The organism is Kitasatospora sp. NPDC057692 (assembly GCF_042799475.1).
GTDB lineage: Bacteria > Actinomycetota > Actinomycetes > Streptomycetales > Streptomycetaceae > Kitasatospora.
Window position 1 is genome coordinate 1 of sequence record NZ_JBHVIV010000072.1, and the last position, 46,095, is coordinate 46,095.

At 74.3% G+C, this 46,095-nt stretch carries 42 protein-coding genes; 25 read left to right on the forward strand and 17 right to left on the reverse strand.

Annotated features, from left to right (window positions below; genetic code table 11):
- Positions 1 to 2,230 (forward strand): M28 family peptidase (locus ACFVFS_RS30930; RefSeq protein WP_380628123.1); only part of this gene is annotated, 2,230 nt, incomplete at its 5' end.
- A gap of 123 nt (positions 2,231 to 2,353) precedes the next feature.
- Here the strand turns inward: ACFVFS_RS30930 and ACFVFS_RS30935 are convergent.
- The 4 genes from ACFVFS_RS30935 to ACFVFS_RS30950 all read right to left on the reverse strand — a co-directional run bounded on the left by ACFVFS_RS30935 (position 2,354) and on the right by ACFVFS_RS30950 (position 5,727).
- Complete coding sequence (locus ACFVFS_RS30935; protein ID WP_380628124.1) at positions 2,354 to 3,682, reverse strand: MFS transporter; 1,329 nt, start codon at positions 3,680 to 3,682, stop codon at positions 2,354 to 2,356.
- Positions 3,679 to 4,194, reverse strand: a complete 516-nt coding sequence (locus tag ACFVFS_RS30940; RefSeq protein WP_380628125.1) for a hypothetical protein — start codon at positions 4,192 to 4,194, stop codon at positions 3,679 to 3,681. Before ACFVFS_RS30940 ends, ACFVFS_RS30935 begins: the two co-directional genes overlap by 4 nt.
- Complete coding sequence (locus tag ACFVFS_RS30945) at positions 4,191 to 5,498, reverse strand: hypothetical protein (RefSeq protein ID WP_380628166.1); 1,308 nt, start codon at positions 5,496 to 5,498, stop codon at positions 4,191 to 4,193. The genes ACFVFS_RS30940 and ACFVFS_RS30945 overlap by 4 nt, the downstream gene beginning before the upstream one ends.
- An 82-nt stretch (positions 5,499 to 5,580) precedes the next feature.
- Entirely contained in the window at positions 5,581 to 5,727 is a 147-nt protein-coding gene (locus ACFVFS_RS30950) for a hypothetical protein (protein WP_380628126.1), read from the reverse strand.
- A 352-nt stretch (positions 5,728 to 6,079) separates the two neighbouring features.
- Here ACFVFS_RS30950 and ACFVFS_RS30955 point away from each other — a divergent pair, with 352 nt between their 5' ends.
- The 5 genes from ACFVFS_RS30955 to ACFVFS_RS30975 all read left to right on the forward strand — a co-directional run bounded on the left by ACFVFS_RS30955 (position 6,080) and on the right by ACFVFS_RS30975 (position 10,031).
- On the forward strand, positions 6,080 to 6,667 hold the full coding sequence (locus ACFVFS_RS30955; protein WP_380628127.1) for an RNA polymerase sigma factor: 588 nt from the start codon (positions 6,080 to 6,082) through the stop codon (positions 6,665 to 6,667).
- A 3-nt stretch (positions 6,668 to 6,670) separates the two neighbouring features.
- Positions 6,671 to 7,096, forward strand: a complete 426-nt coding sequence (locus tag ACFVFS_RS30960; protein ID WP_380628128.1) for a hypothetical protein — start codon at positions 6,671 to 6,673, stop codon at positions 7,094 to 7,096.
- 103 nt (positions 7,097 to 7,199) lie between these two features.
- Positions 7,200 to 7,682 carry a hypothetical protein gene (locus ACFVFS_RS30965; protein WP_380628129.1) on the forward strand — a complete coding sequence of 161 codons (483 nt, stop codon included), beginning with the start codon at positions 7,200 to 7,202 and terminating at the stop codon, positions 7,680 to 7,682.
- Positions 7,683 to 7,849: 167 nt separating this feature from the next.
- Positions 7,850 to 9,166 (forward strand): cytochrome P450, encoded by a 1,317-nt coding sequence (locus ACFVFS_RS30970; RefSeq protein WP_380628130.1) that lies wholly within the window; start codon positions 7,850 to 7,852, stop codon positions 9,164 to 9,166.
- A 103-nt stretch (positions 9,167 to 9,269) separates the two neighbouring features.
- A complete protein-coding gene (locus ACFVFS_RS30975) occupies positions 9,270 to 10,031 on the forward strand; it encodes a hypothetical protein (protein ID WP_380628131.1) in 762 nt (253 codons plus the stop codon).
- A gap of 15 nt (positions 10,032 to 10,046) precedes the next feature.
- Here the strand turns inward: ACFVFS_RS30975 and ACFVFS_RS30980 are convergent, their stop codons facing one another.
- Complete coding sequence (locus ACFVFS_RS30980; protein WP_380628132.1) at positions 10,047 to 10,496, reverse strand: helix-turn-helix domain-containing protein; 450 nt, start codon at positions 10,494 to 10,496, stop codon at positions 10,047 to 10,049.
- A gap of 3 nt (positions 10,497 to 10,499) precedes the next feature.
- Here ACFVFS_RS30980 and ACFVFS_RS30985 point away from each other — a divergent pair, with 3 nt between their 5' ends.
- The gene (locus ACFVFS_RS30985; RefSeq protein WP_380628133.1) at positions 10,500 to 11,120 is read left to right on the forward strand and encodes a DJ-1/PfpI family protein; all 621 of its coding nucleotides are present in this window, start codon (positions 10,500 to 10,502) and stop codon (positions 11,118 to 11,120) included.
- A 93-nt stretch (positions 11,121 to 11,213) separates the two neighbouring features.
- On the opposite strand, the gene ACFVFS_RS30990 is transcribed toward ACFVFS_RS30985, so the two are convergent.
- On the reverse strand, positions 11,214 to 11,360 hold the full coding sequence (locus ACFVFS_RS30990) for a hypothetical protein (protein ID WP_380628135.1): 147 nt from the start codon (positions 11,358 to 11,360) through the stop codon (positions 11,214 to 11,216).
- A 209-nt stretch (positions 11,361 to 11,569) separates the two neighbouring features.
- On the opposite strand from ACFVFS_RS30990, the gene ACFVFS_RS30995 reads away from it, so the two are divergent.
- A complete protein-coding gene (locus ACFVFS_RS30995) occupies positions 11,570 to 12,148 on the forward strand; it encodes a hypothetical protein (protein ID WP_380628136.1) in 579 nt (192 codons plus the stop codon).
- Positions 12,149 to 12,236: 88 nt separating this feature from the next.
- Here ACFVFS_RS30995 and ACFVFS_RS31000 read toward each other — a convergent pair whose 3' ends face one another.
- Both ACFVFS_RS31000 and ACFVFS_RS31005 read right to left on the reverse strand, forming a co-directional pair.
- Positions 12,237 to 13,730, reverse strand: a complete 1,494-nt coding sequence (locus ACFVFS_RS31000; protein ID WP_380628137.1) for an APC family permease — start codon at positions 13,728 to 13,730, stop codon at positions 12,237 to 12,239.
- Positions 13,731 to 13,815: 85 nt separating this feature from the next.
- A complete protein-coding gene (locus ACFVFS_RS31005) occupies positions 13,816 to 15,036 on the reverse strand; it encodes an amidohydrolase family protein (RefSeq protein WP_380628138.1) in 1,221 nt (406 codons plus the stop codon).
- A gap of 194 nt (positions 15,037 to 15,230) precedes the next feature.
- On the opposite strand from ACFVFS_RS31005, the gene ACFVFS_RS31010 reads away from it, so the two are divergent.
- Positions 15,231 to 15,887 carry a GntR family transcriptional regulator gene (locus tag ACFVFS_RS31010; protein WP_380628139.1) on the forward strand — a complete coding sequence of 219 codons (657 nt, stop codon included), beginning with the start codon at positions 15,231 to 15,233 and terminating at the stop codon, positions 15,885 to 15,887.
- A gap of 137 nt (positions 15,888 to 16,024) precedes the next feature.
- Positions 16,025 to 16,459, forward strand: coding sequence for a hypothetical protein (locus tag ACFVFS_RS31015; RefSeq protein WP_380628140.1), 435 nt, complete (start codon positions 16,025 to 16,027; stop codon positions 16,457 to 16,459).
- Between the two features lie 95 nt (positions 16,460 to 16,554).
- On the opposite strand, the gene ACFVFS_RS31020 is transcribed toward ACFVFS_RS31015, so the two are convergent.
- Positions 16,555 to 18,753 carry a transglycosylase domain-containing protein gene (locus tag ACFVFS_RS31020; RefSeq protein WP_380628141.1) on the reverse strand — a complete coding sequence of 733 codons (2,199 nt, stop codon included), beginning with the start codon at positions 18,751 to 18,753 and terminating at the stop codon, positions 16,555 to 16,557.
- A 395-nt stretch (positions 18,754 to 19,148) separates the two neighbouring features.
- Here ACFVFS_RS31020 and ACFVFS_RS31025 point away from each other — a divergent pair, with 395 nt between their 5' ends.
- Entirely contained in the window at positions 19,149 to 20,093 is a 945-nt protein-coding gene (locus ACFVFS_RS31025) for an ROK family protein (RefSeq protein ID WP_380628142.1), read from the forward strand.
- 218 nt (positions 20,094 to 20,311) lie between these two features.
- Here the strand turns inward: ACFVFS_RS31025 and ACFVFS_RS31030 are convergent, their stop codons facing one another.
- From ACFVFS_RS31030 to ACFVFS_RS31040, 3 genes are all read right to left on the reverse strand, one after another.
- Entirely contained in the window at positions 20,312 to 20,908 is a 597-nt protein-coding gene (locus ACFVFS_RS31030; protein ID WP_380628143.1) for an acyl-CoA thioesterase, read from the reverse strand.
- Positions 20,905 to 21,210, reverse strand: a complete 306-nt coding sequence (locus ACFVFS_RS31035) for a hypothetical protein (RefSeq protein WP_380628144.1) — start codon at positions 21,208 to 21,210, stop codon at positions 20,905 to 20,907. Before ACFVFS_RS31035 ends, ACFVFS_RS31030 begins: the two co-directional genes overlap by 4 nt.
- Positions 21,211 to 21,503: 293 nt before the next feature.
- Positions 21,504 to 22,496 (reverse strand): DUF6528 family protein, encoded by a 993-nt coding sequence (locus ACFVFS_RS31040; protein WP_380628145.1) that lies wholly within the window; start codon positions 22,494 to 22,496, stop codon positions 21,504 to 21,506.
- A 167-nt stretch (positions 22,497 to 22,663) separates the two neighbouring features.
- Between ACFVFS_RS31040 and ACFVFS_RS31045 the strand changes: the two genes are divergently transcribed.
- A complete protein-coding gene (locus ACFVFS_RS31045; protein ID WP_380628146.1) occupies positions 22,664 to 25,054 on the forward strand; it encodes an ATP-binding cassette domain-containing protein in 2,391 nt (796 codons plus the stop codon).
- A gap of 57 nt (positions 25,055 to 25,111) precedes the next feature.
- Here the strand turns inward: ACFVFS_RS31045 and ACFVFS_RS31050 are convergent, their stop codons facing one another.
- Positions 25,112 to 26,485, reverse strand: coding sequence for an NAD(P)/FAD-dependent oxidoreductase (locus ACFVFS_RS31050; RefSeq protein WP_380628147.1), 1,374 nt, complete (start codon positions 26,483 to 26,485; stop codon positions 25,112 to 25,114).
- 129 nt (positions 26,486 to 26,614) lie between these two features.
- The gene (locus ACFVFS_RS31055) at positions 26,615 to 27,208 is read right to left on the reverse strand and encodes a hypothetical protein (protein ID WP_380628148.1); all 594 of its coding nucleotides are present in this window, start codon (positions 27,206 to 27,208) and stop codon (positions 26,615 to 26,617) included.
- 199 nt (positions 27,209 to 27,407) lie between these two features.
- Here ACFVFS_RS31055 and ACFVFS_RS31060 point away from each other — a divergent pair, with 199 nt between their 5' ends.
- The 9 genes from ACFVFS_RS31060 to ACFVFS_RS31100 all read left to right on the forward strand — a co-directional run bounded on the left by ACFVFS_RS31060 (position 27,408) and on the right by ACFVFS_RS31100 (position 38,617).
- The gene (locus ACFVFS_RS31060) at positions 27,408 to 27,725 is read left to right on the forward strand and encodes a hypothetical protein (RefSeq protein WP_380628149.1); all 318 of its coding nucleotides are present in this window, start codon (positions 27,408 to 27,410) and stop codon (positions 27,723 to 27,725) included.
- A gap of 508 nt (positions 27,726 to 28,233) precedes the next feature.
- On the forward strand, positions 28,234 to 29,199 hold the full coding sequence (locus ACFVFS_RS31065) for a TauD/TfdA dioxygenase family protein (RefSeq protein WP_380628150.1): 966 nt from the start codon (positions 28,234 to 28,236) through the stop codon (positions 29,197 to 29,199).
- Positions 29,200 to 29,227: 28 nt separating this feature from the next.
- Positions 29,228 to 30,496 carry an ROK family protein gene (locus tag ACFVFS_RS31070; protein WP_380628151.1) on the forward strand — a complete coding sequence of 423 codons (1,269 nt, stop codon included), beginning with the start codon at positions 29,228 to 29,230 and terminating at the stop codon, positions 30,494 to 30,496.
- Entirely contained in the window at positions 30,493 to 32,076 is a 1,584-nt protein-coding gene (locus ACFVFS_RS31075; RefSeq protein ID WP_380628153.1) for an ABC transporter substrate-binding protein, read from the forward strand. Before ACFVFS_RS31070 ends, ACFVFS_RS31075 begins: the two co-directional genes overlap by 4 nt.
- 18 nt (positions 32,077 to 32,094) lie before the next feature.
- Complete coding sequence (locus ACFVFS_RS31080; RefSeq protein WP_380628154.1) at positions 32,095 to 33,039, forward strand: ABC transporter permease; 945 nt, start codon at positions 32,095 to 32,097, stop codon at positions 33,037 to 33,039.
- 3 nt (positions 33,040 to 33,042) lie between these two features.
- Positions 33,043 to 33,903: an ABC transporter permease gene (locus tag ACFVFS_RS31085; protein WP_380628155.1), complete on the forward strand. Its 861-nt coding sequence runs from the start codon at positions 33,043 to 33,045 to the stop codon at positions 33,901 to 33,903.
- Positions 33,900 to 35,552 (forward strand): ABC transporter ATP-binding protein, encoded by a 1,653-nt coding sequence (locus tag ACFVFS_RS31090; RefSeq protein ID WP_380628156.1) that lies wholly within the window; start codon positions 33,900 to 33,902, stop codon positions 35,550 to 35,552. The genes ACFVFS_RS31085 and ACFVFS_RS31090 overlap by 4 nt, the downstream gene beginning before the upstream one ends.
- A complete protein-coding gene (locus tag ACFVFS_RS31095) occupies positions 35,549 to 37,894 on the forward strand; it encodes an arylsulfatase (protein WP_380628157.1) in 2,346 nt (781 codons plus the stop codon). The genes ACFVFS_RS31090 and ACFVFS_RS31095 overlap by 4 nt, the downstream gene beginning before the upstream one ends.
- Before the next feature lie 87 nt (positions 37,895 to 37,981).
- Entirely contained in the window at positions 37,982 to 38,617 is a 636-nt protein-coding gene (locus tag ACFVFS_RS31100; RefSeq protein ID WP_380628158.1) for a 4'-phosphopantetheinyl transferase, read from the forward strand.
- Positions 38,618 to 38,857: 240 nt separating this feature from the next.
- Here ACFVFS_RS31100 and ACFVFS_RS31105 read toward each other — a convergent pair whose 3' ends face one another.
- Complete coding sequence (locus tag ACFVFS_RS31105) at positions 38,858 to 39,424, reverse strand: response regulator (protein WP_380628159.1); 567 nt, start codon at positions 39,422 to 39,424, stop codon at positions 38,858 to 38,860.
- 253 nt (positions 39,425 to 39,677) lie between these two features.
- Here ACFVFS_RS31105 and ACFVFS_RS31110 point away from each other — a divergent pair, with 253 nt between their 5' ends.
- Positions 39,678 to 40,241, forward strand: coding sequence for a hypothetical protein (locus tag ACFVFS_RS31110; RefSeq protein WP_380628160.1), 564 nt, complete (start codon positions 39,678 to 39,680; stop codon positions 40,239 to 40,241).
- A gap of 42 nt (positions 40,242 to 40,283) precedes the next feature.
- Positions 40,284 to 41,516, forward strand: coding sequence for a sensor histidine kinase (locus ACFVFS_RS31115; RefSeq protein ID WP_380628161.1), 1,233 nt, complete (start codon positions 40,284 to 40,286; stop codon positions 41,514 to 41,516).
- A gap of 88 nt (positions 41,517 to 41,604) precedes the next feature.
- Here ACFVFS_RS31115 and ACFVFS_RS31120 read toward each other — a convergent pair whose 3' ends face one another.
- Positions 41,605 to 42,261: a hypothetical protein gene (locus ACFVFS_RS31120; protein WP_380628162.1), complete on the reverse strand. Its 657-nt coding sequence runs from the start codon at positions 42,259 to 42,261 to the stop codon at positions 41,605 to 41,607.
- Positions 42,262 to 42,414: 153 nt separating this feature from the next.
- Entirely contained in the window at positions 42,415 to 43,464 is a 1,050-nt protein-coding gene (locus ACFVFS_RS31125; RefSeq protein WP_380628163.1) for a polysaccharide deacetylase family protein, read from the reverse strand.
- A 192-nt stretch (positions 43,465 to 43,656) separates the two neighbouring features.
- On the opposite strand from ACFVFS_RS31125, the gene ACFVFS_RS31130 reads away from it, so the two are divergent.
- A complete protein-coding gene (locus ACFVFS_RS31130) occupies positions 43,657 to 45,255 on the forward strand; it encodes a CehA/McbA family metallohydrolase (protein ID WP_380628164.1) in 1,599 nt (532 codons plus the stop codon).
- Between the two features lie 218 nt (positions 45,256 to 45,473).
- Entirely contained in the window at positions 45,474 to 45,959 is a 486-nt protein-coding gene (locus tag ACFVFS_RS31135; protein ID WP_380628165.1) for a hypothetical protein, read from the forward strand.
- Positions 45,960 to 46,095 lie beyond the last annotated feature (136 nt).

Genomic DNA, 46,095 nt, shown 5'->3' on the forward strand with positions numbered 1-46,095 from the left:
GATCTCCTCCATCGACGTCGTCGGCCACGAGTTCGGCCACGGCATCGACCAGTTCACCCCCGGCGGCGCCAACAACGAGAACGGCCTGGGCGAGGCCACCGGCGACATCTTCGGCGCGCTCACCGAGGCCTACGCCAACCAGACCTCCCCGTACGACGCCCCGGACTACCTCGTCGGCGAGATGATCAACCTGGTCGGCAGCGGCCCGATCCGCAACATGTACAACCCCTCGCAGGTCAGCAACAACCCCAACTGCTACTCCTCCTCCATCCCGAGCACCGAGGTCCACGCGGCCGCCGGCCCGCTGAACCACTGGTTCTACCTGCTCGCCGAGGGCTCCAACCCCGGCGGCGGCAAGCCCACCAGCCCCACCTGCAACAACTCCACGGTCACCGGCGTCGGCATCAAGGACGCCGGCCGGATCTTCTACGGCGGCATGCTGCTCAAGACCAGCGGCATGACCCACAAGAAGTACCGCACCACCACCCTGACCGCCGCCAAGAACCTCGACCCCAGCTGCAACCTGTTCAACCGCACCAAGGCCGCCTGGGACGCGATCAGCATCCCCGCCCAGACCGGCGAGCCGAGCTGCACCGGCGGCCAGACCAACGAGTTCTCGCTGTCGCTGAACCCGGGCTCCGGCTCGGTCCAGCCCGGCTCCTCGGCCACCGCGACGGTCAACACCCAGGTGACCCAGGGCGGCGCCCAGAGCGTCAACCTGACCGCCTCCGGCGCCCCGAGCGGCGCGAGCGTCAGCTTCAGCCCGTCCTCGGTGCAGACCGGCGCCTCCGCCACGATGACCGTCTCCACCAGCGCGACCACCGCGCCGGGCACGTACGTCATCACGGTCACCGCCACCGGCCAGGCCACCCACACCGCGCAGTACACGCTGACGGTCGGCGGCGGCAACCCCGGCGGCAGCGCCCCCGACATCAGCGTCGCCAACGTCCAGGCGCACCTGACCCAGCTCAACACCATCGCCTCGCAGAACGGCGGCAACCGGCGTACCGGCACCTCCGGCTACAGCCAGTCGCTGGCCTACGTGAAGGCGAAGCTCCAGGCGGCCGGCTACCAGGTCAGCGAGCAGACCTGCTCCACCTGCACCTACACCGCCAACAACCTGATCGCCGACTGGCCGGGCGGCCCCGCCGACCAGGTCACCATGTTCGGCGCGCACCTGGACGGCGTCAGCGCCGGCCCGGGCATCAACGACAACGGCTCCGGCTCGGCCGTGCTGCTGGAGACCGCGCTCGTCCTCGCGCAGCAGAACCCGACCCTGACCCGGCACGTCCGGTTCGCCTGGTGGACGGGCGAGGAGCAGGGCCTGCAGGGCTCCAAGCACTACGTGAGCCAGCTGAGCTCGACCCAGCGCAGCGCGATCAAGGGCTACTACAACTTCGACATGGTCGGCTCGCCCAACGCCGGCTACTTCATCAACAACGTCAACTCCGCCACCTCGGCGCCGATGAAGGCGTACTGGGACTCGCTGAACCTCCAGCCGGAGGAGAACGTCGAGGGCCAGGGCCGCTCGGACGACGCCTCGTTCCAGTCGGCCGGCATCCCGACCTCGGGCTACGCGGCGGGCGCCAGCGCCACCAAGACCAACGCCCAGGCGTCGAAGTGGGGCGGCACGGCGGGCCGGGCGTACGACTCCTGCTACCACTCGTCGTGCGACACCACCAGCAACATCAACGCCACCGTGCTGGACCGCAGCGCCGACGGCGTCGCCTACACCCTGTGGAAGACCTCGGTGGGCAGCGGCCCGATCCCGACCAACGACTTCTCGGTCTCGGTCAACCCCTCCACCGGCAACGCCAAGCCGGGTGACTCCCTCAGCGCCACGGTGGGCACCCAGACCACCTCCGGCTCCGCCCAGACGGTGAACCTCGCCGTCTCCGGCGCGCCGGCCGGTGTGACCGTCTCGGTCAGCCCGTCCTCGGTGCAGTCCGGCGGCTCCGCGACGCTCAGCATCGCGGTCGGCTCGTCGGTCCCGAACGGGACGTACAACCTGACCGTGACCGGTACCGGTTCGGTCAGCCACACCAGCAGCTACTCGCTGGTGGTCTCCTCCGACCCGGGCCCCGGTGGCGGCACCTGGACCCCGGGCACCACGTACCAGGCGGGCGACGTCGTCACCTGGAACGGGGTCAGCTACCGGTGCCTCCAGGGCCACACGGCCCAGGTGGGCTGGGAGCCCAACATCGTCCCGGCCCTCTGGCAGGCGATCTGAGCGGACCGGATCGTCTCCGGGACGGGATAAGGGCGGTGCCGCGGTTCGTCGAGGGGGACGGATCGCGGCACCGCCGCATGTTCAGCGCCGGACGTTAGGCGCCGGACGTTCAGTGCCGACTGTTCACCGCCGCGTGTTCAGCGCCGTGTGTTCAGCGCCGGGACCTACCGGGCGGGCGGCCCATGCCGCCAGCGGCGCGACGAGCAGGGCCACCACGGCGCAGCCCGCGGCCAGCGTTCCGTAGCCGCCGGCCGCCACCACCGGGCCGGAGAGCAGTCCCCCGGTGCAGCCCGCGACCGAGAGTCCCACGTCGGCCAGGCCCTGGGTGGCCGCCCGGCGGGCGGGCGGCGCGGCGGCGGTGACGACGGCGGTCCCGCCGACCAGCCCCAGGTTCCAGCCCACGCCCGCCAGCAGCAGGGCCGCCGCGAGGACCGGCACCGAGTCCGCCGGCGCGAGGCCGGCCAGCAGGGCGGCGGCGGAGAGCGTGACGCCGGAGGCGGCGGCCACCGGGAGCGCGCCCCAGCGGTCGACCAGCAGTCCGCTGAGCGGGGACGGCAGGAACATCGCGGCGATGTGCAGCGAGACGACCAGGCCGATCGCGCCGGTGCCGTGGCCGTTGGCGGCCAGGTGGACCGGGGTCATGGTCATCAGGGCGACCTTCGGCAGCTGGCCGAGCACCATGATCCCCAGGCCGGTGGCCACACCCGGCGTCCGGACCGGGTCCCGGGCCGCCCGGTCGGCCGGTTCCGCCGCGGACGCCGGGGCGGGCGCTTCCGCCGCGGACGCCGGGGCGGGCGGGAGTGCCCCGGCCCGGGCCTCCCGGAGCGGATCGGGCCGCAGCAGGGCGCCGAGCACGACGGCCGCCACCGCGTACCCGACGGCCGCCAGCACGAACGGCGCGGCCGTACGGGGAATCCCCCAGTCCTCGGCCGGCCCGCCGACGAGGGCCACCAGGTTGGGCCCGGCCACCGCACCGAAGGTCGCGGCCAGCAGGACCCGGCTGACGGCCCGGCCGCGCCGCTCCGGGGCGGCCAGATCGGCGCCCGCGTACCGGGCGAGCAGGTTGGTGGCGGTGCCCGCCCCGTAGACCACCAGGGCGGGCAGCAGCAGGGCCACCCGGTCGGCGGCGACCGCGACCACCACACCGACGCTGCCCAGGGCGCCGACCGCGTACCCGAGTCCGAGCCCCGCCCGGCGCCCCCCGGACTGGCAGAGCCGCCCGAGGCCCAGCGCGCCGAGCATCGACCCGCCGGTGAACAGGGCGGTGGGCAGGCCGGCCAGTCCGGTCGAGCCGAGCATCTCCTCGGCGATCAGGGAGCCCACCACGACCCCGGCGGTCAGCCCGACGCCGCTCACCAGCTGGGAGGCCACCAGGACGGCCAGCACCCTTCGCTGCGCCGGGTGTTCGGGCGGGTTCCGGGGCCCGGCGACGACCTGCGGGGAGACCGTCATGCCGCCGCCGTCGGGCGCAGCGCCGAGATCTCCTCCAGCGACATGCCCAGTTCCTCGCTGAGGTAGCGGACGATGGTCCAGTGCTCCGGCGCGCCCTCGTCGAAGGGCCCGAACTCTCGGCAGTAGAGCGGGATCCAGCGCAACGCCTGCTCGGCGGCCTGCTCCCGGCCGGGCTCCTCCTGGTACGCCTCGTACGGGATGCCGCGGTGGTGGACGAAGTACCGGCCCGGCAGGCGCTCCTCGCACAGGGCGCGGTACTCGCGGGTCTGCAGGATGAGGTAGTGCCAGATCTCGTCGATGTGCTGCTCGACCGGCAGGAAGAGGCCGGCGAGCTCCTCGCGGTGGCGGGAGACCAGGTAGAGGTAGCGCAGGCACTCGGTCACCTGCCGCTCGGCGTCGGCGGGCGCGGCGCCGGTGCGCCCGGTCGTGTACGCCACCACCTCGGCGTGGAGGTCCTCGCCGAGCAGGGCCCTGAGGTCCTCGGCGGTGACCGGGGGCCGGCCGGCGTTCATCGGGCGCCTCCACGGGTTTCCCCGGCGGTCGGTGTCGGGGTCTGGGTCTGGGTCTGGGTCTGGGTCTGGGTCCGGGCGAGCCAGGCGTACTTGCCCGAGGCTCCGATCGGCAGGTGCTCGTGGTGCTCGACCCGGCACGGCCGACCGATCAGCCGTTCGGCCTCGCCGGCCAGGGTGTCCGCCTCGGCCGCCGTCAACGGGGCTCCGTCGAAGGTGGTGCAGCGGAGCACGGCCGCCTCCCCCCGGCCCGTCACGTCCAGCCGGTGGAGGAAGGTCCGTGGGGTGACCGCGGCGACCACCTCGTCGAGGTCGCCCTGGGCGACCGGGCCCCCGGGGGTGGGGAGCAGTTCCTTCTCCCGGCCGCAGAACCGGGCGATGCGTCCGGGGTCGGTGCTGCCGTCCAGGGTCCGGACGCAGTCCCCCGAGCGGTAGCGGACCAGCGGCATCCAGGGGTTGCGCACGCTGGTGACGATCAGGCTGTGGATCCCGCTCCCCGGGGCGACGGGGAGGAGTTCGACGCTCATCCCGTCGAGGTGGGGCAGGTACCGGCCGCTGCGGTCGCTGAAGTAGAGGTAGCCGAGCTCGGTGCTGCCGAACAGGTCGACGATCGGGCAGTCGAAGTGCTCGCGCAGGTACCGGGCGACGTTCGCGGGGGTGTGCTCGTAGGCGTGGACGATGCTCGCCGGCGGCGGGAAGTCCGCCCACAGGCCCCAGGCCCGGGCCTTGCGCACCAGGTGCGCGAGGTGGGAGGAGGAGCAGTCGAGGTGGTACCGGCCGCGCGGGTGCGCCCGGGCGGCCTCCCGGATCTCCGCGAGCATGCGCTCGACGTCCGACCGCCGCCAGAGGTCGGGGTCGAGCCGGAGGTTGACGTAGCAGGTCCGCTCGTCCAACCACCGGTCGTCCAGGGAGGGTTCGGCGGACGGCTCGCCGCCCCGCTTCCGGGCGTTGACCCGGGCCACGTGCTCGGTCGCCAGGACCGTGGTGAGGGAGACCCTGCGGCAGCCCTCCGCCCAGGTGTCGGAGATGTCGGGGTGCTCGCTCCACAGCCGGTAGTAGGACTTCAGCAGGAAGTACGGCGGCCGGATCAGCTGCATGCGGGCGTGGTTGGTGCCGGTGGAGAGCACGAACTCCGCCTCGCCCGCCGCCAGGGCCGCGGCGAGGCCGGGCGTCATCCAGTTGTCGGGGAATCCGCGGGCGATCTCGGGCTTCTCCAGAACGGGGAAGTACCCCCGCTCGATCGAGGCGCGGTAGAGGGGGATGTCCCTGATCCGGTCGACCACGTCGGCGGTCGGCTGGCCGTTCACTGTCACCTCCGGTCGGTGGGGCCCGGGCCGGCCGTTCGGCCGGCCCGGGCCGTCTCGGCGCTGTCCTGTGCGGTGCGTCGGGTCAGGAGATGCAGCCGGACTTCGCCACGCTGATGCACCCGGACTTCGCGACGCTGATGCAGCCGTCCTTGGCGCCGCGGGCCGAGTTGGCGGCGACCCAGCGCTTCCACTTGTCGTCCTGGGTCATCCGCTTGACGATCTGTTCCATTCGGACCTCCGAAGGGTGTCGGCCATCCGGCGGCGCGGATCGACGCCGCCATCGCGACAGTAAAGTGATGGTCAAGGAAGTGTCAATGACGGGTCATCAGACTCGGCCACAGCGCAGGGGATCGGCCACCGGGAGCCTTCCCCGCCGCCCGCCCCGAGCGCCGGGAAGGTCTAGACCGGAAAAGTGATCACGGCCCGCGAACTGGGCTTTCCCGCCGGTGAAAGGAAACCGTCCCGGCCAGTAAACGGGGGCCGCTCCCTCCGCCTAGCTTTCCTCTTGTCAGGGCACCGTTGTGAATTGGGTGGGGGAAGGCCGTCGCGCGTGCGCGTCGGCATGGAAGGAGGCGGACCGAGTGGCACACCAGCCACCCTCAGACTGGTACGGGGAACCCCTCGACCGGGACACCGCGGCAGAGATCCCCGAGGAGGTCCACCGGTGGCTGAAGCAGCACTACCTCCCCTTCTGCGCCACCGAGGCGTTCCGAATAGAGGGCGACCCGCGGGTCGACCCCCTGGAGGTCGCCATGGAAGGCGTCATCCGGGCCCTCTGCGACTGGGAGAACACCTGCGCCGACCCGCCGACCATCATCTACGAAACCGTCATGTCCTGGGCCGCCCAGCGCCGCCGCGCCGCGGCCGCCGAGCAGGCGAAGCTCGCGCTCCAGCCGCTCTCGCTGGTCCTCCGCGGCCACCTCGGTGAGGACGCCGACCGCCTCACGGCCGTCGACCGGCTCCAGCCCCGCCGACGAGCCGTCTACCACTGCCAGATCGTCTTCCGGATGAGCCGGGCCGAGACCGCCGAGACCCTCGGCATCTCCAAGGCCACCGTCGGCACGACCCTGCACTTCGCCCGGAAGGCGCTCAGGAAGCAGGAGCCCGATCTCGACCAGATCGAGGGCCTCATCAGGGAAGCCATGCAGGTCAACAGAGAGGACGACTGACACATGCTCACGCTCCAGACCACGAAGGAGACGCACGACAGCGAATCGGCCCCTGCCACCAGGCTGAAGATCTCCGCACCGCGGGCCTGCCCGGCGGTGTCGGACGAGGACTACCGGCGGCTGCGCGACGAAGTCGACCGCCGCCGCCGACTGCGCCGCAACGGAGAGGAGAACGTCGTGCTGCTCAACCCCGCGGCGAGCACCAGGCCGAGCACGCCCCGGGGCCGCCGGAGCGCCATGGTCATCAACATCACCTTCGAGAGCACCCGCGCCGACCTGGCCTGGCTCGTCATGGTCGTACTGGCCGGCGTGCTGGCCATGGTGGTCGAGCCGAGCAGGTGGACCGCCGGCCTCGCCGCCGTAGCGGGCGGCGGCGCCCAACTCCACCGGATCGCCCATCTCAGCACCGGGTGGCGACGGGGGCCGTGACCTGAGCAACGTTCAGGAGCACCACAGGACAGCTGCCCGCCGACGCGGATTCCGGCCCTGGCCGGCGGACAGCCCCGACAAGCACTCATCAGGAGCACTCGACATGTTCAACAATGGCACACCACGTAATCGAGCGGGCAAACACCAGGAGAAGAGCACGGCGATGCCCGAAACCACTCCGCCGGAGCAGATCGGCGCTACCCTTCCCGCCGTCGACCGGCAGGTTCCCGTCCGCACCCGCCGCTGGTGCCCGAAGGACCGCCGCGACAGCGGCCCCGAAGACCGCACCGAAGACCGCACCGAAGACCGCGCCGGCGACCGCGCCGGCGGCAGCCCCGAAGACCGCCCGGGCCACTGCCCCGACGGCGGCCCGCGGTCGGCCACCCGCGGAAGGCCGGGCCGCACCCGCCACCGGGTCATCACCGCCGTCCAGATCGTCGTGTTCACCGTCGGGAGCGTTCTCGGCCTGGCGGGCGGCCGCGTCGCCCTGCAGCACGGCAACGGACTCCAGCTGTTCGCGGCCAGCGCCTTCCTGTTCGGCGCCGCCACCGTCCTGCAGTTCTTCCGCCCGCAGGCCTCCTGCTGAGGATTCGTCAGGACGCCTCCTCCCTCAACTCCTGGCGCCCGGCGGCCGGTGACCGCCGGGCGCCGGCGCCCTCGCGCCGTCGCACCGCGCCGCCCGCGCGCCCCCCGGCGGGGCGGCGGCTGACGTAGAGTCGGCGCGGGCCGACCGTCAGCGACCGAGGAGATCCCGTGACCACCACCGCGAACCCCGGCTCCTCGCCCGCCCCGCCCGTGCCCGAGCTGCCGCCCGAGGCGGTCGAGGAGTGGCGCACCGAGGAGGCCGAGCTGGTCGAACTGCTGGCCCGGACCCGGCAGCGGCTCGGCGGCGTCGCCGCGTTCCGGATCGGCCCGCGGCCCACCGTCCTGGTCACCGACCCCGAGGCCGTCCAGCACGTCCTCGGCCGCCACCCCGAGCGCTACGTCAAGCGCTCGCACCGCGCCCGGATGCTGGCCGGGGACGGCGTACTGTCCGCGACCGGGGACGCCTGGAAGCGCCAACGGCGGATGCTCCAGGCCCAGTTCACCGGCCCCGGGATGCGCCGCCACGAGCATCGGATCACCGCCGCCGCGCGCCGCACCGCCGACCACTGGGCCGGCTTCGCGCGCACCGGCGAACGCATCGACATCGGCGAGGAGATGCGCCACTTCGCCCTCGACACCATCTGGCGCGCGCTCACCGGCCACCCGCTGGACCCGGCCACCGAACGCGAACTCGACCGCATCCCCGCCGTCGTGGCCGCCCTCCCCCAGCTGCCCGACGGCGAGCAGGCCCCCGACGCCGTCGCCGGGGACCTCGCCCGGATCGACGCCGTCGCGTACGCCGCCGTCGACGCGGCCCGCCGCCGCGAGGACGGCCCCGACGGCCCCGGGGTGCTGCGCGTCCTGCTCGACGCCGCCGAGCAGCACCCCGAGTACACCGACCGGCTGATCCGCGACGAGCTCGTCACCCTGCTCGTCGCCGGCCACGAGACCACCGCCACCACCCTGACCTGGCTCTACCTCCTCCTCGACGCCAACCCCGACGCCCGCGTCCGGGCCCTCGCGGCCGGCCCCGAGGGCTCGCCCGAACGGCGCGAGGCGGTGCAGGCGCTGGTCAGCGAGACGCTGCGGCTCTACCCGTCCGCGTGGATCCTCCCCCGGCACGCCCTCACCGAGGACACCCTCGCCGGCCACCGCGTCGAGGCCGGCACCGACCTGCTGGTCTGCCCCTACCTCACCCACCGCGACCCGGACCTGTGGCCCGACCCGGAGCGCTTCGACCCCGACCGCTTCACGCCCGGCGGCACCCGCCCCGCCCACCTCGGCGCCTACGTCCCCTTCGGCCTGGGCGCCCGCGCCTGTCTGGGCACCCAGTTCGCCCTCCGCGAGTCCACCGCCCTGCTCGAACTCCTGCTCCCCGCCCACACGGTGGAGTTCCTCAGCATCCCGTCGGGCTCCGTCTACAGCATCACCGTCCGCCCGGACGGCCCGACCCCGGCGGCCCTGGCCCCGGCCGCCACCGGCTGAGCGCCGCCGCACGGCGTGCGGAGGACCCGTGACCGTCGCCGGATCCACGGTGCCGTGCGTCATGGCACCGGGCGCAGCGGGGCGGTCCGGCTACGCTGCGGGAATGCCGTACGAGCTCACTGCCGTCATGGGACGTTTCGACCTGCTCAGAAGCCGGACTGCCGGGCTGCGGGACGCGGTTGTCGCCCCGCTCCGGCAGCGCCTGGGGCTGGTTCCCGTCACGCCGGCCGGTCTCCTCCCCGGTCAGGACGCCGCCGGGCCCGCGGATCGGCCGTTCGCGGTGCTGTCCCCGGCCTTCGAGCGGACCTTGAGCGACTGGTCCCGGAGCGGGCCGATCGCCTATGTGGAGGCGGACTTCCACGGAGGGGACGGCCACCAGACCGCCGCCGTGTGGCGGGACGGCGCGAAGGCGTGGGGCCCGGCCCACACCCGGGACTTCACCGGTCCACGGGAGGACTGGCCGATCAATGCCGCACTCGCCCTCCTCGGCGTCGTTCCGAGCGGTTCCGCGGAGCCGGGCCACCGCGACCTGTTCGTGGAGGCGGGCCTCGGCCGGGAACAGGACCTGGACGGCTGGCGGTCGGCCGGCCGGGCCGCCCGGTGGGCGGCGACCTACGACGAGTGGCACGCGGAGCACGAGCGGGCGGCGCGGGCCGCCGCGGAGTCGGAGAAGGCCAGAAGGCTGCCGGACGTTCCGGTGCCCCTGGACGGCAGGGCGATCATGGCCTTGCTCGGCCTGCCGCCGGGGCCCCTCGTCGGTGCGGCCACCCGCCATCTGCAGGACCTGCGTCTCGCCCACGGCCCGCTGTCCCGGGAGGAGGCCGTCGCCCGCCTGCGGACCTGGGCGGCGCAGCAGGTCCGGTGATCGGGCGGGTCGTCGTCAGTGGTGGCCCGCGCGGCGGAACTCGGAGGGCGGGCAGCCGTAGTGGGCGTGGAAGCGGCGGGTCAGGTGGGCGTGGTCGGTGAAGCCGGCGGTGGCGGCGATGTCGGCGAGCGGGAGGGAGGTGCGGGCGGTGAGGTGGCCGGCCACGTCGAGGCGGACGGCGAGCAGTTGGGCCTGGTGGGAGGTGCCGGCGGCGGCGAGGGCACGTTGGAGGGTGCGCGGCGCCAGGCCGAGCAGGGCGGCCGTTGCGGCAGGCGCCCGGGGGTCGGCCGGGTTCCGGGCGAACCGGGCGCGGACGGCGTCCAGGGGGCGCGGGGCGGTGGCGGCGGGGCCGTCGGTGCCAGCCGCCCGCTGCTGGCCCTGCTCCGGGTGGCCCCGCCGATCGGCCGCCGGATCCTGCGCGACGGCTGACGGGCCGGGCGGGGCCGGGCGGTGGTTATGCTGCAACGCATGGACATCGTCATCCCGCTCTTCGAGGGGTTCGAACCGCTCGACGCGGTCGGCCCCTACGAGATCCTCGCGCTCGTGCCCGGTGCCACCGTGCGCTTCGTCACCGCCGAACCCGGCCTGGTGCGAGACGCGTTCGGCGCGCTGCCGGTCCACGTCCCGACCGCGTACTCCGAGGTGGAGCACTGTGACGTCCTGCTGGTCCCGGGCGGGGGCGGCATCCGGCCCATGCTCGCGGACCCCGCCTTCGTCGACTGGGTGCGGCGGATGCACGACGGCACCCGGTTCACCACCTCGGTCTGCACCGGTTCCGTGGTGCTCGGCGCGGCCGGCCTGCTGAAGGGCCTGACCGCGACCACCCACTGGGCGGCGACCGCCGAACTGGAGTCCCACGGCGCCGTCTACACCGCCGACCGGGTGGTCCGGCACGACCGGCTGATCACCGCGGCCGGCGTCTCCTCCGGCATCGACATGGCCGTCCGACTGGCCGCCCTGCTCACCGACGAGGTCACCGCCCAGGCGATCCAGCTCTGCACCGAGTACGACCCGCAGCCCCCGTTCGACACCGGCTCGGTGGCCAAGGCCCCGGCCGAGGTGCTCGCCCGCGCGCAGGAGATCGGCTGACAGCCGGGTCGCGGGACGGCGGAGCGTCCGGAGGGGCGGAGCGGCCGTGCTGCCGCACGCCGACGAGGACGAGCGTTCCGTCGACGCGGGCACCTACGCGGCCGAGCCCGCGACGCTCGCCTTCGCCGAGCCCATCGTGGCGGCCCTGCTCTCCGCCGGGCTCGACGAGCGCCGGGCGGCCTCGACCAGCTGCTGCACCCCCTCGGCGCGCGGCCGCGCGCCGAGGGCGCACGCCGACACGCCGGCCCCCGGGGCACCTTCGGCAGCGGCCGCTGACCGGCGGGATCGCCGACCGGTGGGTGCCGGGAAGCTGCCGGTCGTTCTGCCGCCACCCCCCGCACCGGCGGCCCTAGCCTGGGCGTCCGGCGCGCAGGACCACGCTGACGCGCCGTCAGTACGGCGGCCCCACCCGGCCGCCGCCCCCGCCCGGAAGGATCCCGAGCCCCGCCATGACCACTCTCCGCAGCAGAGCCGCCGCCCTGGCGGCCGTCGCCGCCGTCGGGTTCGCCACCCTCACCACCGGAACCGCCCACGCCGCACCGGCCGCACCCCCGGCCGCCGGGGCGCCCGCCGCCGCGCCCGCCGCGACCGCGGCGCTGTCGGCCCCCACCCGCATCCCCGGCAACACCTCGATCGGCCGCAACCAGGCCTGGTACTCGCCGGACGGCCGGGTCGTGCTCGCCATGCAGGGCGACGGCAACGTCGTGCTCTACCGCGACGGCAAACCGGTCTGGGTCGCCCCCGGCGCCATGCCCGACGGCAACGTGCTGGCCATGCAGGGCGACGGCAACCTCGTCGTGTACTCCGCGAACAACACCCCGCTGTGGAACAGCCGGACGGGCGGCCGCTGGGGCGCCGAACTGGACATCTACAACGAGGGCCTGATCGCGGTCGCGCTGGACGGCAAGGCCCTGTGGACCTCCCTGCCGCCCAGCCCGGCGCCCCTCCCGCCGTGCCCGCCGTGGGGCCCGCCGATCCCCGGCCAGATCGTCTGGCCCTGGTGCCCGACCTGGCCCTTCCCCGCGTAACGCTCCCGCCCGGCCGCGCCGGCGGCCCGGCGAACGCCGGCGCGGCGCCCCCTCCGCCGGGAGGGGGCGCCGCCGTGGTCGGTGCGGGTCAGTCGCGCTCGACGTCGACCTCCGTCAGCCGCGCGAAGCGCTCGGGGTCCGTGCGGCGGATCCGGCGCGCCACCAGGTAGCCGGCCACTGCGACCAGCGGCAGCGGGAGCAGCAGGAGCGCGTTGACGAGGCCCGAAGCACCGGTCAGTAGGCTGAAGTTGAAGACGGCGAGCACCGTCAGCACGGCCAGCCCGCCGGCCGCCAGCAGCGGCGCCCAGACCACCCGGAAGGCCGAGAGGCCGCGCCGGTCGCGCCGGAAGAACGCCCAGACCGCCACCGCCGCGAGCGCCTGCATCGCCATGATGCCGAGCACGCCGACGCTGTTGGACCAGAGCAGCACCACCAGGTAGGGGTCGGCGGCCAGCACCGCGCCCAGCAGGATCACCAGCGCGTTGAAGCCGCTCTGCACCAGGACGGCCGGGCCCGGCGAGCCGGAGCGCCGGGAGATCCGGCCGAGCCGGCGGGGCAGCAGGCCCTCGCGGCCGAGCGCGTAGAGGTAGCGGGCGGCCGCGTTGTGGAAGGCGAGGGTCGAGGCGAAGGCGCTGACCACGATCAGGACGTGCATCGAGTCGGACAGCCAGAGGCCGACGAAGCGTTCGGCGGCGGTGAAGGTGAGGTCCGGCCCGTCGGCGGCCCGGGCGGCCTCGACGGCGGCGTCGGTGCCGTACGCGCCCATCACGATCCAGGTGCCGAGGGCGTAGAAGACGGCGAGGAAGCCGATCGCGATGAAGGTGGCCCGGGGCACGGTGCGCTGCGGGTCGCGGGCCTCCTCTGCGTAGATCGCCGTCGCCTCGAAGCCGGTGAAGGCGCCGATCACCAGCACGAACATCCCGGCGACGCCGCCCTGGGCGAGCAGCGAGGGGTCGAAGGAGACCGGGTCGAGGGCGGCCGTGCCGCGCTCGGAGAGCACCCCGCCCTCCATCACCAGCAGCGACAGCACCTCCAGGACGAGCGCCACCCCGAGCACCTTGGCGCTCAGCGTCACCTTCAGCCAGCCCAGGACGCCGACGATCACCACGCAGGCGCCCGACAGCAGCCACCACGGCACGTGCGCGCCGGTGCGCTGCTCGATGTGCTCGGCCGCGAAGTAGCCGAAGGCGGCGGCCACTCCGGGGGTGATGAGGTTGTAGCAGACCACCGCGACGTAGGCGGTGACCACGCCGAGGGTGCGGCCGAGGCCGCGCGCGACGTAGGCGTAGAAGGCGCCCGCGTTGCGGACGTACAGGCACATCGCGGTGAAGCCGGCGGCGAACAGGACCAGCAGCGCGCCGGAGATCAGGTACGCGGCGGGGGCCGAGGCGCCGCCGACGCCGATGGCGAACGGGGCGATGCCGGCGAGGACGGTGAGCGGGGCGGCGGCGGCGACCACGAAGAAGACCAGGTCGGTGGTGCCGATCTGGCCGCCCGCGAGGCGGCCCGGCGCGGACGCCTCGCCGGAGGCGGAGGCGGCGGGAGCGGGGGCGGGCCGGGTTCTTTCCGCGGAGGAGTTCACGGTGGGGGCGTCCTTCCAACAGGGGTGGAGCAGGGGGCCGGGCCGGGCGGGGGTGGGGCCCCGGCCGGCCGCCGGGAGGGTGGGGTCAGCGGGTGCGGTCGAGGACGACCCGGCCGCCGTGCAGCACGAGCAGCCGCTCGGGGTGGGCGGCGACCGCCTCGGGGACGGAGCCGGCGGCGACCGCCACCAGGTCGGCGGACGCGCCGGGCGCCAGGCCGTAGTCGGCCAGACCGAGTGCGGCGGCGGCGTGCGAGGTCACCAGGTCGGCGGCGAACCGCAGTTCGGCGTCGGTCATCAGCTCGCCCTGGAGGCCGATGATGGTGGCGCGTTCGAGCATGTCGCCGGTGCCGTACGGCCACCAGGCGTCGCGGATGTTGTCGGAGCCGGCGAACACCCGGACGCCGTACTCGTGCAGCAGCGTGACCGGCGGCATGGACCGGCTCGGGCCGTTGGTCATGATCGACACCCCGGCATCGGCCAACTTCCTGGCGGTGGGGATGAGTTCGTCGAGGCCGAGCTGACCCAGCGCGTACGCGTGGCTGACCGCGACCCGGCCGCCGAGGCCGAGGGCCGCCGTGCGGTCGGCGATGTCGCGCAGCTGGGAGGCGCCGACCGGGCCGCCGTCGTGGAGGTGGATGTCCACCCCGGCGCCGTGCCGCCCGGCGAGGCCGAAGACGATGTCGAGCTGGCCGTCCACGTCACCGTCGAACCCGGCCGGGTCCAGGCCGCCGATCAGCTCGGCGCCCTCCCGCAGGGCCGCGTCCAGCAGGTCCGCGACGCCGGGGGTGGCGACCACTCCGCTCTGCGGGAAGGCGACCAGCTGCACGCCGATGACGTCCCGGACGCGTTCGCGCACCTCCAGCAGGGCGTGCAGGTGGTCGAGGCCGGTGTCCGGGTCGACGTCGACGTGCGAGCGGACGTGGCCGGTGCCGAGGGCCGCCATCCGGCGGGCCAGCGCCTCGCCGCGCTCGGCGACGGGCGCGAGGCGGGCGACCTCGCGGCGCTGGACGCGCTCGGAGGCGATCTGGGCGCCCAGGTCGGCGGTGGGGCGGTGCGGCTGCCAGGGCGCGCCGAGGAAGGTCTTGTCCAGGTGGGCGTGGCCGTCGACCAGCGCGGGCAGCAGCAGCGCGCCGCCCAGGCGGACCGTGCCGGGGCGCTCGACGCCGGGGTGCTCGGCGGCGGCGCCGCGGTCCGGGTGCCGGGCGGCGGCCGGGGTGAGGGCGGCGATCCGGCCGTCGGCGAGGTGGACGTCGACCGTGCTGCCGTCGGGCAGCACGGCGTCGAGCAGGAGGTCGGGGGTGATCACATGAACGTCCAGGATTCGGGGGCTTCGAACCCGCCCGGGCCTGCCGGGAGTATCGGGGGACGGCGGCGCGGCCCGGGCGGGGGCCTCAAGCTATCTGGTATACCGAATACCAGACAAGGGGTATCGGGCACCGATCTGAAATGATCTGTGCAGCCCCGCGACCAGCGACCGCCCCCACCCGACCGGAGCACCCGATGACCGATACGCCCGGCGACGCCCACCAGTCACTCCGGGACCTCGTCTACGTCCAGCTGCGCGAGCGGATCATCGAGGGCGAGTACCCCGCCGGCCGCCGACTGGTCGAACGCGAGCTGGCCGAGACGATGGGCGTCTCCCGGGTCCCGGTGCGCGAGGCCGTACAGCGCCTGGAGGCGGAGGGCTTCCTCACCGTCCAGGCCCGCAAGGGCGCGGTGGTCGCCGGGTTCGGCGCCGCCGACGCCGAACACTTCTTCGCCGTCCGCGAGTCGCTGGAGGCCCTCGCCGCCAGCCTCGCCGCGCAGCACGCCACCCCCGCCGGACTGAAGAACCTCGAACGCATCCTCGCCCGCACCCGCCGGGCCGCCGAGGCCGGCCGGCTGCGCGAGACCGTCGGGCTCAACGCCGACTTCCACCGGGCGATCGTCGAACTGTCCGGCAACCCCCTGCTCCAGGAGATGATGGCGCCGCTCGACGGCCGGCTGCGCCGGCTGTTCCGCCTCACCTCCGACCCCGAGAGCAGCACGCCCATGTGCACCGAGCACGAGCAGCTGCTCGCCGCCCTCCGCGCCCGCGACCCCGGGGCCGCCGCCGACCTCGCCCGCCGCCACGTCGCCGGCACCCGCGCCTTCGCGCTCACCGCCCTGGGCGGCTGAGGACCGAGGGCGGCGCCGGGCTCCCAGGGTTCTGGGATGGGCAGGGCACCGGCCGATCAGCAGAATTGGCGTAGACCACTGGATCCCCCGCCGCCGGGCCCCGGCCCACGGCGGTGCCCGGCCGACCGGAGGCACCCATGAAGCGCAGACTCACCCGGATCCTCGCCCTGCCGGCCCTCGCCCTGGCCCTGGCGACCGGCCCGGCCGTCACCCCGGCCTCCGCCGCCACCGAGCACGAGTTCATCACCGACTACGGACAGGTGGGCCCGCTGCCCGCCCCCGTGACCCCGCCCGAGAAGTGCGTCTACCGACAGCTGCACCTGGACTCCGGCACCTACTCCTGGACCCTCAACAGCCCGGGCGGCAGCGCACCGGGCGAGGACATCCGGGTCCAGAACGGCGACTACACCTGGTCGCTGTGCGTGTACCCGCTCTCGCTCGTCTACACCCTGGAGACCGAGATCCGGCCGGTCGGGTCGAGGGACGGCTTCAAGAAGATGGTCACCTTCTCGACCTCCTTCGTGCACACCGCCACCTGGGGCTCCACGCTCTACCGCTGGGGACCGCTCTAACCCCCGTCCCCGCTCCGACCTGTCCCCGTCAGGCGGAAGCGCCCTCCCACCCGAGCCGGGTCGGAGGGCGCTTCCGGGCCGGGGCCGGCCGCTCCTCAACGCCCCCCGCGGGACGGGTCGGTGGACGGCGCGCCCGACCCGCTGCCGGTGGCGTTCGGGTCGGTCCTGGGCGCCGGGTCCGGGATGTCCGCCATCGGCAGCGACTGCTTGGGCGTGCCCCGCAGCGCCTGGTTCATGGCGTCCCGCCAGATCGGGCCGGGACCGTCGGCGCCGAACACCTCGGCGCGGTACTTCCCGTTGATGGTGATGTTGCGCATCTCCACACCCCCGGCCGGGCCGCCGAGCCAGACCGAGGTGGCGAGCTGCGGGGTGTAGCCGCTGAACCAGGCGGCCTTCTTGTGGTCCGAGGTACCGGTCTTGCCGGCGATCTGCCGGTCGCCCTCCAGGCTGAGCGCCGAGCCCGTACCACCGCTCTCGGTCACCCCGTTCAGGATGGTGTTCAGCACCTTGGAGGTGTTCTCGGAGAACGCCGTCTCGCAGCGGGCGGGCGGGACGGGCACGTCCTTGCCCTCGACGGTGGTGATCTTGTTGATGGCGACCGGGGCGCAGTACGTGCCGCCGGCCGCGAAGGCCGCGTAGACGCCGGCCATGGTCAGCGGGCTGACCTCCTCGACGCCCAGGGCCATCGCGGGGACCTCGTCCAGCGGCTTGCCGCTAGCCCGCGCGGTGATGCCGAGCTTGTTGGACATCTGCTTGACCGCGCAGAGGCCGATCTCCTGCTCCATCTGAATGAAGTAGGTGTTGACCGAGAGGGCCATCGCCTGCTTCAGCTGGTACGGGCCCTTCTCGCTCGCGGACTCGTTGGGCACCGTCGTCTTGGGCTTGCCGGTGTTCTTCCAGGTGCCGTCGCAGGTCTTCATCGTCGGGTACTCGATCCGGTTCGGCGACGAGTACTCCTGGGTCGGCGGCAGCCCCGCCTCCATCGCCGCGGCCGCGACGACCGGCTTGAACGTCGAGCCGGGCTGGAAGCCGTTGCCGCCGCCCATCGCCGCGTCGACGTTGAGGTTGACGACGGTCTGGTTCTTGGCCTGTTCCAGGCCGTACGGACGGGTCTGGGCCATCGCCAGGATCTTGCCGGAGCCCGGCTCGACCATGCTGGCCGCGGCCGAGACGCTGTCGGTGACCCGCACGTTGGAGCTCACCGCCTTCTGGGCGGCGGCCTGCTTGTCCGGGTCGAGGGTGGTGTAGATGTTCAGGCCGCCCTGGTCCCAGAACTTCTTGCGGTCGGCGGCGGTGCCCCCGAAGACCGGGTCGTGCTTGACCACCTGCCGGACGTAGTCGCAGAAGAAGCCCATGCCCTCCTGGGCGGTGATGCAACCCCGCTGCGGGTCCTTGTACTTCAGGCCCAGCGGAGTCGCCTTGGCCTCCTTCGCCTGCTCCTCCGTGATGTGCTTGTTCTCCAGCATCTTGTCGATCACGGTGTTGCGGCGGTTCAGCGCGGCCTGCGGGTGTGCCTTCGGGTCGTACTGCGAGGGGTTCTGGACCAGGCCGGCCAGGGTGGCGGCCTCGGCGACGGTGAGGTCCTTGTTGGACTTGCTGAAGTAGCGCTGGGACGCGGCCTCCACGCCGTAGGCGCCGTTCCCGTAGTACGTGATGTTGAGGTAGTTGGTGAGGATCTGCTCCTTCGTCAGGTCCTCCTCCAGCTTGATCGAGATCTTCAGCTCCTGGATCTTGCGGCCCAGGGTCTTGCGCATGGCGTCCCGGACGGCGTCCTGGTCCTCGCCGGCCTTCTCGATGTTGACGTTCTTCACGTACTGCTGGGTCAGCGTCGAGGCGCCCTGGGAAGCGGTGCCGCTCTCCGCGTTCTTGCTGATCGCGCGCAGCACGCCCTTGAGGTCGACGGCGCCGTGCTCGTAGAAGCGGGCGTCCTCGATGTCGACCTGGGCCTGCCGCATGTACGGCGACATCTGCTCGGCGGTGATGACGGTGCGGTCGCGCTCGTAGACCTTGGCGATCAGCCCGCCCTTGGCGTCGAAGACCTGGGTGGCCTGGGTGAGCGGGGGCGTCTTGAAGTCGTCCGGAATGTCGTCGAACCCCTCCGCCGTGTTCTTGGCGGTCAATCCGAGTGCGCCCGCGGCGGGCAGCGCGAGGCCGGCGAGCAGTGCACCGGACACCACGCTCACCCCCAGGAAGGTCGCGCCGTAGCGGGCGAACCGCAGCGCTGAATTCTTCCGGGAAGGGGCGGGCGGCTCGTCTTCGGGCGCACTCCATATCGGGGGGAGATTCGATTCCATGCCGGAATGCTAACCCTCGGCCCTGATGGATCGAACAGTTTTTCCCGGCGGACTGTCACAGCTCTGCAACAGGCCCGGGGGGCGACCGGAACCCGACAAATGGCATACGAACTTCACCGCCGGGAGGGGATATTGAGCACGGCATCCAGACACCACTGGGACGCGGTGGGCGCCGCGAAAGGTTGCACACCCCGGGGCACGATCCGGGTCGCCGGTTCGGACCGGAACGGCCCGAAAGGGCAGGCGGTCTGCCCCGCGACCCCTTCCGCCCCGCGGTTCACACCGCCGGGCCGATCCTGTTTGCTGGTCCTGCCCTGTCACACCCGGCCCCTCCCCACCCCGTGCCGTCCCGTCCAGCCCGCCCGCACCCTCACCCTCACCCGGAGCCACCCGCCATGACCGCACCCTCGCCTCACGCCGCCGGCCCGCTGTTCGCCGCCGTCGACATCGGCGGAACGAAGATCGCCGGGGCACTCGTCGACTCCGCCGGAACGCTCGCCCACCGCATCCAACTGCCCACTCCGGCACGGGAGTCGGCGGCCGAGGTGCTGGCCGTCGTGCACCGGGTGCTGGACCACCTGGCCGCCGCGCCGCGGTGGGGCGGGGTCACCGCCGTCGGCCTCGGCAGCGCCGGCCCGGTGGACCTCGCCCGGGGCACCGTCAGCCCGGTCAACATCCCCGGCTGGCGGGAGTTCCCGCTCACCGCCGAGGTCGCCGCCCACCCCGCGGTGGGCGCCCGCCCGGTCGCGCTGGCCGGGGACGGTGTGGCGATGGCGGCCGCCGAGCACTGGCGCGGCGCGGCCCGCGGCGCCGACAACGCGCTCTGCCTGGTGGTCTCCACCGGGGTCGGCGCCGGCCTGGTGCTGGACGGGGCCGTGCGCCCCGGCCCCAGCGGCAACGCCGGGCACCTCGGCCACATCACCGTCGACCTCGACGGCGAGCCCTGCCCGTGCGGCTCGCGCGGCTGCCTGGAGGGCGTCGCCAGCGGCACCGCGATCGCCCGCCGTGCCCTCGCCCGGGGCTGGCGGCCCGCCGGGGACGACCGCTCCGCGCGCGCGGTCGCCGAGGACGCGAAGGACGGGCACCCGGTGGCCCTGGCCGCCTTCGACCGGGCGGCCCAGGCGCTGGCCGCCGGGATCGCCGCCACCACCACGCTGGTCGACCTGCGTCGGGTGGTGATCGGCGGCGGGGTGGCCGCGGCCGGCCCGGTGCTGTTCGAGCCGCTCGCCCGCCATCTGGACCGCTACGCCGCCCTGCCCTACGTCCGCGGGCTGGACGTGCGGCGCGCCGAACTCGGCGCCGACGCCGGGCTGATCGGCGCGGCCGCGCTCTGCCGCTGACCACCGGCACCTGGTTCACATCCGAATTCCCCACCACCGCCGCGGAGTTCGGCCTCCAGCGGCTCGCCCTTCCGGCCCGGCCGCACCCCCGGGCGTCACTCCCGCCCCCCGTCCGCACAACCAGGCGCACAACCGGTCCGCACAAGCCGTCCGCACAACCAAGCAGGATCCTGCCCCAGCAGGATCCTGCCACTCATCGATCGGGGTCGCGGCGGGGGTCAGCGGGCGCGACGCCCGTCCGGGATCACCGAAACGCCCCTGGTGAGGGCAGCGGGGTTCGGCAGGCATCGACGGGCCTGGTGGTGCCCGGAGGACGCCGTGGAGAGCGACCCGCGCGGCGAGGCGATCGCCACCCGGGGCGGTGCCACCGGAGCCGCTTCGTCGGCGAGGAACCCGGAGAGGAACCGTCGCTCCGCCGGGCTGAGCGTGCGGGACCGGCCGGAGACCGCGTCCCTGGCGACCACGACCGTCCGTGCCCGCATGAACGTGTGCGTGTCACGGCACACCTTGACCACGACGTGTGCGGAACTGCGCCCCAGTCGTTCGACCGTGAGCCGCACCAGCAACGGTTCCGGCCGGTGGTGCAGTTGTTCCAGATAATCGATCTCGTGCCGGGCGATCAGGAATCCGGACGGGAACAGCGATTCCCGCACGGCGACCGCGTGGTGGCAGAACAGGTCGTAAATTCCCTCCTGCACGTACGAGACCAGCCGGGCGTTGTTGATGTGCCCGTTCTCGTCGACGTCGGCCCACCGGGTGGGACAGACCACCACATGGGCGTTGACGTCCACCGCCTGGGTGGCCGCCGCGCTCACCGCTGCTCTGCCGTGGAACCGGTGAGCAGCAGTGCCCGGCGCAACCGCGCGTAGTAGACGGCGTGTTCGGACGCCATCCGGGCCGCGGTCCAGCCCTCCTCGGCGGCCTCGGCGGCGGCCTCGACGACCAGGCTGTCGAGCACGCCGTCGACCGCCCGGCACAGATCCGCCACCGCCGCGAGGCGGTTGGCGACCTCCGTTCCGCGGAACGCGGCGCGGGCCGGGAAGGCCGCCAGCGATTCCACGGCGAGCCGCAGCTCGTCGACGGCCTCCGACCTCGATTCCGAAACGAAATTGCGCACAGTTCTCTCCCTGAATGGATGGGGATGGGTGGGGCATTTCTGGATGGTGCGAACCCGCCGAGCGGGCCCGGATCCCCCCGGCGCCATGGACGCTATCCCAGCCCGGGGCGCTACCGGGAGGTATACGGAACCGGAGCGAAAACTGACCACTATTGGAGTAGTTTGGCGTTGCATAAAATCAGCCGCATCCACCGAATGCCAGCCCGGTCCGGCCCGTCCCCCGCCCCCTCCCCCGGTCGTTCCCCAGGTCCTTCCCCCCGTCCTTCCCCCGGTGCCGCCGACCGCCCCCGGGCTCATGCCCCGCTCCCCCAACTGGTCCACCAGCGCGCCTTGTAGAGGTGTGTGCCGGGCAGCGTCCGGCTGCCGTCCGGACGGTGCAGGGTGAGCACCGAGGTGCACCAGGAGCAGGGGCCGGCGTGGTCGGGGGCGGCGGTGAGCAGCCGCCCGGTGCCGGGCTCGTCGCCCACGCTCTTGATGTCCCGCTCGGCGCCCTCGCCGCCCAGCCGGATCCGGGTGAAGCGGTCCGCCGTCGGGTCGAAGCGCCACAGGTGCGCCGCCGTGCTCACCCAGAACCGGCCGGGTGCGGCGAGCACCGGCGCCAGGTCGTGGCCGCCCGGTTCGGGCAGCGGCACCGTGCGCTCGGCGGTGAGCGCCGGCGCGGCCGCGGTGCCGCCCACCCGCAGCGCGGTCAGCGTGTCGTCGCCGAGCGCCCAGAGCAACCCGGTGCGCCGGTCCCAGTGCACCCCGTGGGCGCCCGGCAGCCGGAACTCGGCGTGCGCGGTGCTGCGCGGACCGAGGGAGGCGGTGTACAGCCGCACCCAGCCCCCGGTGGAGGCGGCGACGGCCACGTTGCCGTCCGGGAGCAGTTCGGCGCTGTGCGGGTTGGCGCGCGGTCCGGTGTCGGCGGCCCAGGCGGTGGCGCCGGTCACGGTGTCGACGAGGGCCGCCAGGCCTCCGGAGGCGGTGGCCAGCAGGTACCGACGGCCTTCCCTCACCCGGCTCTTCGCCTCGTCCGGCAGCGCCCAGGTGCGGCGCGGGTCGAGGTCGGCGAGGTCGCCGGCGGTGTCCGCGGACCACGACCAGACCACCGGCTGCCGGTCCGGGCCGCGGTAGGCGATCAGCTCGTCCGCGCCCTGCACCACCAGCACCCGGCGCGAGGCCTGGTCCACCACGGCCACCGCCCACCCGAGCCGCACCCCGGCGGCCGTCGCCGGCACCGCGCCGGCGCCCACGACCAGGGCCGCAAGGCCCGCCGTCGTGCGCCACAGCCGGGCCCGCTTCGACACCGCCGGCACCTCCCGTCGTCCGTCCCCCGCCACCACCGTGCGGTGCTCCCCGGCCGGCCGCCAGCGCGCGGCCTCCGACCGGCGTAAGACACGCCTCGGACACGGCTTGTCGTACCCGGCTGGTTAGATCGGAACCGGAGCGCACTGCGAGACGAACCGGAGAGACGATGAGCACGGGCACGAGGAACGGCGCGCAGGCACCCGAGGCGCACGCGGCCGACACCCACGACCTGATCCGCGTGCACGGCGCGCGGGAGAACAACCTCAAGGACGTCAGCATCGAGATCCCCAAGCGCCGGCTGACGGTGTTCACGGGCGTCTCCGGCTCGGGCAAGAGCTCCTTGGTGTTCGACACCGTCGCGGCGGAGTCGCAGCGGCTGATCAACGAGACGTACAGCGCGTTCGTGCAGGGCTTCATGCCGTCGGTGGCCCGGCCCGACGTGGACGTGCTGGACGGCCTGACCACCGCGATCATCGTCGACCAGCAGCGGTTGGGCGCGGACCCGCGCTCCACCGTGGGCACCGCGACCGACACCAACGCCATGCTGCGGATCCTGTTCAGCCGGCTCGGGCTGCCGCACATCGGCTCCGCCAAGGCGTTCTCCTTCAACGTCGCCTCGATCAGCGGGGCGGGCGCGGTCACCGTGGAGCGGGCCGGCAAGACGGTCAAGGAGCGGCGCAGCTTCAGCATCACCGGCGGCATGTGTCCGCGCTGCGAGGGCCGGGGCTCGGTCTCGGACATCGACCTCGCCCAGCTCTTCGACGACACCAAGTCGCTCGCCGAGGGCGCGATCACGGTGCCCGGCTACACCGGGGACGGCTGGATGACGCGGGTCTTCAGCGGCTCCGGCCTCCTCGACCCGGACAAGCCGATCCGCGACTACACCGAGCAGGAGCGGCAGGACTTCCTGTACCGCGAGCCGACCAAGGTGAAGGTCAGCGGTATCAACCTCACCTACGAGGGGCTGGTCCCGAAGGTCCAGAAGTCCATCCTGTCCAAGGACCGGGAGGCGATGCAGCCGCACATCCGGGCGTTCGTGGACCGGGCGGTCACCTTCGCCGCCTGCCCCGCGTGCGACGGCACCCGGCTGACCGAGGCCGCCCGTTCGTCGAAGATCGGCGGGATCAGCATCGCCGACGCCTGCCGGATGCAGATCAGCGACCTCGCCGCGTGGGTGCGCGGCCTCGACGAGCCCTCGGTGGCGCCGCTGCTCGCCGCGCTGCGGCAGACCCTCGACTCCTTCGTGGAGATCGGCCTCGGCTACCTCTCGCTGGAGCGGCCGGCCGGCACCCTGTCCGGCGGCGAGGCGCAGCGGGTCAAGATGATCCGCCACCTCGGCTCCTCGCTCACCGACGTCACCTACGTCTTCGACGAGCCCAGCACCGGCCTGCACCCGCACGACATCCAGCGGATGAACGGCCTGCTGCTGCAGCTGCGGGACAAGGGCAACACGGTGCTGGTGGTGGAGCACAAGCCCGAGGTGATCGCGATCGCCGACCACGTGGTGGACCTCGGTCCCGGCGCGGGCTCGGCGGGCGGCACGGTCTGCTACGAGGGCTCGCTGGAGGGCCTGCGCGCGGCCGGCACGGTCACCGGCCGGCACCTCGACGACCGGGCCTCGGTGAAGAAGGCGGTGCGCACGCCCACCGGCAAGCTGGCCGTGCGGGGCGCCTCCGCGCACAACCTGCGGGACGTCGACGTGGACATCCCGCTCGGCGTGCTGGTCGCCGTCACCGGTGTGGCCGGGTCCGGCAAGAGCTCGCTGGTGCACGGCTCGATCCCGGCCGGGGAGGGCGTGGTGTCCGTCGACCAGGGCGCGATCCGCGGCTCGCGGCGCAGCAACCCGGCCACCTACACCGGTCTGCTGGAGCCGATCCGCAAGGCGTTCGCCAAGGCCAACGGGGTCAAGCCGGCCCTGTTCAGCGCCAACTCCGAGGGTGCCTGCCCGACCTGCAACGGCGCGGGCGTCGTCTACACGGACCTGGCAATGATGGCCGGGGTGGCGACCACCTGCGAGGACTGCGAGGGCCGGCGGTTCGACGCCTCGGTGCTGGAGTACCGTTTCGGCGGCCGGGACATCAGCGAGGTACTGGCGATGCCGGTGACGGAGGCGGAGGCCTTCTTCGCCTCCGGCGAGGCCCGTACCCCCGCCGCCCACCGCATCCTGTCCCGCCTGGTCGACGTCGGCCTCGGCTACGTCAGTCTGGGCCAGCCGCTCACCACCCTCTCCGGCGGCGAGCGGCAGCGCCTCAAGCTGGCCACCCACATGGGAGACAAGGGCGGCGTCTACGTCCTGGACGAGCCGACCACCGGGCTCCACCTGGCCGACGTCGAACAACTCCTGGGCCTGCTGGACCGCCTGGTCGACTCCGGCAAGTCCGTCATCGTGGTCGAGCACCACCAGGCGGTGATGGCCCACGCCGACTGGATCATCGACCTCGGCCCGGGGGCTGGCCACGACGGCGGCCGCATCGTCTTCGAGGGCACCCCGGCGGACCTGGTCGCCGCGCGCGGCACCCTCACCGCCCAGCACCTGGCGGAGTACGTGGGCGCCTGACGCCCGTGTCCCCCGGGCCCGGCCGTTCCGGCGGCCGGGCCCGGGGGGTGAGCCGGTCTACCGGCCGGCGATGGTGTCGGCGAGGCGGGCGAGCGGGGAGGTACCGGGGCGGCGGCTCGCGGCCTCCCGGCGGTCGGCCGCGTGGTAGGCGGCGTAGAGGGCGTGGACGCCGAGCCAGCGGAGGGGTTCGGGCTCCCAGCGGCGGACGGTGTGGCCGACCCAGGGCAGCCGGGTGAGTTCGGTGTCGTGGCCGAGAACGAGGTCGCACAGGGTGCGGCCGGCCAGGTTGGCGGTGGTCACCCCGCTGCCGACGTAGCCGCCGGCCCAGCCGAGGCCGGTGCGGGGGTCGAGGTCGACGGTGGCGCACCAGTCGCGGGGCACGCCGAGCACGCCGGCCCAGGCGTGCTCGATCCGGGCGGTGCGGGCGGCGGGGAAGAACGCGTGCAGGATCTCGCGGAGTTGGCGGACGGTGGCGGGCTGGGTGGCGCCGTCGACGTCCGTCCGGGAGCCGAAGCGGTAGGGGACGCCGCGCCCGCCGAGGGCGATCCGGTCGTCGGCGGTGCGCTGGGCGTACATGTAGGCGTGGGCGAAGTCGCCGAGCACCTCGCGGCCCTCCCAGCCGGCCCCGGCCCAGAAGGACGGCGGCAGCGGCTCGGTGGCGATCATCGCCGAGTTCATCGGCAGCCAGGTGCGGTGTTCGCCCGCGAGGCCCGCGGTGAAGCCCTCGGTGGCGCGCAGCACGTACCGGGCGGTGACGGTGCCGTACGGGGTGACGGCCCGGGGGGTGCGGCCGCCGCGGATCGCGGTGACCGGGGTGCTCTCGTGGAGGTCGACGCCCATCCGCTCGACCGCGTCCGCGAGGCCGGCGGCGAGCTTGGCGGGCTGGACGCGTGCGCCGTGCGGGCTCCAGACGCCGCCGAGGGCGCCGGCGACGCGCAGCCGCTCGGCGGTCTCGGCGGCTCCCAACTCCTGGACGCGGTCGGCTCCGTAGGTGCGCTCCGCCGCGGCGAAGGCGCGCAGGCGGGCGAGTTGGGCGGGGGTGCGGGCGACCTCCAGTACGCCGCCGCGCACCACGTCGGCGTCGATGCCCTCGGCGTCCAGGGTGTCGGTGACCTCGCCGACCGCGGCGTCCATCACCCGCTGCATCGCGGCGGCGGGCTCCCGGCCGTAGCGGCGGGCGAAGGCGGCGCGCCCGGCGAAGCCGTTGTAGAGCCAGCCGCCGTTGCGCCCGGAGGCGCCGTAGCCGCAGAAGCGCTGTTCCAGGACGGCGATCCGCAGTCCCGGCTCGGCCTTCTTGAGGTGGTAGGCCGTCCAGAGGCCGGTGTAGCCGCCGCCGACCACGCAGACGTCGACCTCCCGGTTGCCGGGCAGTCTCGGCCGCGGCTCGGGCAGCCCGAGCCGGCTCCACCAGAAGGACACTCCGCCGTTCACACCCGTGCCACCGGATCCCACGGATCCCGACCTCCGCTCGCGCCGACCGTTTCCCGGACGCTATGCCCGCCCGGTGCCCGGGAACCACCGGCAGCCTGCAAGAATCCGGACCCCGGCGCGAGCACCCTGTCAGGGGAGCAGGCGGTCGAGGACCTCCCCGGCCTCCGTGTCCTCGTCCGCCTCGCAGGCGGCGGCGCGGGCGTCGAAGGCCGCGTTCCGGGCCCGGGCGAGGGCGGCGGCGTCCCGGTCGGGATCGAGGAAGGCGGAGCGCTTCGGGGCCAGGTGCAGCAGGACGGTCCCGCCGCTCCAGTCCGTGGTGAGCTCGACGAGGCCGGTGTCCTCGCCCGCCATGGCGTCGGCCAGGCCGCGCAGGGCGGTGAGCGCCCAGATCATGCCGGGAAGTTCGAAGTCGACGCGGGTGTCGAAGTCCACGGCGAGGGAGCCGGTGGCCTCGTCGTGGCGGAGGGTGAGGCCGCCGTCCTCGTCGAGGCCGCGCAGGAGGGCGGCGTGGTCGCCGTCGATCCAGCGGTCGCACTCGGCGAGGGCGGCGGGCAGTTCGGCGCGGTAGCGACGGCGGACGGCTTCCTCGTGCCAGGGGTCGCAGAGACCGCTCCAGTCCGACTCGGGCCGGGTGGAGGGCGGGGTGACCGGTGAGCGGAGGAACTCCCGCAGCCGGGCCGGCTCCATGGTGACCGCCGCCGCCACCGTGACATACCTCGCCATGTCCACCCCTCCGCCGCTTCTGCCGCGCCCGGTGCGCGGAGCCGATTCTGCCCGCCCCCACCGACAGTCGGCGGGCGGGGGCGGGCAGCGCGTCACGGGGGCCGTGCGGGGTGGCTGGAGAAGCGGTGGGGATGTGTGACGCATTGTCATGAAGAAACGTCAAGGAGCTCCACCCGAGCGGCCGAAGGAGGGAAGACACGTGACCGCACGACCTCTCCGCGCGTTCAGCAGGACGCCCCTTCCCACGCCCTCGGAGGCCCCCGTGCGCACCCTCGCCCAGCTCGCCGCCCGCACCGCCGCCCGCACCGCCGCGCTCACCGCCGCGCTCACCGCCGTCCTGACCGGAGTCCTGGCCGGATCCCTGGCCGGCGCTCCGACCGCACCGGCCGCCGCCGCACTGGCGCCGCGGGAGGTCAACCAGGGCTACAGCATCCCGGTCGGCGCCATCACCGACCTCGGCGCGCTCCCCGTGCTCGGCGGTCTCGGCCTGGACTTCGCCCGGCTGCTGGGCGTCTGACCGCGCCACCCCCGAAGGGCCCGCCCGAGCACGCCGGGCGGGCCGCCGCGCCTCCGGTGGAGTTTCTTCCGCTGCGAGAGTTAGTAATCCCGACACGCCCGCGACAGGCGGGAACACGCCGCCGCAGCCTTCCCGTCACCGCCCGACCATCGCCCGCAACACAGCGCCACACAGCCGCAACACCCCTTCTCACCAGGCAGGACAGGTGATTGACAGGGAGGCACGGGCTTCAGCACGATGAGCGCCGAGCCCACTCGCAGCGCCCCGGACCGGAAGGAGGGCCGATGAGCACCATTCACCGCACCGCCCCGGCCCGCCGCCGCTGTCGCTGTTGTCGCGGGGCGTTCGCCCGCTGACCTCCGGCCCTCCGGCCGGCCGCTCCCCCGGCACCCGTGTGCCGTCCCGCATCCCCTTCCACCGCCCTGCCCGCCCCTCGCCCGTCCTGGGCGAGCCGCCGGGGCGTTCCCGCGCATCCCCGTGTCCGCTCCACGAGAGTCGAGGAACCGCCATGCCCACCGCCACCACCCCTGCCCTGCGCCTCACCCCCGCCGCCGGCCGGATCGGCGCGATCGTGCACGACGTCCGCCTCGGCGGCGACCTGCCCGCCGGGACCGTCGCCGCCCTCGAAGCCGCGCTGTACGAGCACAAGGTGCTCTTCTTCCGCGGCCAGCAGCACCTCGACGACGCCGAACACGAGGCGTTCGCCCGCCTGTTGGGCCAGCCGGTCGGCCACCCGACGGTCCCGAGCGCCGACGGCCGCTACATCTTCGAGCTGGACGCCACCAAGGGCGTGCGCGCCAACAACTGGCACACCGACGTCACCTTCGTCCCGTCCTACCCCAAGGCCTCGATCCTGCGCGCCCTGGAGCTGCCGCCGGCCGGCGGCTCCACGGTGTGGGCCAACACCGCCGCCGCCTACCAGGACCTGCCGCAGCCGCTGAAGGTGCTGGCCGAGTCGCTGCGCGCCGTGCACACCAACGACTACGACTACGCGGCGAGCCTCGCGCTGCGCCCCGAGCTCGCCGACAACGCCGAGGTCGCCGACCTCTTCCGCCAGGTCTTCGTCTCCACCGCGTTCAAGACCGAGCACCCGGTGGTCCGCGTCCACCCGGTGACCGGCGAGAAGAGCATCCTGCTCGGCGCCTTCGCCCAGCGGATCCAGGGCGTCTCGGGGGCCGACGGCAAGGCGCTGATCGCCCTGTTCCAGCGGTACGTGGAGCGGCTGGAGAACACCGTGCGCTGGGACTGGCAGGTCGGCGACGTCGCGATCTGGGACAACCGCGCCACCCAGCACTACGCCGTCAACGACTACGGCGACGAGCCGCGCCTGGTGCGCCGGATCACCCTGGACGGCGACCTGCCGGCGGGCCCGGACGGTGCGGTGAGCCGGCTGCTGGAGCCCGCTGAGCCGCCGCGGGTGGCCGGGCTGGTGCCCGCCGAGCAGCTGGAGGCGGAGACCGCCCGGCAGTCCTGAGCGCGCACGACTCCCGGGAGGGCGAAGCATGTTCACGCAGGATCCGACCGCCGCCACCGCCCGGCCGCGCACCGGGGACGCCCGGCGGGACGTCAACGCCGCCGCCGTCCTGCGGGCGGTGCTGGACCACGGCCCGGTGGCCCGCAGCCGGGTCGCCGTGCTCACCGGCCTGAGCCCGGCCGCGGTCTCCCGCCAGGTGGTCGACCTCGTCCGGCTCGGGCTGCTCCACGAGCGGCCCGAGCTGGCCGGGCCCGGCTCCGGCGCGGTCGGCCGCCCGCAGCTCCCGGTGGACGTCGACACCGACCGGATCGCGGTGGCCGGCCTGCACATCGGCCTGCCGTCCACCACCTTCGCCTTCCTCGATCCCCGCGGAAACGTGCTGCACCGCCGGGAGTTGAGCCACCGCGGCCGCACCGGCCCGGCGGTGCTGCGACCTCTGCTGGAACGGCTGCCCGGGCTGCTCGCCGCCGTACCGGACGGCCGCACCGTGATCGGCCTCGGCGCCGTCGCCGGCGGCGCGGTGGAGCGCGAGCGGGGAGTGGTCAACCGCCACGACCCGCTCGGCTGGCAGGACGTTCCGCTCGGCGCCCTGCTGGCGGAGGCCACCGGGCTGCCCGTCCAGGTGGACAACCACGCCCGGGCGCTGGCCGAGGCGGAGATCCTCTTCGGGCACCCGGCGGCCCGGCGCTCGCTGGTGCACCTGCTGGTCGGCCACGTGGTGGACGCGGCCCTGGCCGTGGCCGGCACCGTGCACGTCGGCCCGGCCTCGCCGACCGGGGAGATCGCCCACCTGCCCGTGCCGGACAGCGACGCACCCTGCCGCTGCGGCCGGACCGGCTGTCTGGCGGCCGCCGCCTCGGACACCACGCTGTTCGAGGCGGCGGCCGCCGAGGGGATCACCGAACGGCCCGACCGCGCCGCCCTGGTGGCGGCCGTCCGGGCCGGCGACCCGCGGGCCGACCGGCTGGTGCGCCGGCGCGCGGAGACCGTCGGCCGGGCGCTCGCCCTGCTGGCCGACGTGGTCAATCCCGATCTGCTGGTCCTGACCGAGCACTTCACCTCCCTCGACCCGGCCTACCTGGCCGTGGTGCGCGACGCGTTCGCGCGCGGCACCCGCCTGCGGCGCGACCCCGACCGGGTGATCGCCCAGCAGCGCGGCGCCGACGTGCTCGCCGTCGCCGCCGGAGCGGCCGCGCTCGGCGCCCTGTACGCCCGCCCGGTGCACGCCCTCACCGCCGCCTCGCAGCCCCACCGACCGACCCCGACAGCTCCTTCCCGCAGAGGACCCCACTCGTGACCAGCCTCCCCACCGCCTCCCCGCTCTCCCGCCGGGCGCTGCTCCGCGGCGGCCTCGCCGGCGCCGGCCTGCTGGCCCTGGCCGCCTGCCGCTCGGCCGCCGACACCGCCGCCGGCCGGTCCGCCGGCGACGCGGCGGGACCGCGCCGCGGCGGCGTCCTCACGGTCGGCGCCAGTGTCGACTTCACCCCGGCCCTGCTGTTCGCCCAGAGCGCCAACACGCTCGTCCAGCGCCTGGTCTTCAACACCCTGACCCGCTACGACGACCAGCTGAAGCCGCAGCCCGAGCTGGCCACCTCCTGGCAGGTCGCCCCGGACGGCACGAGCGTGACCCTCAAGCTGCGCGAGGACGTCACCTTCCACGGCGGGCGCCGGTTCACCGCCGACGACGTGGTGTTCGCCGTCAAGAACCTGCAGAACCCGGCCCGTTCCGCCCAGTTGCGCGCGACCGCGGCCGCCGTCACGGACTTCCGCAAGAACGGCGACTTCGAGCTCACCCTCGTCCTCGCCCATCCGGTGAGCAACATCTTCGACCTCTTCGAGTTCATGATCATCCCGGACTCCGCCACCGTCGAGGAGGCCTTCGCCGGGACCCGGTTGGTCGGCACCGGCCCCTACACCTTCACCGAGCGCAAGCCCGGCAGCTCGCTCACCTTCGCCCGCAACGAAACGTACTGGAACCCCGGCCGCCCCTACCTGGACGGCGTCGAGATCCGGGTGATCCCGCAGTCCGAATCGCTGCTCTCGTCCCTGAAGACCGGCCAGACCCACCTCTCCTACCACGTGCGGGGCAAGGACCTCGCCGCCCTGCGGAGCGACCCGCAGTTCCGCGTCACCTCCTACGACACCGGCGGCGGCGCCTACTACATCGGCGTCAACCTCACGGCCGAGCACGTCGGCGACAAGCGGGTCCGGCAGGCCATCGCCTGGGCCGTCGACCGCGAGCGGCTGGTTCAGCAGGCGCTCGGCGGCTCCGGAACCGTCTCCGCCACGCCCTGGCCCAAGTCCTCCCCCGCGTACAGCGCGGAGGCCGCCGCCCACTACCGGCACGACCCCGAGCGGGCACGGCAGTTGCTCAAGGACGCCGGACTCACCGGCATCACCCTGCCGTTCGCGCACAGCAACGACCCCGGCAACACCGCCGTCGCGCAGGTCCTCCAGTACGACCTCCAGCAGGTCGGCATCGAGACCGTGCTGCAGCCCACCGACTCGCCCACCATGCAGAAGCAGCTGATCGCCCAGGCCATGCCCGCGCTGTGGACGCTCAGCCACGGCTTCGCCCAACTCCACCCCGCCACCCTGGCGGTGAGCGCCTACCCGTTCAACGAGGCCAAGAACAGCTCGCACTTCTCCTCTCCCGCCTACACCGACATCGTGCAGCGCGCCTGGAAGCGGCCCGACAGCGACAGCGAGGAGGCCAAGGCGCTCTACCGGCAGATCACGGACACCCTGCTCGACGAGCAGTTCGTGATCGACCTCGCCATCGCCGGCCTCAGCGAGGTCGCCGGCGGCAAGGCCCGCGGCGCCACGCTCAACAAGTTCGGCTACCTCAACCTCGACGACGCCTACCTCACGGCCTGACGGGACGGCCCGAACCCCATGCGAAGCTTCCTCCTCAAGCGGCTGCCCTCCGGGCTGCTCGTCCTCCTCCTCGCCTCCTTCCTGGTCTTCCTCATCCTGCGGCTGATCCCCGGCGACCCCGCCACCACGCTGGCCGGGCCCGACGCCGGGCCCCAGGCCGTCGCCGCGATCCGCGCCCGACTCGGCCTCGACCAGCCGCTGCTGTCCCAGTACCTGAGCTGGCTCGGCCACCTGCTCACCGGGGACCTCGGCCCCAGCTACGCGATCGGCGGCCAGGTCGCCGACCTGATCGGCGACGGCCTCGGCGCGACCGTCCAACTCACCGCCGCCGCCCTGCTGCTGGTCGTCCTGCTGGCCCTGCCGCTGGGCGTGCTCGGCGCCACCGCCCGGCGCCGCCCGGTCGCCGCCGCCGTGCGCGCCTTCACCACCGCCGTGCTGGCCGTGCCGCCGTTCGTCACCGGCGTGCTGCTGGTGCTGCTGTTCGCCGTCACCCTCGGCCTGCTGCCCGCCGGCGGCCACGAGTCGCTGCTCGACGCCCCCGACCTCGCGCTGCAGTACCTGCTGCTGCCCGCCGTCTGCCTCGCCCTGCCCAGCGCCGCCGTGCTCGCCCGCTACCTCACCGACGGCATCGAACGGGCGCTCGCCGAGGACTACGTGCGCACCGCCACCGCCGTCGGCGTCCCACGGCGCCGGATCGTCTGGCGGCACGCCCTGCCCAACGCGCTGCCCTCCGCCGTCACCGTGCTCGGCCTGCAGATCGGCCACCTGGTCGCCGGGGCGGTGCTGGTGGAGCGGATCTTCGCCTGGCCCGGGCTCGGCCAGCTCGTCGAACAGGGCGTGCTGCGCCGCGACTACCCCGTGGTGCAGGCCCTGCTGCTGCTGATCGTCGCCGGGTACGTCGCCGTCCAACTGCTCACCGACCTCGCGTACGCCTGGCTCGACCCCCGGATCCGGTGGGAGTAACCGATGACCGCCCTGACCGCCCCCGCCCCGGCGCGCCCCGCGCGCCCCGCCGTCCGCAACCGGTACCTCGCCGGGCTGCTCACCGCGCGCGGCCTGACCGGGCTCGCCCTGGTCGGCACCGTCGCCCTGGCCGGCCTGCTCGCCGGGCTGCTCACCGACCGCGATCCCAACGCCCAGGGCCCGCTCGCGCTCGCCGGGCCGAGCGCCGAGCACCCGCTCGGCACCGACGACCTCGGACGGGACCTGCTCAGCCGGGTCCTGCACGGCATCACCACCGACCTCGCGCTGACCTTCGGCGCCGTGCCGGTCGGCGCGCTGCTCGGCTGCTCGCTCGCCCTGCTGGCGGCCTCCCACCGCTGGGCCGACACCGCCGTCCAGCGGCTCTTCGACCTGGTGCTCGCCTTCCCCGGGCTGATCCTGGCGCTGGCCGTCACGGCCGTCCTCGGCCCGGGCCGCTGGCCGGTGTTCATCGTCATCGCGATCGCCGAAGTCCCGTTGTTCGGCCGTCAGCTGCGCTCCGGCATCCTGGTCCAGCGGGAGCGCGAGTACGCGCTGGCCGCCCGGGTCGGCGGCGCCTCCCGGATCCGGGTGCTGCTGCGGCACGTGCTGCCGAACGCCGTCGACCCGCTGATCGTGCAGACCGCGGTGGCCCTGTCGGTCGGCGTGTTCATCGAGGGCGCGATGAGCTTCCTCGGGCTCGGCGTGCGCCCGCCGGAGCCGACCCTCGGCTCGATCCTCAGCCAGTCCGTCGGCTACCTCTCCACCCATCCGACCTTCGCGGCCGCCCCGCTGGCCGCGACCACCGCGCTGGTGCTCGGCTTCACGCTGATCGCCGAGGCCCTGAACCGGGGGATCCGCCGATGACCGGCAGCACACCCGACCGCACCGTCCTGCGGGTCGCCGACCTCACGGTGGCCTTCGACGGCACCACCGCCGTGGACGGCGTCGGCTTCGACCTCGCCGCCGGGGACACCCTCGGCCTGGTGGGCGAGTCCGGCTCCGGCAAGTCCACCACCGCCCTCGCCCTGCTGCACATGCTCCCCGCCGGCGGCCGGATCACCGGCGGCGCGGTGGAGCTGGCCGGCCAGGACCTCGCCGCCCTGACCGAACCGGACCTGCGCGCCGTCCGCGGCCGGCGGATCGCCATGGTCTTCCAGGACCCGATGTCCTCGCTCAACCCCGTCCTCACCGTCGGCAAGCAGCTCGACGAGGCGCTGCGGGCCCACGGCACCCGCCCCGACAAGCGCGAACGCGCCGCCCGCGCGGTGGAGTTGCTCGACCTGGTCGGCATCCTCGACGCCGCCGGGCGGCTGCGCGACCACCCGCACCAGTTCTCCGGCGGCCAGCGCCAGCGCATCATGATCGCCCTCGCGCTGGCCAACGACGCCGAGGTGCTCGTCGCCGACGAGCCGACCACCGCCCTCGACCCGACCGTCCAGCAGCAGATCCTGCGCCTGCTCACCCGGATCAACCGGGAGACCGGCACCGCGCTGGTGGTGATCAGCCACGACCTCGGGGTGATCGCGCAGACCTGCCGCCGGCTGCTGGTCATGCGGCACGGCCGGGTCGTCGAGTCCGGCGACACCGCCGAGGTGCTCACCGCACCGCAACACCCGTACACCAAGCAGCTGCTGGCGGCCGTCCCGCGCCTGGAGGCGCCCTCGGAGGCCGCCGCCAACAGCGCGCCCGGACCCGAGCCGCTGCTCACCGTGACCGGCCTGCGCAAGACCTACGGCTCGCGCCGGCGCGCGGTCACCGCGCTGGACGGCGTCGACCTGGTGCTGCACCCCGGCGAGACGCTCGGCCTGGTCGGCGAGTCCGGCTCCGGCAAGTCCACGCTGGCCCGCGCGCTGGTCCAGGTGCACGCCCCGAGCGGCGGCGGGATCAGCTTCCGGGGCCGGGAGTTCGGGCGCGGCGGCGAGTTGGCCGCCCGGCGCGAGGTGCAGCTGGTCTTCCAGGACCCGTACGCCTCGCTCAACCCCCGGATGACCGCCGGCCAGATCATCGCCGAGCCGCTGATCGCCCACGGCCTGGGCGACCGGGCCGCGCGCCGGCGGCGGGTCGGGGAACTGCTGGAGCAGGTCGGCCTCGACCCCGACAGCGCCGAGCGCCACCCCCGCGCCTTCTCCGGCGGACAGCGCCAACGCATCGGCATCGCCCGGGCGCTGGCGCCCGAGCCGAGTGTGCTGATCTGCGACGAGCCGGTCTCCGCACTGGACGTCTCGGTCCAGGCGCAGGTGCTCGACCTGCTCGCCCGTCTCCAGCGCGACCTCGGCCTCGCCCTGCTGTTCATCGCCCACGACCTCGCGGTGGTCCGGCAGGTGAGCCACCGGATCGCCGTCATGCACCGCGGCCGGATCGTCGAGACCGGACCGGCCGACCGGGTCGTCACCGCACCCGAACACCCGTACACCGCCGAACTCCTGGCCGCGGTACCGCGCCTGGAAGACCGCCCGGACACCCGCCCGGACACCCGGCCCACCGTCCTCACCACCGCCCGGAGCACCGCATGACCGCCTCCCCCGCGTCCCCCGGCGCCGCGCCCCGCCGCGACCCCTACGCCGGCTTCCCCGGCACCGTCGGCCGCACCTTCCGCGAGTCCACCCCCGCCTGGCCCGACCGGGTCCGCCCGCGCGAGGGCGCACCCAACATCGTCGTCGTCCTGGTCGACGACCTCGGGTACAGCGACATCGGCCCGTTCGGCGCCGAGATCCCCACCCCGGCCCTGGACGGCCTCGCCGAGCGCGGCGTCAAGCTGGCCAACTACCACACCATGCCGCTCTGCTCCCCCGCCCGGGCCGCCCTGCTCACCGGCCTCAACCCGCACCGGGTCGGCTACTCCTTCGTCGCCAACGCCGACCCCGGCTTCCCCGGCTACGGCATGGAGGTCGCCGACGACATCCCCACCCTCGCCGAACTGCTGCACGACGCCGGCTACGCCACCTACGCCGTCGGCAAGTGGCACCTCACCCGCGACTCCGCCTCCAACGCCGCCGACAACCGCGCCAACTGGCCGCTCCAGAAGGGCTTCGACCAGTACTACGGCGTCCTGGAGGGCCTCACCAGCCTCTTCCATCCGCACCAACTCGTCCGCGACAACAGCCCGCTGGACATCGACGAACTGCCCGAGGGCTACTACTACACCGACGACATCACCGACCGCGCCATCGACATGCTGACCTCGCTGCGCGCCCACGACAGCGACAAGCCGTTCTTCCTCTACCTCGCCCACAACGCCGTGCACGGCCCGCTGCAGGCCAAGCCCGAGGACCTCGCCCGCCACCGGGGCCGCTACGACGGCGGCTGGGACGAGCTGCGGGCCGCCCGGTTCGCCCGCCAGCTCGCCGCCGGCCACTTCCCGCCCGGCACCGAACTGCCGGACCGCAACGCCGAGTCCGGCCACGAGGTGGGCCCGTGGAGCGGGCTCAGCCCCGCCCAGCGGCAGCTCTACGCCCGCTACATGGAGGTCTACGCCGCCATGGTCGACAACGTCGACCAGAACCTCGGCCGGCTGCTGGAGACGCTCGCCGCGCTCGGCGAACTCGACAACACCATCGTGGTGTTCACCTCCGACAACGGCGGCACCGGCGAGGGCGGCGCCGAGGGCACCCGCAGCTACTTCAGCCGCTTCGTCCACCACCCCGGCCTCCCCGGGGACTGGAACCCCGACGTCGAACGGGAGGCCGACCTGATCGGCGGCCCGCGCTCGCTGGTCCACTACCCGCGCGGCTGGGGCATGGCCTCCAACACGCCGTTCCGCCTCTACAAGGGCCAGACCCACGCGGGCGGCGTCCGCGTCCCCTTCGTGCTCTCCTGGCCCGCCGGCCTCCCGCGCGCCGAGGGCGACCCCGGCGTGCGCACCCAGTACCAGTACGTCACCGACCTGCTGCCCACCCTGCTCGACCTGGCCGGCGTCGACCGGCCCGCGCGGCGCGGCGCGGCCCCCGTGCAGTCCCTGGACGGCTTCCCCTTCACCTCCGTGCTGCGCGACCCGGCCGCCGACTCCACCCACCCCGAGCAGTACTGCGAGATGACCGGCAACCGCAGCTACTACCGCGACGGCTGGAAGCTCGTCACCCTGCACCGCCCCGGCGCCCCCTACGAGGACGGCGAGTGGGCGCTGCACGACCTGCGCACCGACCCCACCGAGATCCACGACCTGGCGGCCGAACACCCTGAGCTGGTCAAGGAGTTGTCCGCCGCCTGGGAGGCCGCCGCCTGGCGCAACGGCGTCTTCCCGCTCTCCGACGGCAGCGGCGCGCTCGCCCGCCGCCACCCCGACGACGACCGGCTGCGCCGCCCGCTGCGGCTGCTCGCCGGCACCCCCGAGCTGGAGCGGTACCGCTCGTCGCGGCTGATCTCCTTCCGCTCCTTCACCATCGAGGTCGAACTCGCCCGGCACGGCGCCGAGGACGCGGGCGTCCTGGTCTCGCACGGCGACCAGGGCGGCGGCTACAGCCTCTACGTCGAGGACGGCCGGCTGCGCCTCGCCTACAACCAGTACGGCGAGCTCTTCGAGGCCGACGCCGGCCCGCTCGCCCCCGGCGCCCGCCTGGTCACCGTCGAGGCGACGGCGGTGGCGGGCCTGCGCTGGGATTTCCGCGTGCTGGTCGACGGCGCCGAGACCGGCCGGCTCGGGCCCGTCCACCAGCTCATCGGGATGGCCCCGTTCCAGGGCATCAGCGTCGGCGTCGACCGGAAGTCCCCGGTCTCCTGGCCGCTGTACGAGCGCCACCGCTCGTTCCGCTACAGCGGCGGCCTGCGCGCCGTCACCTACCTGCCCGGCGACCCCTCCCCCGACGACCCGGCGACCGTCGCCGACGCCCTGCGGAAGGCGGCCGCCGCCTTCGAATAACCGGTCGATCCGCCGATCATTCAGCCGATCATCACGCTATCCTCCGGATGGCTCGTGTCATCCGTCGTCGTCCTGTCCGGGGGAACAGTGATCAGCGAAATCCTGCCCGTGCCCGTCATCGTCGAGACCGCCTACTCCGACCCGCCCGAGGCCCGCCTCGAACCCGAGGAGCAGGCGGTCATCGCCCCCGCCGTCGAGTCCCGGCGCCGCGAGTTCACCACCGTGCGCCACTGCGCCCGGCTCGCCCTGACCCGCCTCGGCGTCCCGTACCAGCCCCTCCTCCCCGGCCTGCGCGGCGCCCCCGGCTGGCCCGACGGCGTCATCGGCTCCCTCACCCACTGCGCGGGCTTCCGCGCCGCCGCCGTGGCCCGCGCCGAGGAGGTCCTCTCCGTCGGCATCGACGCCGAACCCGCTCTCCCCCTCCCCGAGGGCGTCCTCGACGCCATCGCCCTCCCCGGCGAACAGCAGCGCAACACCGCCCTCACCACCGCCCACCCCGACGTCCCCTGGGACCGCATCCTCTTCAGCGCCAAGGAATCCGTCTACAAGACCTGGTTCCCCCTCACCCGGCGCTTCCTGGACTTCTCCGAAGCCGAGCTCACCCTCGATCCCGACGGCACCTTCACCGCCACCCTCCTCGTCCCCTCCCCCCTCCCCACCCTCGCCGGCCGCTGGCGCGTCCACGACGGCCACCTCGCCACGGCCATCACCGTCCTGCGGTGACCGGCCCGGCCCACGCCCGGCCCACGGCGCCGGGCGTGGGCCCTTTGCCGCCCCAAGCCCCGTGGCCGCCCCGGGCGAACCGCGCCCGCCGGCCCGGGAGGCGCGCCTTCCCGGGAGCCGCCGCCCGCACCGGGCCGAGGGGATCCCTCCGCGCACCGGACTCCACCGCCGTTCCGGGGCCTGCCACCAACATCTGCTTTGTAAGAACAGCGCTCGACGGCCGGTCTCCGCCACAGGCGGTCAGATCCAGCCGTGGCGGCGGGCGTGGTGGAGGGTGGCGCGGGGTCCGGTGGTGCCGAGCTTGGTCGCGGCGGTGGTGAGGTGGCGGCGGACGGTGGCCGGGGGGAGGCCGGTGGGGGTGCCGGTGGCGGCGAGGTCGAGGATGTCGAGTTCGTCGGCGGTCAGGACGGTGGTGTCCGGGGCCAGGCTGTCCGGGTGGATGTAGCGGGCGCCGGCGTGGACGGTGCGGACGGCGCGGGCGAGGTCGGCGGCGGAGACGCTGCGGGGCAGGAAGCCCCGGGCGCCCGCGCGCAGGGCTCGGCGCAGGTCGCCCGGGCGGTCGCGGGTCGCGATGATCACGGTCGGGCAGGGCGGGAGCGGTGAGCCGTCGAGGGCCGGGGAGCGCAGGGCGAGGACGGCGACATCGGGTCGCCGGCGCACGGCCAGGGCCGTCGCGGACGGGGCGGAGTCGGCCTCGGCGACGACGGCGAGGCCCTCCTCCAGGGCCAGCAGGGCGGCCAGCGCCGCCCGGCGGCCGGGCTCGTCGTCGGCCAGCAGGAGGCGGAGGCTGGGCAGGCGCTCGGTCATGCGGTTCAGCCTCTCAGCGACCCCGGGGCGGCAGTAGTGCGTGCACTCACCGAGGGTAGTGAGAATCCTCATGGTCGGCCCGTGACAAATGCCATGACGGAACGCCACCGAGCGGGGCCGGAATCGGGGAGTCCGCAGGTCGGGGCAGAGCTGGGGCCGGAGGCTCATGCTCCTGGGACAACGACGGAGGGAGGGTGGTGGTACGTCGCCCGTGGGGCTGGAGCACGGGCAGGGATGATCACGAGGTGTCACTATGAGTAGCCATTCTGTGAGCGGGGTTCCCGCGCTGGCGGTGACCGTGCACACCAAGGAGGAGGGCGCGGTGGCCGGCGATCTGCTGGGGTACGGGCTGCTGACGAGCACGGCGACCGTCCTGGTGCCGGACCCGGTCGAGGCCCTGGCCAACCCGTGGCGGAGGTTCATCGCCCGGATATCGCGCTCGCCGGGGGGCGGGGACAAGTCCGTGGACGTGCCGGTCGGCGGCGTCAGCGTGGCGGCGCTCGACGGGGACGGGATCACCACGGCGGCGGTGGTGCTGACGCTGGTCTGGGACGAGCCGTTCCCGGTGGCGGACGTGAAGGTCACCAAGGAGCAGTTGGCCGACGCCCTGCTGCGCAACCACGGGGACCAGTGGGCGACCTACGCCGAGCTGGGGTTCCGGGTGGTGCCGCCGGAGAAGACCGGGTCGGTGGACACCTGGTGGCTCGGAGGCACCGAGTCGCTCGTCGGGGTCGCCGGGAGCACCAGCACGTTCGTGGCCGGCACCTGTTGCAGCAGCCGGGTCTGCTGCAGGCCGCCGAAGACGGCAGCCGCGTGACGACGGCGGTGGACTGATGGCGGCGGTGTCGTGATGACGTCGGTGGCGCAGGAACAGGGCCGGACCCGGCCGCCGGGGGCGGCGCGGTGGCTGCGGTCGGTGTGGGTGCAGGACACCGCGCTGGCCGTGGTCGCGGTCATGCCGGAGCTGTTCTACTTCGGCTCGCTGATCGCCCCGTGGGCGGACTGGCGGCAGCGGATGTGGATGCTGCTGCTCGCCCTCGCCGAAGCGCTGGCCCTGGTGGTGCGCCGCCGCCGTCCGCTGGCGGTGTTCGCCGCGGTGTGGGCGATCGCCGTCGCCTCCGATCTGCTGTCGTTCGCCGACGCGATCGACTACACCCCGTGCTTCGGTCTGCTGATCGCCCTCTACACCGTCGCCGCGCAGTACCGCCTGCGGGTCGCCCTGCCGGTGCTGGTGCTCGGCCTCGTCCCGATGGGGCTGGCGATCGCCGAGACGATCGGCAGCTACCACGGCCCGTTGACGGTCCCCGTGCTGGTCTCGAACATCGCGTTCTACGTCCCGGTGACGCTGGTGGTGTGGGGGTTCGCCCGGTGGAGCCTGGCGACCAGGACCGAGGCGCAGCGGCACCGGGAGGAGGTCGCCGAGGCGCGGCTGCGGGTCACCCGGGAACGGGTGCGGATCGCCCGGGAGCTGCACGACATCGTCGCCAACGCCGTCGCGGTGATCGTCATGCAGGCGGAGACGGCGCGGGCCACGGCCCTGGTGGATCCGGCCCGCGGCGAGGCGTTCGCGAACATCGAGGCCCTCGGCCGCTCGACGATGGCCGAGCTGCGGCACATGCTGCGGCTGCTGCGCAGTTCGGAGGCGGCGACCGAGGACGGGTACACCCACGGGCTGGGCGATCTGGACCAGCTGCTGGCGGACGTCCGCAAGGCCGGCGTCAGGATCTCGCTGGAGACCAGGGGCACACCGCTGCGGGTCGACGACAGCGTCGGCCAGACGGCCTACCGCCTGGTCCAGGAGGCCGCCACCAACATCACCAAGCACGCCGGCCCGGGGACCCACGCGGTGGTGCGGATCACCTGGGACCGGGCGCTGCTGATCGAGGTGGTGGACGACGGCGCGGGGCGCCCGCCGGACGGGGAGGCCGAGGCGCACCCGGAGCTGTCGACCGGGCACGGGCTGCTGGGGCTGCGCGAGCGGGTGGCGCTGTACGGCGGGCTGCTGAGCGCGGAGCCCTACGGGCCCGGGTTCCGGGTGGCGGCGGCGCTGCCGGTGTCCACGGCGAGCGGCACGGCGCCGGTGCCGCGGTGAGGCACCGGCCGGACGCCGGGGCACCGGTGTCCCGGGGCCGCTGTCCCGGGGCCACGGCGGCCCGGCGCCCGGACGCGGGACCGGTCGGTCAGCAGAAGAGCCGGTCCCGGGCGACGCGGCGCAGCGTTCCGGCGGCCTCGGTCTGGGCGCAGCGGACGATGCCGGTGTCCATGGACCCGTACGTGATGAACTTCCCGGTGGTGCCGCCGCCCGGAACGGCGCTGACCCACGAGCCGGTGCCGGGGCCCGTCTGGACGCAGACGTACTTGACGTACTCGCCCCGGACCTTGCGGGTCCCCCGGTAGAGGCCGTAGCGGTCGGGCTCGTTGTAGCTCCACGTGGTGGTGACCGTGGAGGTGCTGGTGGACGAGGTGGTCGTCTGGACCGGGAAGCCGACCCACGCCTCGGCCTTGCGGAGGATCTCGCTCTCCGCGGCGGTGATGTTCGCGTTGCCGTCGACGGACGTGGTCACCGAGTCCGCCCGGGGCAGGCCGTCGGTGCGCGTCCCGGTGGATCCCGGGGTGACGACCATCCGGAGGAAGTCGGTGACGGTCGGGTCCACCTGGGTGGTGATCACGTCCACCCACGGGGCGTCCACGGCGGGGTTGCAACTCGTCCTCAGCGGGCGGGTGTCGGCGTGGGCGGTGGCGGCCCCGACACCGCCGATCTCCAGCAGGGCCAGGGCCGCCATGGTGGCGGCCGCGGTCGCGGCCGTGCGGCGGCGCGTCCTGTGGGCGGGGGTCATCCGTACTCCTCCGTCGGTCGTCGGCCGGCCCGGACGCGGGCGCGCCCCGGGCGGAAGTGCGCGGGCGTTGCGTCTCGCATCCTCACCGACACGACGGGTGCGCCGGTATCCCAGATTTGTTGGATGACCCGTTCCTCCGAGCGGAAGGTCCGCCTACCGGAAGGCGTCGGAGAGCCGGACGAAGGTGCGGCCGGCGGCCAGTAGGGCGGGGAGGGCGGCGGCGACGCCGCGGGCGGTGCCGGAGGCGGGCCGGTTCATGTGCGCGATGACGATGCCGCCCGGTGCGGCGGCGGCCAGCTCCCGCTGGACCTGGGCGGCGGGGAGGGTGGCACCGCCGTCGGCGTTGGTGCTGAATCCGGCGATCCGCTGGCCGAGGTCGGCGGCGATCCGGGTGGCGACGTCGTCGTAGTGGGCGGTGCCCGAGCGGAAGAAGCGGGGCGGGTGGCCGAGGAGGGCGGTGAGCTTGGCCAGGTTGCCCGCGATCTCGTCGTAGACCTCGCCGGGGTCGCGGGTTCCGGCGATGCCGTAGGCGGAGCGGCCGGTGACGGAGAGCGGGCGGTGGACGGTGCCGTGGTTGGCGATCTCGAAGAGGGGGTCGGCGGCGAGGTTCTCGAAGACCCCGGGGTTGGCGTCGATCCAGCGGGCGTTGAGGAAGAGGGTGGCGGGGACGCCGTGGGCGCGGAGGGCGGCGACGAGGGCCGCGTCGTAGCCGGAGCCGCCGGAACCGCCGCAGGCGTCGAAGGTGAGGGCGACGGCCGGGGCGGCGGCGTTGGGGAGGGTGCTGAGCACGCCGGGGACGTCGAGGCCCCAGGCGGTGGGGGCGGCACCGGCGTAGCGGGCGGTGACGGCCGCGCGGGTGGGCGGCGCGCCGGACGGGGTGGCGGCCGCGGAGGGCGCGGCGGAGGGTGTCGGGCTCGCGGAGGGCGAGGCGTTGACGGAGGGAGCGGCGGACGGTGAGGGCGTCGCGGAGGGGGTCGCGGAGGGCGAGGGGGACGCGGACAGCGAGGGCGTCGCGGACGGCGAGGGCGAAGGGGCCGCGGACGGGGTGGCGGCGGGCGAAGGCGCACCGGACGTCGGCGGGGCCGAGGGCGGGGCCTCGGTGGGCGGCGCCGCCGTCGGCGGCTGGGCGGCCGGGGTGGGCGCGCAGCCGGCCAGGGCGGTGCCGGCCGCGGCCGCCAGGAGGGTCCGCCGACTGAGTGCCATGAGAGCTCCGAACCTGTCCGACCGTCAGGGACCACCGATCCACGCCCCTCCATTCAGAGCCGCCGCGGCCGCCCGTGCAAGCGGGCGCGGCCTTCACGGGGCTGCCGCACGGCCGTGGGGCCCGGCTCACCGGAGGTTCATCGGGAAGGGTACGAGACTCCGCTGACATCCCGGCGAGAGCGGAGGCTCCCGATGGCGCAGGACAGGCACGAGGACGGCACGGCGGCACGGCTGGGCCGGCGCGGACTACTGGCGGCGGGGGCGCTCGGGGCGGTGGCGGCGGCCACCGCGACCGCGGGCGTCGCCCGGGCGGACGACGGCGGGACGGCCGACGGTGCGGCGGCCGACGGCGGGGCGGGCACCGAGCGGACGATCGCGCTGACCGGCAGGCTGGCGACCGGTGCCCCCGACTTCGTGTACCTCCCCTTCGACGTCCCGGCCGGCGTCCGCGAGATCGCCGTCTCCTACCAGTACGACAAGCCGGCCGTCCCGCCCGGCACCCCGGGCAACTCCTGCGACATCGGGCTCTTCGACGAGCGCGGCACCGAGCTCGGCGGGCGCGGTTTCCGCGGCTGGTCCGGCGGCTTCCGGACGTCGTTCGCGGTGAGCCGGGAGCAGGCCACCCCCGGCTACCTGCCGGGCCCGATCCGCCCGGGCCGGTGGCACGTCGTGCTGGGGCCCTACCAGGTGGCCCCGCAGGGGCTGGAGTACCGGGTCGACGTGACGCTGCGGTTCGGCGCGCCGGGCGGCGAGTTCACCCCTGCCTACCCGCCTGAGCGCGCCCGGGGCCGCGGGCGGGCCTGGTACCGGGGCGACTGCCACCTGCACACGGTGCACTCCGACGGGCGCCGCCGGCCCGCCGAGGTGGCCGACGGCGCACGCGAGGCGAAGCTGGACTTCATCGTGTCGACGGACCACAACACCACCTCCTCCCACGGAGTGTGGGGCCCGCTCGCCGGACCCGACCTGCTGATCGTGCTCGGCGAGGAGGTGACCACCCGCAACGGCCACTGGCTGGCGCTGGGGCTCCAGCCGGGCCGGTTCGTCGACTGGCGCTACCGCTCGCGCGACGGGGCCTTCCCCCGGTTCGCCCGCGAGGTGCGGCGGCAGGGCGGGCTGGTGGTGCCGGCACACCCGTACTGCCCGTACGTCGCCTGCCAGTGGAAGTTCGGGTACGAGGACGCGGACGCCGTCGAGGTGTGGAACGGCCCGTGGACGTACGACGACGAGTCGGCGGTGGACACCTGGGACGCCGGGCTGGCGGTGGCGCTGCGCGACGGGCGGTCCTGGCTGCCCGCGATCGGCAACAGCGACGCCCACAGCGTCCCGCAGGTGATCGGCTCGCCGCACACGGTGGTCTTCGCCGAGGACCTGAACCGGGACGACGTCCTGGCGGGCCTGCGCGCCGGCCGCAGCTGGCTGGCCGAGTCGGCGGCCGTCCAGCTGGAGTTCACCGCGACCGGCAACGGCCGGCAGGCCGGGATCGGCGAGGAGCTGGCCGTCCCGGCGGACGCGCCGGTGGACGTCCGGCTCACCGTCTCCGGGGTGCCGAACGGCACGGTGCGGTTCCTGACCGACGAGGGGCAGCTGCACCAGGAGTCGCTGCCGGCCGAGGGCGCCGGGACGGTGGTGTGGCGCACCACGGCCTCGCTCGCCGCGTTCGTCCGGGCCGAGGTCCGCCACCCGAAGGCGGACGGGACCCCGGGACGGGGCAACGCGATGGGCCCGGACCTGCCGTGGGGGCCGATGGCCGCGCTGACCAATCCGATCGTGCTGCGGACCCGGAGGTAGCGCGGAGGCGGCCGGGAAGCGGGGGGACCGCGAGGGGACGGCGGGAGGTCCGGGGAGAGGGGACTTCGGGGCGTGCGGTGGACTAGGTTGATCTCCGACAGCAGTCACTCATATGACGAGACGGTCGGCTGTCCGTATGTCCGGGTTTGCCCGCACGCCCTCCGGCCGTCCCGCCCCCGCTCCCCGTCCGTCCCCGGCCCGCGAAGGGATCAGCAGCTGTGAACCGTACGACCGTAGGTGGGCCGGAGCTCGGAGGCGGACGGGGGGCGGGCAGCGTGGTCGTCCTCTCCGACCCGGCCGCCGGCGCCGGGAGCGGCGCGGTCGCCCCGCTGGTCGCGGACGCGCTCTTCCCGAGCGTCCACCTGCGCGCGGAGGACTTCCGGCGGTCGGTCCGGCAGGGGTACGTGGAGGCGGACCGGCCGGAGGCGCGGCGGCAGAACGTGACCGCGCTGGCCGCCACCGCGCAGGCCGCCTTCGCGTTCGCCTCGGGCGGCTACCAGGTGGTGGTGGAGGGCTCGGTCGCGCCGACGGCGCTGGACGCCTTCCGCCGGGAGAGCCGGGCGACGGGGGCGGCGCTGCACTACGTGGTGCTCAACGGGGGCGCGGTGGCGGAGACGGACGGCTCGGCCGGCGACGACGCCGAGGTCACGGCCGACACGGTGCTGGCCGGGCTGCGGCGGGGGGCGTACCTGCTGGGGTGGTGACCTCGGCGGGCCGCCCCGGTCCACGGGGCGGCCCGAGGGGCCGGCGGAGCCGGGGGGCCGGGGGGTTTCACGGCTGTCTCTTATACACAAAAGACGCAGCCGACCATAGGGGGGGTGTAGATATAGGTGGTCGCCG

Coding starts and splice junctions, on each gene's coding strand:
- ACFVFS_RS30935 (WP_380628124.1), bottom strand. CDS start 3,682: ATGACGGTCTCCCCGCAGGTCGTCGCCGGGCCCCGGAACCCGCCCGAA.
- ACFVFS_RS30940 (WP_380628125.1), bottom strand. CDS start 4,194: ATGAACGCCGGCCGGCCCCCGGTCACCGCCGAGGACCTCAGGGCCCTG.
- ACFVFS_RS30950 (WP_380628126.1), bottom strand. CDS start 5,727: ATGGAACAGATCGTCAAGCGGATGACCCAGGACGACAAGTGGAAGCGC.
- ACFVFS_RS30960 (WP_380628128.1), top strand. CDS start 6,671: ATGCTCACGCTCCAGACCACGAAGGAGACGCACGACAGCGAATCGGCC.
- ACFVFS_RS30965 (WP_380628129.1), top strand. CDS start 7,200: ATGTTCAACAATGGCACACCACGTAATCGAGCGGGCAAACACCAGGAG.
- ACFVFS_RS30975 (WP_380628131.1), top strand. CDS start 9,270: ATGCCGTACGAGCTCACTGCCGTCATGGGACGTTTCGACCTGCTCAGA.
- ACFVFS_RS30985 (WP_380628133.1), top strand. CDS start 10,500: ATGGACATCGTCATCCCGCTCTTCGAGGGGTTCGAACCGCTCGACGCG.
- ACFVFS_RS30995 (WP_380628136.1), top strand. CDS start 11,570: ATGACCACTCTCCGCAGCAGAGCCGCCGCCCTGGCGGCCGTCGCCGCC.
- ACFVFS_RS31010 (WP_380628139.1), top strand. CDS start 15,231: ATGACCGATACGCCCGGCGACGCCCACCAGTCACTCCGGGACCTCGTC.
- ACFVFS_RS31015 (WP_380628140.1), top strand. CDS start 16,025: ATGAAGCGCAGACTCACCCGGATCCTCGCCCTGCCGGCCCTCGCCCTG.
- ACFVFS_RS31020 (WP_380628141.1), bottom strand. CDS start 18,753: ATGGAATCGAATCTCCCCCCGATATGGAGTGCGCCCGAAGACGAGCCG.
- ACFVFS_RS31025 (WP_380628142.1), top strand. CDS start 19,149: ATGACCGCACCCTCGCCTCACGCCGCCGGCCCGCTGTTCGCCGCCGTC.
- ACFVFS_RS31045 (WP_380628146.1), top strand. CDS start 22,664: ATGAGCACGGGCACGAGGAACGGCGCGCAGGCACCCGAGGCGCACGCG.
- ACFVFS_RS31055 (WP_380628148.1), bottom strand. CDS start 27,208: ATGGCGAGGTATGTCACGGTGGCGGCGGCGGTCACCATGGAGCCGGCC.
- ACFVFS_RS31065 (WP_380628150.1), top strand. CDS start 28,234: ATGCCCACCGCCACCACCCCTGCCCTGCGCCTCACCCCCGCCGCCGGC.
- ACFVFS_RS31070 (WP_380628151.1), top strand. CDS start 29,228: ATGTTCACGCAGGATCCGACCGCCGCCACCGCCCGGCCGCGCACCGGG.
- ACFVFS_RS31080 (WP_380628154.1), top strand. CDS start 32,095: ATGCGAAGCTTCCTCCTCAAGCGGCTGCCCTCCGGGCTGCTCGTCCTC.
- ACFVFS_RS31085 (WP_380628155.1), top strand. CDS start 33,043: ATGACCGCCCTGACCGCCCCCGCCCCGGCGCGCCCCGCGCGCCCCGCC.
- ACFVFS_RS31090 (WP_380628156.1), top strand. CDS start 33,900: ATGACCGGCAGCACACCCGACCGCACCGTCCTGCGGGTCGCCGACCTC.
- ACFVFS_RS31095 (WP_380628157.1), top strand. CDS start 35,549: ATGACCGCCTCCCCCGCGTCCCCCGGCGCCGCGCCCCGCCGCGACCCC.
- ACFVFS_RS31105 (WP_380628159.1), bottom strand. CDS start 39,424: ATGACCGAGCGCCTGCCCAGCCTCCGCCTCCTGCTGGCCGACGACGAG.
- ACFVFS_RS31110 (WP_380628160.1), top strand. CDS start 39,678: ATGAGTAGCCATTCTGTGAGCGGGGTTCCCGCGCTGGCGGTGACCGTG.
- ACFVFS_RS31120 (WP_380628162.1), bottom strand. CDS start 42,261: ATGACCCCCGCCCACAGGACGCGCCGCCGCACGGCCGCGACCGCGGCC.
- ACFVFS_RS31125 (WP_380628163.1), bottom strand. CDS start 43,464: ATGGCACTCAGTCGGCGGACCCTCCTGGCGGCCGCGGCCGGCACCGCC.
- ACFVFS_RS31130 (WP_380628164.1), top strand. CDS start 43,657: ATGGCGCAGGACAGGCACGAGGACGGCACGGCGGCACGGCTGGGCCGG.